General features: G+C 43.0%; 40 protein-coding genes (2 of these 40 cut by a window edge). 38 read left to right on the top strand and 2 right to left on the bottom strand.

Translation table 11 applies throughout. The annotated features are described in order from the left end of the window. The 11 genes from AC1DPK_RS02790 to AC1DPK_RS02740 form a co-directional block, all read left to right on the top strand. A protein-coding gene (locus tag AC1DPK_RS02790; protein WP_477509228.1) for a sensor histidine kinase crosses the window boundary here: on the top strand, positions 1-255 show its final stretch. 1,527 nt of this gene lie to the left of the window's left edge; only the last 255 of its 1,782 coding nucleotides appear in the window; its start codon lies off the left edge, out of view; its stop codon occupies positions 253-255. Between the two features lie 7 nt (positions 256-262). Next, a complete protein-coding gene (locus AC1DPK_RS02785; protein ID WP_477509227.1) occupies positions 263-1,789 on the top strand; it encodes a response regulator transcription factor in 1,527 nt (508 codons plus the stop codon). Between the two features lie 69 nt (positions 1,790-1,858). Further along, on the top strand, positions 1,859-4,000 hold the full coding sequence (locus AC1DPK_RS02780) for a glycoside hydrolase family 36 protein (protein ID WP_477509226.1): 2,142 nt from the start codon (positions 1,859-1,861) through the stop codon (positions 3,998-4,000). Positions 4,001-4,003: 3 nt separating this feature from the next. After that, the gene (locus tag AC1DPK_RS02775; RefSeq protein ID WP_477509225.1) at positions 4,004-6,793 is read left to right on the top strand and encodes a hypothetical protein; all 2,790 of its coding nucleotides are present in this window, start codon (positions 4,004-4,006) and stop codon (positions 6,791-6,793) included. Between the two features lie 177 nt (positions 6,794-6,970). Next, positions 6,971-8,815, top strand: coding sequence for a right-handed parallel beta-helix repeat-containing protein (locus AC1DPK_RS02770; protein WP_477509224.1), 1,845 nt, complete (start codon positions 6,971-6,973; stop codon positions 8,813-8,815). Position 8,816: 1 nt separating this feature from the next. After that, positions 8,817-9,749: an ABC transporter permease gene (locus AC1DPK_RS02765; RefSeq protein WP_477509223.1), complete on the top strand. Its 933-nt coding sequence runs from the start codon at positions 8,817-8,819 to the stop codon at positions 9,747-9,749. A 12-nt stretch (positions 9,750-9,761) separates the two neighbouring features. Further along, positions 9,762-10,640 (top strand): carbohydrate ABC transporter permease, encoded by an 879-nt coding sequence (locus AC1DPK_RS02760; protein WP_430062424.1) that lies wholly within the window; start codon positions 9,762-9,764, stop codon positions 10,638-10,640. A gap of 58 nt (positions 10,641-10,698) precedes the next feature. After that, on the top strand, positions 10,699-12,294 hold the full coding sequence (locus tag AC1DPK_RS02755; protein ID WP_477509222.1) for an extracellular solute-binding protein: 1,596 nt from the start codon (positions 10,699-10,701) through the stop codon (positions 12,292-12,294). A 120-nt stretch (positions 12,295-12,414) separates the two neighbouring features. Beyond that, positions 12,415-13,368 (top strand): glycoside hydrolase family 43 protein, encoded by a 954-nt coding sequence (locus AC1DPK_RS02750; protein WP_477509221.1) that lies wholly within the window; start codon positions 12,415-12,417, stop codon positions 13,366-13,368. A 269-nt stretch (positions 13,369-13,637) separates the two neighbouring features. Continuing rightward, positions 13,638-14,408 carry a glycoside hydrolase family 2 TIM barrel-domain containing protein gene (locus AC1DPK_RS02745; RefSeq protein WP_477509220.1) on the top strand — a complete coding sequence of 257 codons (771 nt, stop codon included), beginning with the start codon at positions 13,638-13,640 and terminating at the stop codon, positions 14,406-14,408. 7 nt (positions 14,409-14,415) lie between these two features. Continuing rightward, the gene (locus AC1DPK_RS02740; RefSeq protein WP_477509219.1) at positions 14,416-15,126 is read left to right on the top strand and encodes a glycoside hydrolase family 2 TIM barrel-domain containing protein; all 711 of its coding nucleotides are present in this window, start codon (positions 14,416-14,418) and stop codon (positions 15,124-15,126) included. Positions 15,127-15,323: 197 nt separating this feature from the next. Here AC1DPK_RS02740 and AC1DPK_RS02735 read toward each other — a convergent pair whose 3' ends face one another. Then, the gene (locus AC1DPK_RS02735; protein WP_441879651.1) at positions 15,324-15,461 is read right to left on the bottom strand and encodes a hypothetical protein; all 138 of its coding nucleotides are present in this window, start codon (positions 15,459-15,461) and stop codon (positions 15,324-15,326) included. Between the two features lie 443 nt (positions 15,462-15,904). On the opposite strand from AC1DPK_RS02735, the gene AC1DPK_RS02730 reads away from it, so the two are divergent. The 11 genes from AC1DPK_RS02730 (at position 15,905) to AC1DPK_RS02680 (ending at position 35,199) form a co-directional block, all read left to right on the top strand. Next, entirely contained in the window at positions 15,905-16,468 is a 564-nt protein-coding gene (locus tag AC1DPK_RS02730; RefSeq protein WP_477509329.1) for a site-specific integrase, read from the top strand. A gap of 198 nt (positions 16,469-16,666) precedes the next feature. Further along, the gene (locus tag AC1DPK_RS02725; RefSeq protein WP_477509218.1) at positions 16,667-19,231 is read left to right on the top strand and encodes a type I restriction-modification system subunit M; all 2,565 of its coding nucleotides are present in this window, start codon (positions 16,667-16,669) and stop codon (positions 19,229-19,231) included. Then, the gene (locus AC1DPK_RS02720) at positions 19,228-20,472 is read left to right on the top strand and encodes a restriction endonuclease subunit S (RefSeq protein WP_477509217.1); all 1,245 of its coding nucleotides are present in this window, start codon (positions 19,228-19,230) and stop codon (positions 20,470-20,472) included. Before AC1DPK_RS02725 ends, AC1DPK_RS02720 begins: the two co-directional genes overlap by 4 nt. A 17-nt stretch (positions 20,473-20,489) precedes the next feature. After that, a complete protein-coding gene (locus tag AC1DPK_RS02715; protein WP_477509216.1) occupies positions 20,490-23,573 on the top strand; it encodes a type I restriction endonuclease subunit R, EcoR124 family in 3,084 nt (1,027 codons plus the stop codon). Positions 23,574-24,453: 880 nt separating this feature from the next. Next, the gene (locus AC1DPK_RS02710) at positions 24,454-25,335 is read left to right on the top strand and encodes a glycerol kinase (protein WP_441879643.1); all 882 of its coding nucleotides are present in this window, start codon (positions 24,454-24,456) and stop codon (positions 25,333-25,335) included. Between the two features lie 60 nt (positions 25,336-25,395). Then, positions 25,396-26,379: a restriction endonuclease gene (locus tag AC1DPK_RS02705; RefSeq protein WP_441879641.1), complete on the top strand. Its 984-nt coding sequence runs from the start codon at positions 25,396-25,398 to the stop codon at positions 26,377-26,379. A gap of 116 nt (positions 26,380-26,495) precedes the next feature. After that, positions 26,496-29,258 (top strand): MrcB family domain-containing protein, encoded by a 2,763-nt coding sequence (locus tag AC1DPK_RS02700; RefSeq protein ID WP_477509215.1) that lies wholly within the window; start codon positions 26,496-26,498, stop codon positions 29,256-29,258. Then, the gene (locus tag AC1DPK_RS02695; protein WP_477509214.1) at positions 29,230-31,647 is read left to right on the top strand and encodes a DUF2357 domain-containing protein; all 2,418 of its coding nucleotides are present in this window, start codon (positions 29,230-29,232) and stop codon (positions 31,645-31,647) included. Before AC1DPK_RS02700 ends, AC1DPK_RS02695 begins: the two co-directional genes overlap by 29 nt. A gap of 661 nt (positions 31,648-32,308) precedes the next feature. Further along, positions 32,309-33,574, top strand: a complete 1,266-nt coding sequence (locus AC1DPK_RS02690; protein WP_477509213.1) for an alpha-L-fucosidase — start codon at positions 32,309-32,311, stop codon at positions 33,572-33,574. After that, the gene (locus AC1DPK_RS02685; protein ID WP_477509212.1) at positions 33,567-34,481 is read left to right on the top strand and encodes a metallophosphoesterase family protein; all 915 of its coding nucleotides are present in this window, start codon (positions 33,567-33,569) and stop codon (positions 34,479-34,481) included. The genes AC1DPK_RS02690 and AC1DPK_RS02685 overlap by 8 nt, the downstream gene beginning before the upstream one ends. A 148-nt stretch (positions 34,482-34,629) precedes the next feature. Next, complete coding sequence (locus AC1DPK_RS02680) at positions 34,630-35,199, top strand: SF0329 family protein (RefSeq protein ID WP_477509211.1); 570 nt, start codon at positions 34,630-34,632, stop codon at positions 35,197-35,199. A gap of 21 nt (positions 35,200-35,220) precedes the next feature. On the opposite strand, the gene AC1DPK_RS02675 is transcribed toward AC1DPK_RS02680, so the two are convergent. Next, entirely contained in the window at positions 35,221-35,970 is a 750-nt protein-coding gene (locus AC1DPK_RS02675; RefSeq protein ID WP_477509210.1) for a helix-turn-helix transcriptional regulator, read from the bottom strand. A gap of 141 nt (positions 35,971-36,111) precedes the next feature. Between AC1DPK_RS02675 and AC1DPK_RS02670 the strand changes: the two genes are divergently transcribed. The 16 genes from AC1DPK_RS02670 to AC1DPK_RS02595 form a co-directional block, all read left to right on the top strand. Next, on the top strand, positions 36,112-37,041 hold the full coding sequence (locus AC1DPK_RS02670) for a nucleoside hydrolase (protein ID WP_477509209.1): 930 nt from the start codon (positions 36,112-36,114) through the stop codon (positions 37,039-37,041). Between the two features lie 500 nt (positions 37,042-37,541). Next, complete coding sequence (locus AC1DPK_RS02665) at positions 37,542-38,180, top strand: glycoside hydrolase family 11 protein (protein WP_477509208.1); 639 nt, start codon at positions 37,542-37,544, stop codon at positions 38,178-38,180. Between the two features lie 296 nt (positions 38,181-38,476). Continuing rightward, the gene (locus tag AC1DPK_RS02660; protein ID WP_477509207.1) at positions 38,477-39,325 is read left to right on the top strand and encodes a formylglycine-generating enzyme family protein; all 849 of its coding nucleotides are present in this window, start codon (positions 38,477-38,479) and stop codon (positions 39,323-39,325) included. Between the two features lie 226 nt (positions 39,326-39,551). Beyond that, on the top strand, positions 39,552-40,598 hold the full coding sequence (locus AC1DPK_RS02655; protein ID WP_477509328.1) for an LLM class flavin-dependent oxidoreductase: 1,047 nt from the start codon (positions 39,552-39,554) through the stop codon (positions 40,596-40,598). A 273-nt stretch (positions 40,599-40,871) separates the two neighbouring features. After that, entirely contained in the window at positions 40,872-41,552 is a 681-nt protein-coding gene (locus tag AC1DPK_RS02650; RefSeq protein ID WP_477509206.1) for a response regulator transcription factor, read from the top strand. Then, the gene (locus tag AC1DPK_RS02645) at positions 41,549-42,940 is read left to right on the top strand and encodes a sensor histidine kinase (protein WP_477509205.1); all 1,392 of its coding nucleotides are present in this window, start codon (positions 41,549-41,551) and stop codon (positions 42,938-42,940) included. The genes AC1DPK_RS02650 and AC1DPK_RS02645 overlap by 4 nt, the downstream gene beginning before the upstream one ends. 73 nt (positions 42,941-43,013) lie before the next feature. Next, positions 43,014-44,705, top strand: a complete 1,692-nt coding sequence (locus AC1DPK_RS02640) for a S41 family peptidase (protein ID WP_477509204.1) — start codon at positions 43,014-43,016, stop codon at positions 44,703-44,705. 178 nt (positions 44,706-44,883) lie between these two features. Continuing rightward, entirely contained in the window at positions 44,884-45,507 is a 624-nt protein-coding gene (locus tag AC1DPK_RS02635) for a hypothetical protein (protein ID WP_477509203.1), read from the top strand. Between the two features lie 89 nt (positions 45,508-45,596). Beyond that, positions 45,597-46,559 (top strand): helix-turn-helix transcriptional regulator, encoded by a 963-nt coding sequence (locus tag AC1DPK_RS02630; RefSeq protein WP_477509202.1) that lies wholly within the window; start codon positions 45,597-45,599, stop codon positions 46,557-46,559. Between the two features lie 172 nt (positions 46,560-46,731). Next, positions 46,732-47,250, top strand: coding sequence for a VOC family protein (locus AC1DPK_RS02625; RefSeq protein WP_441879609.1), 519 nt, complete (start codon positions 46,732-46,734; stop codon positions 47,248-47,250). Positions 47,251-47,684: 434 nt separating this feature from the next. Then, the gene (locus AC1DPK_RS02620) at positions 47,685-48,389 is read left to right on the top strand and encodes an ABC transporter ATP-binding protein (RefSeq protein ID WP_477509201.1); all 705 of its coding nucleotides are present in this window, start codon (positions 47,685-47,687) and stop codon (positions 48,387-48,389) included. 2 nt (positions 48,390-48,391) lie between these two features. Beyond that, positions 48,392-50,716 carry an ABC transporter permease gene (locus tag AC1DPK_RS02615; RefSeq protein ID WP_477509200.1) on the top strand — a complete coding sequence of 775 codons (2,325 nt, stop codon included), beginning with the start codon at positions 48,392-48,394 and terminating at the stop codon, positions 50,714-50,716. Between the two features lie 488 nt (positions 50,717-51,204). Further along, complete coding sequence (locus tag AC1DPK_RS02610) at positions 51,205-53,541, top strand: glycosyl hydrolase family 18 protein (protein ID WP_477509199.1); 2,337 nt, start codon at positions 51,205-51,207, stop codon at positions 53,539-53,541. Between the two features lie 297 nt (positions 53,542-53,838). Next, entirely contained in the window at positions 53,839-55,662 is a 1,824-nt protein-coding gene (locus AC1DPK_RS02605; RefSeq protein ID WP_477509198.1) for a sensor histidine kinase, read from the top strand. Continuing rightward, positions 55,662-57,164, top strand: coding sequence for a response regulator transcription factor (locus tag AC1DPK_RS02600; RefSeq protein WP_477509197.1), 1,503 nt, complete (start codon positions 55,662-55,664; stop codon positions 57,162-57,164). Before AC1DPK_RS02605 ends, AC1DPK_RS02600 begins: the two co-directional genes overlap by 1 nt. Positions 57,165-57,484: 320 nt before the next feature. Further along, positions 57,485-57,671 carry the 5' end (the start) of an ABC transporter substrate-binding protein gene (locus tag AC1DPK_RS02595; protein WP_477509196.1) on the top strand. It continues 1,175 nt past the right edge of the window, so 187 of the gene's 1,362 nt are visible here — the first part of the coding sequence; its start codon is at positions 57,485-57,487; its stop codon lies off the right edge, out of view.

The following is a 57,671-nucleotide window of genomic DNA, read 5'->3' as shown; positions in this document are numbered from 1 at the left end:
AATCAATTGCTAATCAAGGTGATGGATAACGGAGTCGGAATGAGTGAGGAACGCTTGATGCACATGCGGCAAGAGTTTGAAAGCATGAATAAGAACTCATCCGAAACCGCAGGGCTGGGACAAGGAATCGGGCTCGTCAATATTCATAAAAGAATTCAAATCTATTATGGCAAGCCCTATGGACTATCCATCAAGAGTTGGAAAAATAGGGGGACGGTTGTGACGGTCAGCGTACCGCTTAAAGCGAAAGGGTGAGTAAACGATGTACAAGTTGATCCTCGTTGATGATGAGCCGTGGATATTGAAGGATATGGAACAAATTGTGGATTGGGAAGCACTCGGCTTTCAAATTGTAGCGAAATTAAACGACGTACATATGGCTGAAAGCCTATTGAAGCGGCAATCGATCGATATCGTGATCAGCGATATTCGTATGCCAGGGAAAAGTGGCTTGGATTTATTGTCTTTCGTGAACCATGTTTCTCCCCATACGCTGGTGGTGTTCATGAGCGCATACAGTGAATTCAGCTACGCGAAACAAGCGCTGGAGCTGGGCTGCTTTGCCTATCTGCTTAAACCTGTCAACGAACAGGAATTGCGGGATACGTTAAATAATTGCAGCAATCGGTTAGCTAAACGTGATCGGGATCAGCGCGTACTTCAAACCTACCACAACTCCATGCTGTTTTTGGAAATGATCGAGAAGGGATTAACCGTACAACAAGTATCCAAGTTGTTAAAAGGTTTGGGAGTTGAAATGGGAACCGGAGCAGGAGCAGGATATGCCTTTGCTATCGTTAAAAGCAAAACAGCCATATCGGAGCAATCCTTGCTGAGTTCGGATCGATTGCTGCAAGAGCATGGTGTTGCTTTATTCCGTGCCATGGCGAGTCCACTCAAATGGACGTATTTATTAAGCCGTTCTGACATGGATTCGAATACGTTTAAGTCATTATATAAACACATACTAACCATGGCCGCAGAGTTTCAATGGGATGTAGGAATAAGTCTGTCGAACGACTCCGACAGTCAAATCGCAAAATATTACAACCAAGCGAATATGATGGCTGAAACCTCGAGCTTGAACCGCAGGATAGGCGTTTACCGCTATAGGCCGAGAGTAAACGCGGCATTGCCGTCTATCATGGAGCGGATAGGCAAAGCAACAAAGCTTGAGCATCTGGAAGCGGCGTTATTCGATTTACATAGAGGAATCGCCAAAGATCAAATTCATTTAAGTGGGCTAGTTGAAATCTATAATTTTTTTGTCGTGGTGATCAAGAACTYCTCTTCGTCGACCCAATCATTTGCTGAGGACTCTATTACCGTTCAAGATCTGGTCCTCCACTATGGCAATCCCCATGATTTGCTTGTACAAATGAGAATGTTAATTGACGAGCATAAGAAGAAACCGTCGGAGTTAACAACATTTCCAATCGTTGAGGAGATTATCAAGGACATCGAACGACGATATGCGCACAAACTATCTCTCAAAGAGTTTGCCCAGCAGTACTTTATTAGCCCAAACTATTTGAGTCATCTGTTTAAACAGGAGAAGGGTCAAAGCTTTATCCATTTCCTCATTCAGAAAAGGCTTGATGCGGCTATTACGCTATTGAAAGAGGATATATCACTATATGATGTCGGAAAGTTAGTTGGATATGAAGATTATGCCCATTTCAGCAAGCTATTCAAGAAACATCTAGGTCAATCGCCGCTAGAGTACAAACAGCGCATTGACAATAAAAACATCGTCCACAAGAAACCACAACCAAATCTCTTTGATTAATACATAGAAATGCCTTCGAGCCCGTGTCACAATGAGAACCATCAATCAAGAATAGAGGGTGAATGAAAAGTGACAAGGGCCTATGGTATGGAGATGGATACGATGGAAGTGCTGAGTTGGATTAGAATTTATGAAAATGGAATTTATTTAGAGATACAGATTGCCGAATGCGGAGATGTCCGTCTGGTTCATTTGTCTCCCTTCCCAGCGAATGAAGATGTACGAGGAACAGAGGAGGTACGAGGAACGCGCCGAATCGTCGAACTGCAAGTGACGGGTGAAGATCGGAACGATCATCATGCGTCTAAATACACAGGGACAATGCCGGGAGGTAGGCTGAAGTACGATTGCCACAGAGATTTCTATAACGAAAGTGGAAGAAAACTTGAAGTGGTTATGGAAGATAGGGGTATGTGGGTGACGGTTCACTATCAATTTTATAACGATATCCCTGTCATCCGAGCTTGGACGGAGGTCGTCAATCAGAGTTTGAATTCCATTCCGATGGAATACGTCTCCTCGTTTACAGTGACAGGTATCTCGGGCGGAAGCCGCGGGTCATGGGAAACCAAAAGTCGACTTCATATTGCACATAATGCTTGGCACGGAGAGCTGCAGTGGAGAAGTTATAGGCTATCCGAGCTAGGTTTAACGAAAGTAAACGATTTTTCGATCAAAAGACTTTCGTACAACAATTCGGGAACCTGGTCTTCCGCCGATCTTCATCCGATGGGTGGATATGAAAATATTGAGGCGGGAATGGCCATGTGCTGGCAAATCGAGCATAACGGTTCTTGGCATTGGGAGATTAGCGATAAGGCGAATGATCAGCTCTATTTGCAATTAAGCGGCCCTACAGAAAATGAAAGCCATTGGTGGAAAAATGTCGCGCCAGGTGAAGCATTTATGTCCGTTCCTGCGGCAATTGCGATTGTCAAAGGAGGGTTCGAACAGGGAATTGTGGAATTGACGCGTTATCGGCGAGAAATCCGTCGTTGGAATGAAGACAATGAGCGGCTTCCCGTTATTTTCAATGATTACATGAATTGTTTATTCGCTGATCCAACGACCGAGAAGATTTTACCCTTAGTCGATGCGGCTRCTTCGGCGGGTTGCGAATATTATTGCATCGATGCTGGCTGGTATGCGGATGGCGAATGGTGGAGCGATGTAGGGCTTTGGCAACCGTCACAAAGGCGTTTCCCAGGCGGATTGCAGGAGGTGCTCGACTACATCCGAGCGAAAGGTTTAATCCCGGGACTTTGGCTGGAACTTGAAGTCATGGGCATTCATTGCCCCTTAGCGCAGCAAGTGTCGGATGAATGGTTTTTCATGCGACATGGCAAACGGGTCATTGATCACGGCAGGTATCAATTGGATTATCGACATCCCGAAGTCATTCAATATGCAGATGAAGTAATCGATCGCCTAGTGACGGAGTACAAGGTCGGTTACATCAAAATGGACTATAACATTAATGCAGGCATTGGAACTGAGGTTAACGCCGATAGCTTCGGCGATGGCTTGCTTCAGCATAATCGTGCCTACCTGCGCTGGCTTGATAGCGTATTTGCTCGTTATCCGGATTTGGTAATCGAGAATTGTGGAAGCGGCGGTTTGCGTATGGATTATGCTTTGCTCGCCAGGCACAGCGTGCAGTCCATTAGCGATCAGATGGATTACCGCAAGTTTGCGGCGATATCTGCTGCTGCTCCTACGGCGCTCACACCAGAGCAATCCGCTGCTTGGTCATATCCGCTGAAGGATGGAGATCGGGAAGAGGTCATCTTTAACATGGTGAACGGCATGTTAATGCGAGTTCATCAGAGCGGGCACTTGTCAGACATTGCATCGGATCGCTTTGAACTGATTCGCGAAGGAATTTCCTATTACAAGAGTATCCGAGCATCCATTCCGAAGGCTCTTCCATTTTGGCCGATTGGCTTGCCTAAGCATGGCGATCATTGGCTTAGCCTTGGATTAAGATGCGGTGATAAGGCTTATGTGGCTGTTTGGAGATTGGAAGGCGGAACGAAAGAGGCGAGATTTCCTATTCCGGATTGTGACGGCAAGAAAGTAACGGTTCGATGTGGGTTTCCTCAGTATGAGAACCGTAGTTGGAGCTGGAGTCAGCTTGAGAATGCGTTAGTTGTTACACTTCCAACGGAATTTACGGCACGCCTGTATGAGTTGCACATTGAGGAGGAGTAGCCAATGGCCAAAAAGTGTGTCTTTGTTGCATGGATATTCGTTATAGCAATGATTGTCTTCGTTCATAATGACAGGGCTTACGCAGCGGGTACGACCTATTATGTAAGCAGTTCGACGGGCAATGATCAAAATAACGGGACGAGCGCAGGCACTCCTTGGCAAACTTTGGCTAAAATTTCTAATCTTACGTTTAATCCTGGCGATAAACTATTATTAAAATCAGGTGACACTTGGAATGAAAGCGTTACCTTAAACGGTTCGGGAACGAGTCTGCTTCCGATCCAAATTACCGCCTATGGCAGCGGGAGCAAACCCATTATTCGATCTTCGGCCCCGGCTGTGGTGAGCATGACGAATGAGAGTGGTTGGATCATTTCGGGATTGGACATAGAGTGTACAACGACGAATGCGCTAACTAGCTCGACTACAACGAACAGAGCGATCGTTATTACTTATAATGCTGAAGGAGCCTGGTCCAATATCACGATAGATGGAAACCTTGTTCGCGGTCCTGGAATAAACAGCAATTCGGAAGGCATTCTGATTTCGGCGGTTTATCCGACAAACAAGCATAGCGAAGTCGCACGAAATATCGTTATTAGCCATAATGAAATCTATATGCTCGGTTGGAGAGCAATCGGAGTTGCCGGTTGGGATAGCACCTTATCAGATAATCATAAAAGCTCCGCGTTATTCCGCAATGTTAAGGTTCACAATAATGTGGCATCTCAGCTTGGAAACCAAGGGATCGTCATCGGGAATTCGAATCATAGCACGATAAAATGGAACCTCGTACATGATGCTGGTCAATATGCCGGAACAGGGGTCACCTGGGGACCGGGGGGAATTTGGCCAGTCGCAAGCTCATATGTTGATGTCATGTTTAACGAGGTCTACAATATGTCCGACAGCAACACGGGGCATGATGCATCCGGATTAAACATTGATTGGTCTAATGAATATATCAACGTACAATATAATTACGCTCACGATAATAAAGGCAACGGCGTAACGACGATGGCGAACATTAATTCGAGAATCACTGACAATAAAGTGAAGGGCAACCGCGGAGAAACCTCTATCGGATCGGGCCAAATCGCATTAAGCGACTTTACAGCGGATACGGGGAGATATTCAGGCTTGAAAAATCTCGTTGTCGCAAATAATTTAATCGTAGTGGATCAAGCGAATACGAGTGCGTTAAGCAGCAAAGATGCGTCACCCGGGGACCCTTGGTCGGGAGATTCGTTCCAGAATAATCGGATCATTATGGCGAACGGAACTTCGGGAACTTCAGCTTATAAAATTGGGTTAAGTGCACCGGTTGATCTTATCAATGACAATCGATTCTATCAGGTAAGCGGGACGGCATTACAAGCTGAAAGGTTTGGGGTCAGCTACAACACGATGGCGGCATGGAGAAGCGCATCCGGATTCGATCTAGGCAGTACCATCTCCGCATTGGATAGTGTGGCGCCAGGTAATCCGTCCGGGGGATTGGCAGCTTGGAATAGCGGAAGCTTAGGCATATCGTTATCTTGGACGGCAGCTTCCGATACGGGTTCAGGACTTAATCACTACAATATTTACCGTTCAACGACCCCAAACTTTACGCCTGCCTACAGTAATATGGTTGGAGAATCAACGACAGCAAACTTTACCGACCGGCAAGAGCTTCAAAGCGGCACGGCCTATTATTATTTGATTGAAGCCGAAGATAACAATGGAAATATTAGTTCAGGCACAACGTCGGCAGGCGCGACCAGCGGAACCATTCCGGCATTCACAAGAAAGTATGAAGCGATTAAGGACGTCGGGGCGATCTCGCAGGGACCGGTTTGGTACTATCACAAATGGAATGGCACGACTTATACGCCATTGGCAAATTACTACTCTCCTTGGAGAATGTGGCGGGACGGCTCAACTTTCTTAAGCGTAGGGGAAAATGTGCAATCTCCAGATGGCAGCGATTCTGTAAGAACATGGTTAGCGCCGGAGGACGGCGAAATTACGCTCTCGTCAAACGAAACCATTCACATGTTGAACACGGGGGCGGGAGCGGATGGCGTAAACGTGAAGATTTTGAAAAACAACGCGCAAATTTGGCCGGCGAGCGGCTGGCAGCAGGTCATCTACGGAACGACAGTATCGTCCCCCTCAATAACGCTCGATGTGATTAAGGGCGATGCGATACGTTTTGTTGTGAATCAGAATTCGAACAATTTTTACGATACTGTTTATTGGAATCCTATCGTAACCTATAATTCCATTTATTTATTATCCGAAAATTTCGAGAGCTCCACAGGAAGATGGACCGTGCAATCGGGCAGTTGGTCGGTCGTGACAGATAGCGCCAGTAAGAAATACAGGCAGACGGACTATTCAGGGAGCCTTGCAACGGCAGGGATCGACTCGTGGAGCAACTACACGTTAGCTAGCGATATTCAAATAAGCAATACCGCGGGAAGCGGCGGTTTCGCGAATCTGGTATTTCGTGTAACGAATGCAAACAATAAATATTTTGTCTATATCGGTAATATGCATGGGATCGCGATCAAGAAAACGATAGCGGGAACCCAGACGGAGCTGGCATCGAAAGCTTATACGATCAATGTCGGGACGACTTATCGCGTGTCAGTTGAAGTTATTGGAAATCAAATGAACTTGTATGTGGATGGCATTCTTCAACTAAGTGCAACAGATCCTGCTTTTACGTTCAGCAAGGGGAGGATTGGGTTAGAAACGTATAATGCGACTGTGCTATACGATAACGTTATACTCACTGAGCTATAGGAACGTAGGACGCCTCGATCACCGATCGGGGCATTTTTTTTGAATAAGCATCCATGCAACATCGTAACAAACTACATCCAATGTTCTATTCTCAGCACATATTAAGGGAAGGCCGTCTATGGCACAATCAATATAGCAAGAGAGTTAACAGGGTGGATAGAGAGAGGAGGCAGGTGAGTGGAGCGCGTAAAGAATGATGATACAGCCGTGAGCATGTCTGAAATCTCAATCAGTGTTCCGGAATGGAGTGAATATAAGAGAGTTAGCGTCGCTGATTTCGGTGCTAGATCCGAGGAAGGGTATTGTAACGGTAGTGCCTTTCAGAATGCCATTGATTATTGCAAACGGGAACATTCGTCCGAGCTTGTCGTCCCTTCGGGAATATATCGATTTTATAATGGCAATCATCCTATATTCGAAGGGATGCACGATTTTCAGTTCGATGGTGGCGGCTCTGAATTCATCTTTTCTACGGTGGAAGTCTTCTTTACCATAAGGAATTGCGTACGGACGATATTCAAAAATTTCACTGTCGATTGGGACTGGGAAAGCGGGCAATTGGCAAGCATCGGACTAGTAAGGGAAGTAGCCTCAGACAGCACTTATTTCGATCTTCACTTTCCGGAGTATTCGCAAGCGCCGAGCGATCTGAACATACGGACATTAAACGCGATGAACCCGCTGACGTTATCTGCAGGCTGCGAGTTAGGTCGTGAATTCCACAAAACCCATTTCCGGAATATTAGTCGCCAGGATCTCAATACGTTCCGAATTGCACTGTCCAACCCCGAAGAATTTCGCTTTCTGAATCCAGGGCAAGCTTACATCGTACGTCATTACATTTATGACGCGAACGCTTTCGAACTTAAAAGCAATCAGCATTTGCAAATCGAGCATGTAACGATCTATTCTGCGCCAGGACATGCTTTCGTGGCGTCGGGAGATCAACACCATTGGGCGCTGCGACAATGCAGAATTGTGAAACGGCCAGGAACGACGCGTTGCATTTCCGTCACGGCAGATGGCTGCCATATCAGTAATTCGCTAGGTTACTTTATGATTGAAAACTGCGATTTCAGCTACAACGGCGACGATTGCCTGAACATTCACGATAATTCAGTTCAGGGTTTTAAGCGAATCGATGATCGGACCTTACGTTTAATTCGTGTGCTAGCATGGCGTAATCCCTTTGCAGTAGGGGACGAAGTTGAGTTTCGAAATGAAGATTTGTCGCCTGCCGAGATCACGGAGCGTATCGCAGACGTGGAATGGAACAAGGAGTATAACACCTGCACGCTTACCTTTGAAAAACCGATCCCAGCCGAGGTTTCAGAACGCGCGATACTTTTTAATCGAAGATATGATTCCAGCAACTATATCGTTCGCAATAATTTCTTTCACCATAACCGCGCAAGAGGGATATTGCTACATTCCAGCAACGGCTTGGTGGAGAACAATCATTTCTTTATGAATCAAGGGTCAGCGATTCAAATTGAGTGCGGTTCCGAGTCTCGCTGGTCGGAAGGATTTGGAGTAAGCAATCTGCGTATCCGCAATAATTTGATTGACAGCTGCGATGTGAATCACTGGAACATGGCCGTTATCTACATGGGTGTATATCTTGCCATGGGTAGAACGCAATATGCGGTCTTTGACCGAGTGTGGATCGAGAATAATACAATTATCAATTGTCCGCAGCAAGCGGTTTATGCTTCATCCTGCAGAAGGGTATATATCCGCAATAATGCCATTCTAAATTCCAATGCTATGAGGCTCAAATCGCATGCCGATGGAGATGAGAATGCATTGCTCCACCCGGAATATTATCAGGGAAGTTTAATGGCAAGCCATTGTAAAGAGGTTTGGATCGAGAACAACAGAAGATTGTCCACGGTTGAAACAACAGAGGATCATATTTATATTGATGATGCGACTAGCACAAATGTGAATTTGCTTAATAACATCGGATTCAATAGAGACGACAGCCGGTTCAGGCTGCAGAAGAAGACGGGTGAGCTATAATATGGCGACAATTGGGGCGATAGCCGTAGCGGGTAAGGATGTACGCAGAAGAATAGTCAAATATAAAATGCTGTATCTCATGCTGCTTCCTGCCGTTGCGTTTTTAATTATATTTAGTTACATCCCCATGTATGGTGCATCGATCGCATTTAAAGAATTTTGGATTACGAAAGGAATTTTAGGCAGTCCATGGGTAGGATTTAAGCACTTCGAACAAATTTTCGCGACCGATAAGTTTTGGCAGGTTTTTACCAACACGATTGAAATCAATTTAATGCGTCTCCTATTTGGATTTCCTGCTCCGATTATTCTGGCTATTCTTTTAAATGAAGTAAGGCACAGAATCTTCAAGCGATCGATTCAAACGATTATTTATTTGCCCCACTTCATCTCGTGGGTAACGATCTCGGGTATATTGTTCGCACTGCTGTCTAACGAGGGTTTGGTCAATAGCATTATTGTTCTGTTCGGCGGAGATCCTGTTAATTTCTTGACAAGCAACAGCATGTTCCGGCCACTATTGGTCATTTCAGGAATTTGGAAGGAAGTCGGATGGGGAACGATTATTTTTCTGGCGGCATTGTCCGGTGTCAATCCGGATCTGTATGAGGCATCCGTGATCGATGGTGCTAACCGCTGGAAACAGATTGTTCACATTACATTGCCAAGCTTGCTGCCGATCATATCGATTTTGTTAATATTGAATTTTGGCAGCATGATGAGCGGTGGTTTCGACCAAGTGTTTAATATGTACAACCCGATGGTCTATGAAAGCGGCGATGTTATCGATACCTACGTTTACCGGATCGGGCTGACGCAAGGACAGTATAGCATGGCAACCGCAATCGGGTTATTCTTAAACGTAATCAATTTTGTTCTTCTTATCGCGGTAAACAGCGCGGCTAAAAAAATGAACGGACATGGCATTTACTGAGGTGATTGAATAATGGTGCGATCTACGAGTGTTTCTGGGAAAATATTTGACATACTGAACATCATTTTTTTAGTTTTCATGGCTTGTATTATGCTTTACCCGTTCTGGCATGTACTTGTTGGATCCGTACTGCCGTATGAAGAAGCAGTCAAAACGAGATTTAATATCATTCCGCGAAGTATTTCTTTTGAAGCCTATGAATACGTTTTCTCGAAAAATACGATTCTTATGTCGGTTGTGGTTTCCGTATTCGTTACGGTTATTGGTACGCTATACCAGCTTTTGATTACATCTATTGCGGCATATCCGTTGACGAAACAAGATCTTCCGGGTAGAACCGCTATCTTTCTCTTTATCATATTCACGATGTTTTTTGGCGGGGGGCTAATTCCTTATTACTTGCTAATCAAGAGCCTTGGGATGGTAAATAGTTTGGCCGTTATGATCATTCCGGCAGCGTTAAGCACGTATAACTTGATTGTGCTCAAAACATTTTTTCAAAATATCCCAATTGATCTGGAGGAATCAGCAAAAATCGATGGGGCTGGTTATATGAGAGTGTTCTTCCAGATCATCATCCCCTTATCGTTTCCTGCTCTGGCAACTATCGCATTATTTATCGCGGTTGGTCAATGGAACAACTGGTACGTTCCGATGTTGTTTCTTAACGATAAGGAACTATGGCCGTTAGCGATGGTGTTAAGGGATGTTCTGATTAATAACAATATGGAATTGACCCGAAGCGGCAGCTTCGTAAGCAAGGATTTCATGCTGGGTGACACCATTAAGAATGCGATTGTAATGGTTTCTGTCATTCCCATCATCATTGTATATCCTTTCATTCAGAAGCACTTTGTTAAAGGGGTGATGATTGGATCAATCAAGAGTTGAAAGTCAGTCAGATTACTAGAATGAATTAATTATTCATTAAAGGGGAGTAGTGAACAACATGTTGAATAGAAAGAAAGGTCTCATTTTATTGCTTGCAGTTGTGTTGTTATTTGTTGGGATTATTGCAGGATGTGGAAGCAATAATGAGAAAAACGAAGCGGGTGAGTCTTCTTCAACTGCAAGCCCAAGTTCTAAACCAGTCGTTGAAAATACAAAGCCTGTTGAATTATCCGTATTTAGTTGGATGTTCGAGGGAGCTGACTCGCAGGATTCTCAAATCTATAAGTACTTGCAGGAAAAGCTCAACATCCGCTTGAAGCCGATTACAGCTTCGTGGAATGACTGGGAAGAGAAGCTGAACGTGATGATTGCCTCTGGGGAGATGCCCGATGTATTTGTCTCCTACGGCGTTGACCGTCCGGTTCAATATCGTCAGTGGATTAAAGAGAGCATGCTTCTTCCGCTTTCAGATTACTCAGAGCAGTATCCGAATATTAAAGCGTCGCTGGCCAACTTTGAACATTTAGCTAAAACGACCGACAACAAACATTATGCGCTCCCTATATTCAATGAATCCGGAAGCGGCAAGATGGCGGTGAGCGGTCACAATATTCTAATTCGTAAGGATTGGCTGGATAAGCTAAATCTAGAAGTACCAAAGACGATCGATGAGTTCTATACGGTTGCTAAGGCATTTGCCGAGGGTGATCCAGACGGCAATAACAAGAAGGATACGTACGGTTATTCCTCCAGCGCTGGAGGGATTTGGTGGCAATATCCATTGTTCAACGCTTTCGACACGAGCACTGATAGGTGGGAGAAGAAAGATGGGCAATGGGCGCCGGAGGTGCTTTCCGATGAAACGAGAGACGGGCTTTCTTTTCTAAACCAGCTTTACAAGGAAAAAATTCTTGATCCTGAGTTTATGTTGAATACAGATGATCAGAAAATCGAGAAATTCATAACGGGCAAAGTCGGAATCATGATTCATAACGCAAATGCGACCTTCTATAATGATTTTTATGATAAGTTCAAGCAGGCATATCCCAATGCCGATCCGAAGTCGATTTTCACATGGGTAGGTACCTTGGTAGGGAAAACAGGCGCTCAGCGAATGGATGGCTTCAATAACTTCTGGGCGGAAACGTCTATTAATGCGAACATCTCGGATGAGAAAAAGAAAAAAGCGTTGGATTTGCTAGACTACCTACTCTCAAGTGAAGGGCAGCAGCTAATGATGAACGGTATTGAAGGGGTCCACTACAGCAAAGACGGAGATAAAATCACACCCCTCATGACGGATGAAGAAAAGGGCAAAGATAAAGCCTTTTCATTAAAAGCATTGGTTTCTTGGAATTCGGACTTCCTAGCCGACAGTACGCCTAATAAAGAGGACATTGTAGCAATGGCAAAATCGACAGGCGACTTCGCCGTTCCGAATCCGTTAGCTTATTTAAACATTAATCCAGAGGAACTCGATCCGAGTATTCCAAGCCAGCTGAATGATTTGGTAAATGAAAAATTCGTAAAAATAATTGTGGAATCCAAAGACGTTCCTGCGGATTTCGCTTCCTTCAAGGAAGAGTGGTTGTCTAAAGGCGGTACGAAAGTGATTGAAGCAACGAATAAGCAAGCGCAAGCGGAAGGTCGCTAAATCCGCGAGAAAGCTCGTTTAGTGTAGGAAGAGACCTTGCTGGAGCCGAATTTATCAGCAAGGTCTCTTTAATTGGGCGTAAATTACATATTTGCAACGCTAAGAGTGGAGGTTGTTGGAATGATAAAGTATGAGGATTTTCAGCCGGGCGAATTGTGGCTGGATACGAATGGAAAGCCTATTCAGGCACATGGCGGCAGTATATTATTCGATAACGGTAAGTATTACTGGTATGGAGAGAATAAAGACGGTCCGAACAGTTTAGGTCGGATCGGTATTCAGCGCGTAGACATCATTGGCATATCCTGCTACTCTTCAAGTGATTTATACAACTGGACATTCGAAGGCATCGTGTTGCCTGCGGTTTCCGATGATCCGAATCACGACCTTCATCCGTCTAAAGTAGCGGAACGTCCGAAGGTTCTGAAGAACGATCGGACTGGTCAATACGTCATGTGGCTTCATATTGATAGTGAGGACTATACGCTGGCTAAAACCGGCGTGGCCGTAAGTGAAAATCCAGCGGGACCATTTGAATACGTGGGAAGCAAGCGTCCTAACGACGTGGATAGCCGTGATATGACATTATTTAAAGACGACGATGGAACGGCGTATTTAATTCATTCGTCTGACTGGAACAAAACCCTGATCATTTCGAGGTTAACGGATGATTATACAGATTTGAATGGCGAGTTTACGAAAGCGTTCATCGACCAGTCCCGGGAAGCGCCGGCGGTGTTTAAACATGCGGGGAAGTATTACTTGTTATCCTCGGGTTGTACGGGGTGGTATCCCAATGCGGCTCTCGTTGCCGAGTCGGATCGAATGATGGGACGGTGGGAGCTAAGGGATAATCCGTTAAGTGGACCAAATGCCCGGAAGACGTTTTATGCGCAGAGCACGTATGTGTTTCCTGTTCAGGGATTGGAGAACAGCTTTATTTTTATGGCTGACCGATGGCGGCCGGAAGAGCTAGCGGATTCAAGATATGTATGGCTTCCTATCACTTTTATGGAAGATGGGATAGAAATCAAGTGGGCGGATCGCTGGGATTTGAATACGTTTCGAAAATAAATATATGAATGAAGGCCGTTCCTYAGGTAGGAGCGGCCTTATGTTATTGAGCTTAATTAATCGTTCACAATCTCTCCACCATTAAAGTGAATCTGCTTTTTATTCTAATGATCCATGATAAGCATACTTAAATAGGCTTTATTTAAGAGGGATGGGCCTGTCAATTTCCTGAAGGCTCTCGGAAGCATGTCGTTCCCTCGTGTTGGAATAATGAATTAGGCACTTATGAGTAGATTGGCGCGGCGTGGTACCGTACTTATTTTGATAATGTGCAAGAAACGAATATTCGTCTGGTCTTCGAAGGTATTCTTCACCATGCGGATGTGTACGTGGATGGTCAGCATATAGGGTATCATTTTGGTGGGTTTACGCAATTTGCACTACTTCTGCCCCAGCTTGCTCAAGGGAAGCATGAGCTCGTTATTCGAGTGGATAATACGGTGGACTGGCAAACGCTGCCGACATACATTGCGGACTGGCATTCTTACGGGGGGATTATCCGCTCTGTCGAGCTGCAGGAGCTGCCTGATGTGTACATAAACTCGATGAAAATTGATTATCAATTGAAGGATGACTCAGCGGATATTCAACTGCAAATTGAGCTCCATTCACTTAGCAAGGGAGATTGTCAGGTTGAAGAGAGTGCCTTCACGGAGGGGCTTTCACTTTCTGCCTCTCATGTGCAGGTTGCTGCCGGTCAGGCTGTGAGTTTGACGCTTCAGGGGAGCCTTGAGAAGATTCGTAGATGGGATGTAGGTGAGCCTGCGCTTTATACATTTACCGTTCAAGCGGGGGAAGATGATCTCATAGACCGGACAGGGTTCCGCACGGTTGAGGTGCGGGGAAGCGATATTCTGTTAAATGGCAAAAAGCTATACCTCCAAGGCGTGAACCGGCATGAGGAGCATCCCGAGTGGGGATTTGCCTTCCCGCCGAAGCTGATGCTGAAGGATCTCGATATTTTGGCCGACATTTGCTGCAATATCGTGCGCGGATTCGCATTATCCGCAGAGCCAGTTCTGGATCGATTTGCTGGATGAGCACGGGATGCTGCTCTGGAGCGAGATGCCGATGTGGGGCTGTTTTATGAGTAGAGAAACACTGGCAAGTCCTATCTTCATAGAGCGTGGCGTCAAGATGCTGGATGAAATGATCTCCCGAGATTATCATCATCCGTCCATTATTTTCTGGGGAGCCCACAACGAAGTTGATACGCGGACAGAAGAAGCGCTCGAGCTAACGAAAACTTTCGTAGGCAAAATTCGCAGTATGGATAGCAGCAGACTCGTTACCTACGCGACTATGCATCCAGAGCAGGATTTTGTGCTGTCCTATTTCGACGTTATCGGTATTAATAAATACTACGGCTGGTATGAAGGCAGGGTGGATGGATTCAGCAGCATGCTGGAGAACTACTACATTCATGCGGAGAAGCAAGGCGCAGGCGGCAAGCCTGTCATCATGAGCGAGTTCGGCGCAGCGAGTATATTCGGTGATGCGGGCTGGGAGCCGCGCTTGTTTAGCGAAGACTATCAGGCGGATGTCGTGACGCGTGCGTTGAAGATATTCCTCGACGACCCTAGCATCGCCGGTACTCTCATCTGGCACTTCGCCGACATTGGCGTCGATGTCCGAAGCAACCGGCCTTACTTCCGCGATCGCGCGCGAAGCTTTAATAACAAAGGATTGCTAAGCGAATATCGCAAGCCGAAATTGGCTTATCGCTTGGTGAAGGAGATTTATCGGTCGGAGTGGTAAGATTGAGGGAGCAATAGAGTAAAGGTGTAAGGGAGTAAAAGAGTAGGGACTCATCCTAGTGGATGGGTCTCTTTTTTTGTATTTCGTGGCTTAACTCTCCGCCTTTTGCTTGGCGCCATATGAACAGATCACGCATCTGATATATAGAAGTTTAATAGAAACAAGGTGATCGGAATTGCTGGATTAAAAGCTGCTCGTCAACCCGACTTAGTGTTGATCACTTGTGCAAGAAACCCTCTTGTTCCCGGCTCTGCACGCCGAATTGCCTCAGTCCGTGTGATCGGCAGCGCTGTGCCCTGCAAAGCTACTTTGGTACCAAATGGATTGCTTATCACAGCATTGAACTGCCTGCTAGACGAATTCAAAATCGTTTATAAGAAAAAAACATCAAATATGAGCGGGTATTTGTTGCAGCGTTTTCGGAATATTTAAGTGGGGAGGGGTGGTGGGAGTTGCTCCTTTTTTTATGACGAAGTGTATTATGAATTGCGACAGCCAGAAAACAATAGGTCCGCAAGCTTTGTTTGACAAGTTTTAAATTCCTTGTAAATGGACTTTCAGGTGAAGGATAGCTATCGCAGTTCGAAAATATCCATTAAAGAATGAACTTAACAAAATGCACAAAAGGTTAAATTCATGGAAAACGCGAAATGGTAGCTAAAAACCAGCTTCAAGAAGCGCGTTTTTTTGTTTTCGAATCCTGTATAACTTGTACTTAACATTTTGATTCTATTGTATAATTGAGATAAACATTTCGGTTGAGAGGAGGAGGGTTACCCTGAGACCATCTCAAGGTGCGAATACCGTTCAACCAATCCGTGACCTGGAGAAGATCCGTCAGATTAAAGAACTACTCAAACATAGATCTTACAGGGACTATTTTTTGTTCTTTATGGGTATTAATTCAGGCTTGAGGATTGGTGACATTCTTCCTCTACGAGTAAGCGATGTGAAGACGACCATGCATCTTAAGGTAAGAGAGAAGAAGACTGGGAACACACGTCGTATTTTAATAACGGAAACACTTAGAAACGAAATTGAAAAGTATTGCCGGTCACTGGGAGATTCTGATTATTTGTTTCCTTCACGGAATGGGGATAAGCCGATTAGTCGTGTACAAGCCTGGAACATTATTAATGCTGCTGCGCGGGATGCCGGCATTCTGGACTCCATTGGGACACATAGCATGAGAAAAACTTTCGGTTACCACTTTTATCAAAAGTACAAAGATTTGGCGCTACTACAACAAATCTTTGGACATTCGTCCCAATCGGTGACCTTACGTTACATTGGGATCACAGACGACATGATTGACCAAGCTATGAAAAACTTCTCTTTATAAAAATTTGGTAGTATTTAAAAGAATTTTAAATGAGGCCGATAAACATATGGTACATATTTATCAAAAGGTACTATACCCAAATTAACTACAGCGATTTATCCGTTTTTCACGGCTGATAAATTTGACGAAATATGCGTGATGCTTGATATAGGTGATATTACTGAGCTGAAAGAACGAAAAATTAATGGAGGTTACATAATGATTACATCAGAAGAAATTAAACGTAGATTATGGGACGGGGCAAATGAACTGCGTGGTTCAATGGATGCTAGCCGTTATAAAGATTATATGCTTGGGTTGATGTTCTACAAGTTTCTGAGTGATAAAACGTTAGAAACATTCAAAATGAGCAGTGGTTTAGGGCAAATGACTGAATCCGAAGTGGTAGAGGAATATACTAAGGCAAAAGCAGAATACGGTGTAGAACTAGATAAAATGATTCAAGTTGCACTCGGCTATTATGTTTCGCCTGAATATCTCTATCAGACGTGGTTAAAAGACATTAATTCAGGAGATTTTGAAGTTCAAAAGGTGACGGACAGCTTGAATAACTTCGAACGTACGATTGCTGTGTCGGGTGATTCGAATGACTTCAAAGGATTGTTTTCAAGTTCTACACTTGATTTAACGGATACTGCTTTAGGTAGCAATTTAAACGAACGCAGTAAAAATATTAAAGCACTGATTTTGTTGTTTGCAGACTTGAACATGGTGGCTTTGCAAAAAGGTGATGTACTGGGTGATGCGTATGAGTATCTTATCGGTCAGTTTGCAATGGAGTCGGGAAAAAAGGCAGGAGAATTCTACACGCCCCAACAAGTTAGTGAGGTCATGGCACAAATTGTAGCAAAAATGTCTAATGTTAAGACCATCTATGACCCGACTGTCGGTTCGGGTTCACTACTTTTAACCGTTAAGAAGCATTTAGATAAAGATGTTCAAAAGGATTTAAGCTATTATGGGCAAGAAAAGAATACAGCAACCTATAACTTGACTCGTATGAATCTATTACTTCATGGTGTTCGTCCAGAAAAAATGACGATTAAAAATGGTGACACGCTATCACATGACTGGCCGGAAGATCCAGAGCGTCCGAACGAGGGTGTGCAGTTTGATGCGGTAGTAATGAATCCGCCGTATTCCGTGAAAAGTTGGAACAAAGCAGGATTAAAAGTTAGTGACCCTCGCTTTGAAATTGCAGGAGCATTGCCGCCAGATTCTAAAGGGGATTTTGCCTTCCTTTTACACGGACTATTTCACTTAGGCCAGAACGGTACGATGGCGATTGTGTTGCCTCACGGTGTGTTATTCCGTGGTGGAGCTGAAGGGGAAATTCGTGAACGGTTGTTAGAGAAAAACTACATTGATAGTATTATTGGATTGCCAAGCAACTTATTTACCAATACAGGTATTCCAGTAGGTGTGATGATTTTGAAGAAGAATCGTAAAATAGATGATCCTATCTTAATTATTGATGCTTCTCACGGCTATGTTAAAGTGGGGAAACAAAATGTCCTAAAAGAAAAAGACATCGCAAAAATTGTGGACACATATGTTGAGCGTAAAGAAGAAAAGGGCTATAGCTACCTAGCGAAACGTGGAGAAATCCTTGAAAATCAATACAACATGAACATTCCTCGCTACGTCGAAGCGATTGATGAAGAAATCCCTCAAGATGTTGATGCTCACTTACTTGGCGGAATTCCCGAAAAAAACATTGAAGACTTAAAGGTTTTACAGTCTACCGTGCCAGATATTTTAGATCAATCTTTAAAGGAAATTCGTAACGGGTATGTTGAACTTTCGAAACCAGTTGAGGACATCTCTAAGGAAATATTAAGTGACTCTCGCATTGTTGAAAAATCAAAAGAAATCGAAAGCAAAGCAAAATCGTATGTTGATAAATATTGGAGCATTTTACGAATGGTAGACAATAGAAGCAATTTGACTCAGTTAATGGATGAAATGCTTGTTGAAATCAAGACGATTTTGGCGGAGTTTAATTATATTGATATTTACGATGGGTATCAGGTTGTGGCAGAGATTTGGAAGAATGCGCTGATACATGATATCGAAATCATCTCATTGAGTGATTTTTATACAGCAGGACGTACTCGTGAACCCAATATGGTAACGAAGGGAACTGGTGATAAAAAACGTGAAGAGCAAGATGGCTGGGTCGGTATTATCGTACCGAATGAGTTGATAGCAAAATATTTATACAGTGATGAGTTAGAAGAAATCGAATCAAAGAGAATGCGTATCCAAGAAATTGAAAATGAGCTTTCAGACTTGGTGGAGGCTGCTAAAGTTGAAGATAGTGATGAATCCAGTGCTCTAGGCGAGATCTTGGATGAAGCTGGTGAGAATTTCGAAAACAAATCAATCAAGGCTGAGATAAAAAAGGCAGACAAGGGAACGGTTGAATATAAACTACTGAAAAAAGTTGAGGAGTTATTTACAGAAAAATCAGCACTTAGCAAAGCAGTGAAAGCTGATGAAAAAGCGCTCAAAGAAGCTGTACAAGAGCGTATTCTAACGTTGACAAACGATGAGATCGACGATTTGATGTATAAAAAATGGTTCGGCAACACAGTGGATACTATAGTTGGTTTGGCAGAGCTACCGCTAAGAAAAGAGCTGAATACGTTACAAATGTTGCACAATCGTTATGCCGATACATTGTCAGCGATTGATGAGAAAAGTCGTGACTTGGAATCGGCGTTTGAAGCCTTGATGAGTGAATTGGTGGTGGGATCATGACGGGACAAACAAGTTTAGTACCAAAACGGCGATTTAAGGAGTTTCAAAACACTCACGATTGGGAACAGCGTAAGTTCCTTGATAACGTCAAAAATATAGTTGATTTTAGAGGAAGGACACCCAAAAAACTCGGTCTCGATTGGAGCGTAACTGGGTATTTGGCACTCTCCGCACTTAATGTCAAAGACGGCTACATTGACCCAAGCGCTGATGCTCATTATGGCAATCAGGAACTATACGACAGATGGATGACTGGGCATGAATTAAGAAAAGGCCAGGTGCTTTTCACGACAGAAGCACCGATGGGCAATGTGGCTCAAGTGCCTGATAATACGCCATATATCCTCAGTCAGCGGACGATTGCTTTTGATGTTGAGCCTGAAAAAATGATGGACGACTTCCTGTTTGTTTTGCTTCGATCGCCTAATGTTTATTCGGCTTTATCGGCTTTATCGAGTGGTGGAACAGCTAAGGGTGTTAGCCAAAAGTCAATGTCGCAATTGAGTGTTACTGTCCCCAAAAATCTTTTCGAACAAAATCAAATTGCTTCGTTTTTTAAAGGGATAAATGACCTCATCACCCTTCATCAGGGTAAGTTAGAAAAGACGAAAGCATTAAAATCTGCTTATCTTTCTGAAATGTTTCCCGCTGAAGGTGAGCGTGTGCCAAAACGGAGATTTGCAGGATTTACTGACCTTTGGGAACAGCGTAAGGTTGGAGATATCGGTACTATACAAACCTGTAAAAGAATTTTCAAGGAACAAACAAGTGAAAGTGAAGACATTCCATTTTACAAAAATGGAACACTTGGCAAGCAGGCAGATTCATATATATCAAGAGAAGTTTTCGACGAATTTAAAGAGTTATATCCGTTCCCAGAAATTGGAGATGTATTAATGTCTGTTGTTGGCAGTATCGGACGAACTGCTGAATATATGGGGGAAGATGAATATTTTCAAGATTCAAATATTGTATGGTTGAAAACTAATARGGATGAGATAAATAGAAAATTTCTTAAAATATCCTATCAAATTATTAATTGGATTATTGAGGGCTCAACAATAAAACATTTGTATAATGATAACATATTATTGAGTCAAATTTGGCTGCCGTCTATTTCCGAACAAGAGCAAATTGGTGCGTTTTTTGAAACCTTTGACAACCTCATCACCCTTCATCAGCGTAAGCTGGAAAAACTACAAAATCTAAAAAAAGCATACCTAAATGAGATGTTTGTTTAGAAAGGGGGGCGGCATTCATGAGCAATGTACCAAAAAGTGCGTCAGAGAAAACTTTTCAAGAGAACTTTATCAAAGAACTGCAAAAATATAAATGGGAAGCTCCCAACTTCCTGAATGGTAATAAGCAGAAAGTAACCGTTGCTGACCTGGTTAATCATTGGCGTAGTGAACTCAATCGTATAAATGCTGACCAGCTTGAAGGTTTAGAATTGACCGATAATGAGTTCAATCAAGTGATGGCTAAAGTTCATCAAATCAGCAACAGCTATGAAGCTGCAAAGATACTAGCCATTGAAGAATCAAAAGGCAAGATTGACGGAATTTACCGTGATGACAATCCAAAAATTAAAAGAAAACAAATCACGTTGACCATCTTCAAAAAAGCAGAAGTGCGTGGTGGGGATTCTAGTTATCGAATTGCTAGAGAAGTACAGACACCCAACAACAACCGTTATGATATTGTATTACTGATCAACGGCTTGCCTCTTATCAATATCGAGCAAAAACGTACAGATAAAACGCTGGATGAGGCATTTGGACAGTTTATGCGCTACTATCGTGACGGTGAATATAGTAATAACTTTATGGCTTTTTCGCAGATGATGGTCATTACTTCTGAAATCGCCACTCGCTATTTCGCTACACCAAAAACAATCGGAGACTTTAACCCTAGTTTCGTCTTCCATTGGGCAGATAAAGAAAATACTGTGGTAAACCCTTGGGAAAAAGTGATTGGACAATTTTTGATGATTCCAATGGCACATCAGATAGTAGGAGATTATTTAGTTATTGATGAAGCACGTGAGGAAGAAAACAGACGGCATATGCTCATGCGTCCCTATCAAGTACACGCCCTACAAGCCGTTGAAGGTGCGGCATTCGGCTGGGACAATGATAAAAAAATACCACATGGCGGTTTTGTTTGGCACACAACAGGCTCAGGAAAAACGATTACTAGTTTCAAAACAGCATTGTTTTTATCGACTAGAGCAGGATTTGATAAAGTCGTCTTTCTTGTTGATCGACGTGAGCTAGACAATCGGACCAGTGAAAACTTCAAAGCATACGCTGCTTATGAGTCGGTTTCCGTTGATGATACGCAACACACCTACCAGTTAAAAAAGATACTGAAGTCAGCTAAAAACGGCATTGTGGTTACAACGACATTTAAACTAAATTTTTTAGTGAAGGAACTAGAGGAAGCTCACGATGCTAGTTTAACAGATAAGAAAATAGTTTTTATTATTGATGAGGCACACCGTACGACAATGGGACAGATGATGGGAAACATTAAGCAATACTTCAAGAAAAATGGACTATTCTACGGCTTTACGGGCACACCTTTATTTGATGAAAATAAGATCAAAGGAAAGGTCGATGAAAAAAGCGAAGTCATCAATACTACGGAGAAGCTATTTGGACCTAATTTACATCAGTATACGATAGATGAAGCGATTGCAGATAAGAACGTACTAGGTTTTCATGTTGACTATATCAATACTGGAGAATTCAAGAGTTACGATGATTTAAGAGAGCAACTAGCTGAGAAAATGAAAGAAGAACAGCCAGATATACCAGAAAGAGAAATTGAACGTCAAGCTCAAGCATTGTCAGAATCTGACGTTGAAAGGCAAGCGAAGAAAAATAAATTACTTGTGTATCAAGATGAAACACATATCCCGCGTGTAGTTGAAGAAATTCTAAATAACTGGGAATCACAATCACAAGGCAGGGAATTTAATGCGATTTTGACAGTTGCCTATAAAAATCGAGTGATGGCTTATTACGAGGAATTTAAGAAGCAACTAACTGAGCGTGGAGAAATACTAAATGTCGCTATGACCTTTAGTTTTGGTAATGAAAATGATCCTACGCCACTAGATCCCCAAATTGTCAAAGCTATGTTTAAGGACTACGCTGTATTTACTGGCATTACTTTTGTGGCTGGTGATAAAAAACATGGTGAGGATGCTTACTTTGAAGATGTCGTGGAACGTGCCACACGGGGCGGTAGCGGACGAAATTCTAAGAACATAGACCTCGTGATTGTTGCAGACCAGCTACTGACAGGTTATGACTCTAAGCGGCTTAATACGCTTTATGTTGACCGTTCACTTGAACTTCAAGGTTTGATTCAAGCCTATTCACGAACAAATCGTATATTCGGCTCTACTAAAGAGTTCGGAACGATTATTAACTTCCAATATCCACGAATTACCGAAGAAATCGTCAATGAGGCTTTGAGGCTATACGGTAGTGGTGGAAAGAGTAGTAAGGCAATTGTTGATACTTATGCAACTGCGGTACAAAAGCTAGAGATAAAAGTTGCTGAAATGATTCCGACTTTACCTGACCCTAAAGACTGGCAGACAATTGGAAATGATAAAGAGAAAAAAGAAGCATTTATACTTGCTTTTAAGGATACTGCCGAGCAGTTAAATTTGGTCGAACAATATTATGAATTTAAGTGGGATGATAGTACTTTTGGGATTGATGAGCATACTTGGCTGCAATATGTCGGTGCTTATAAAAACTTAACTTGGCAGCCAGGAACTCCATCTCCGCCTACACCAGTTAATACGCTTGTTGGAAAAACAAAGCTAGCGGGGACACAAGTAATTGATGCAAACCATATTCTTAGTTTAATCGGTTCAAAAGTCACTTCACCAAATGGTGTGCAAACCGTGGACAAAGAAACACTACGTATTATTTATGAACAAATTCAAGAGTTAAGTAATATGGGGGAGCATGAGCAAGCACAGTTATTGAAGGAATTTGTGGATAATGAGCTTGTGCCTGGTAACTTATCGAGTGGTTTGAATTTTGATGAAGCATTTGAACTTTGGAAAGCAAGTAAGCTACAGAATGCGGTGAATGATTTCTCTTTGGGGTGGGGGTTGGATAGTAAGCTACTTGAAAAGTCGGTGAATGCTTACTCTACATCACAGCCTAATGTTGTTCCCTATATTCATGATCTCATTAGTAGTGTAGATTACAGTAAGGCAACTAATAAATTGGCTGGAAATATGTTGAAACATAATATGATATTAACTACCAAACTTCCAGAGTGGATTGCTGAAACCAAGCAAAAATATAACTAACTTGATGGTAGTTTTGAAGTGACGATGAAAAGAAAGAATAACAGGTAAAAATAGAATATGTTTGATTATTAGGGTCGAGGAGATACATTCCTTGGCTTTTTTTGCTTTCGCTCGGGAACAGCATAAACTTGAGGACGTTGTTTCTTAGTTCAAGGAAGGGCTGATATGAAGATCGACTTGTGGTACCGCATGTTTGGACTACTCAAGGAACTAAACAATTAAGTGTTCGAGTACGCCCTTTACTCTACCCTAACGGCGGGGTGCATTCGACACTCACCCTGTGGCATTCTTCTGTCTAATAAACGATCGTTTTTTAGACTTTATGAAAATCAGCATAAAACACCAAAAATAGATCATTGTTACAGTCTATTTACTCGTCTAAAATTCAAAGTATATTAATTAAAGCGATCGATGGTTAAATAGACAATAGGAGAGTAATAAAACAACTAAAATTGGGAATGCGCGTGTTTCGACTTTCGATCAATCCAAGGATTCACAAATCGATTCTTTGAATGCATCTGATGCACGCTCAGTCTTTATATCGTGTGCAAAGTAATGACAAAGGACATTAAGAGGGCTAAATGGAGAATAAGGTTAAGACGTATGCTAGATTACAGCATTGTCTTTTTTTTCAAGCTTTACTATTGAGTATTGAGATTCAAGAGTCCACAAAGAAGGACTATTGTACTATTTTGTCGAAATCTACCAAAGGTAATGATTTCCGATTAGTGGTAACACATGACACTTAAGAAATTTCAACAATTTACTCTAGTTAGTTATAAGGAGTCCTAACAGAAAGTAATGAAATTAGACTATAAGCAGTAAACATAACCACAACATATAATTTGATTTGGAAGAGTCAATCAACTAGGAGGATCAGATGAGCGAGAAACAAATATCAACGACAGCATTAGCAAAAGAATTGGGGTTACAAGCAAAGCATCTGTTTCAATCTTTAACGGATGCAGGATGCATTCTAAGAGAAAATGACGCTTGGGTATTAACCAATAAAGGTGTCGAGATGGGGGGAACAATGAAGAGCCATCCACAGCATGGTACCTATATAGCGTGGGATGGAAGGATAAAAGAATATCTTTCAGAAATTGGTGGCTCTGATAAATTATTGAGCGCAATTACACTGAGTAAGCATTTTAATATATCAAAATTTAGAATTAACCCAATTTTATCAGAGCTTGGAATGCTTCAAAAAAATGTAAAGGGTTGGACCGTAACAAAGCTTGGAGAAAGCTTAGGTGGAAAACAATTTGAATATGAGCAAACGGGAGTCCCTTATGTTTGTTGGGATTCAAGTATACTGACAAACAAAAGGCTTATCGAAACCTTCCAGTCCGTTCAAGGAACACCGGCGGAAGATATTAAAGAAGATAAGCTACCTTCTAGTTCTAATTTTCGTGATAAGTTTGAGGCAAAGCATCGTGCAGCCGATGGACACTATGTTCGTTCTAGAGCAGAAATGTTAATTGATAATTGGCTGTATATGTCGGAAATCGTCCATGCCTATGAACGGAGATTACCAGTGGAAGAAGAGGTTTATTGTGATTTCTATCTTCCTGTTGGAAAAGTATATATTGAGTTTTGGGGTCTAGAAAACGATGAAAGATATGTAGAACGAAAAAAAGAAAAGATAAAGATCTATTCAAAATATGGATTTAATTTAATAGAACTTGTTGATAGCGATATCCAAAACCTTGATGATCTATTACCTAAGAAGCTTTTGAAGTTTGGGATTCAAGCGTACTAAGAATAAAATATTGAATGTTTATTGATCTTATATAACTTTACTTAAGAAGGGGTATTCTGGTTGAATAATGAACTCGCTCAATTAATGAATCAAAGTTTATTAGCTCCATTAATCTTTATATTCATGTGCATCCTCTTCTTCTTATTTTTAGGGGCAGTGTTGTATTACCGATTTCTCAGCCCTTGGATACCAGAAAAGCTTGCGAGCTTAGTTGGGTTTGCTGGATCTGCTTATATTTTAATGACCTGTGTAAATCAATATGAAAAAGTAAAAAGCTTAGTTGCTTCTTGGAATGTGACAGCTATGATTATAGTCATGTTTTTCTTGATAGTCACAATTGGCGTTGTTATACGTCTAATTCCAAGTAAAAAGAAAAAGAGAGATAGGAAAACAAATCGGAAATCAAATAATAGCAATAAATCTCAAAGACTGCATTCAAAGCAAAGTAGACCGGACCAAGAGATTTTAAGCAGTTCATTAGAAAGTATGTCTGGTGCTGAATTTGAACGATTACTTGCCCTTTATTTCAGCGATCAAGGATTTACGGTTCGTGAAGTCGGTATCGGAGGGAAGGACGGTGGTGTAGATCTAGTCATCATCGATCAGAGAGGTGAGAAAACAGCTGTACAGGCAAAATGTTATGCAAGTCACAATCTAATTGGCGTACAGGTTGTTCGTGAATTGGTCGGAGCTAAGCGAAATCATGATTGTATTCTTAGCCTTCTTATCACAACATCAGATCTAACAGGCCCAGCTAGAACAGAGGCGGAGAAGTTTAAAGTTGATTATTGGCACGGAGGAATAATTGAACAAAAATTAAAAACATGGGGCAAATGGAAACCGGGGAATAAGGAGTCTAAGAAAATACCTAAAACCTTGAAATCCACAATTTCTGAATTACAGACAACTCAAAACCAACTAACTGTGTCATCAGAATCTAACTGCACGTGTGGAGCTCCAATGATAAAAAGAAAGAGCAGAGAAGGTAGGGAATTCTGGGGTTGTACTTCATTTCCTAAATGTAGGCATACAAGATCAATATAGATTGATTCTATTTTTTACCGGAGATACACTTAAAGTCAGGAAAAGACGCCATATCTTGATTAAAGCCCAACACAAAAAAACCAAAAAGTCTAACTGATAGTTTGGAGCGAAATCATATGACATTGCCACAAGAGCTTGCTTCGATATTTCGGAGCCGACAAAAATCTTACAAAATGGTCTTAATTCTATCTATTCTTGATGAATATAAACAGTCTTTCAATCGAAGGGTACCGCTCAACCAAGTGGCTGAGCGGTTTTTATCGTATTACAGGGATCGCAGTATGAATGGAGCACAAGTAGATTATCCGCCTCAGGGATCAGCGTTTAAATGGAGTGACTTTACACTGGGCCAAACCAAGTCGTTACTTAAAACACCTATTGATGCTTTATCCTCCATTCTGGAAGCAACATCCGAGACCATTACCTTCAAACCGGATATATGGGATAAATTGAATGACGATGTTTTAGCCGAATTAAGAGATTATGCTCGCATTGAATTGTCGAACTACAACAACCAATTGAGCTCGGCTCCGACAATATCATTACAGGAGTCTCTTTCGCAGATTTTAAATACATACATTGAAGCTAAAACTCAACAGTTTGCTAATCATCAGCTAGGCAAGCTCTTTAGGCAATCGTTACCTGAGTATCTGAGAGCATTACCTTTTATGAATGGAGACTATAAGGTACAAGGCTCGATAGGCCAAGGCAATTGGGCCAACATCCCTTGGCTGGCTATTCTTGATAAGCGTCTAACGACAACTACTCAGCAAGGGGAGTATGTCGTTTATTTGTTCGCAGAGGATATGAGTGCTGTCTATTTGACCCTTGCTCAAGGAGTAACAGTACCTCTAAAAGAACATGGAAAAAGAGATGGCTATCAATATTTAGAGCAAAAGGTGCAGGAAATGAGAGAGCTCTTGCCGCTTCAAAACTTACACAAGGACGCTGATATTCATCTAACTGCTAGTGGATTGGGAAGAGATTATCAAGTATCGACCGTTGCATATGCTCGCTATGATCGAGATAACATCCCCGAAGATGACATTCTTATTGCTGATCTAGAAAACGTGATGAATAATTATAAGCTTTACGCTGATCAAGTAACCGAACAACAACAACCAGCAGCTCCTCCAACTTTTAAATACACAATGGCACATCTCTATTTGGGTCAAGGAATTATCTCTTACTTAGGTAACAACAATTATACTCCTATAAACATCGATGAACTGGTTTCCAATCAAGCAACCGTTCTTATTTCAGGGGACGATGTTAAGAACCCCAAAGAACGGATTCAACATGTGGGGAGAGCCTTACAGGAGCTTGGTCAAATTTCAGTAGAAAATGGGTACTATTCTTTAACTCCTCAAGGGACAAAGTATTATTTGGTTTTTGATGAAAATAAATGGAGATTGAGCCCAGAGCAGGTTCAAATAATAAGACGCTATCTGGGAGAATCAAATGGAGAACATGCTACTAATCTCGCAAAAGTAATGAATCTAGCTATTTCATTAGTGGAGGAGCTTGGTAGATTTTCGCTGGACGAATTCAATACCGCTTTTATTTCGGCAATGGGGCTTGAAGAAGAATGGGGAACGGTTACGCAAGAGAACAGGTCTCGCTTTATGTTGAATTGGCTAGAGGAGCTTCAATTTGTAAAGAAAACAGGAGACCAATATATGTTCCGAGTAGATGAGGAGGTCGAGCCTTTGGATACAATGACGGTTTCGGAACGGCTTAGTTACATCAAATCCTTCATCCGTAACAAAGGCTTTCAGTTTCCGAATGAATTAATAGAGAATCTATACCTCTCTCTCAAAACAAAACCATTTGTCATTCTAGCGGGCGTATCCGGAACGGGAAAGACAAAACTAGTGAAATTATTCGCAGAAGCGCTTGGCGCGCTTAGCCATAACCAGCAATTTACTCTTATTCCTGTGCGTCCAGACTGGAGTGATCCGTCGGACCTAATAGGATATATGGATTTATCGGGTGCGTTTCGTCCGGGACGGTTGGCGGAGGTACTTGTGGAGGCTTCGAAACCAAGCAATCGACACAAGCCGTATTTCATTTGTTTAGATGAGATGAACCTAGCTAGAGTAGAGCACTATTTTAGCGATCTACTTAGTATTATTGAAACGCAGGAGTGGCAGGGTGATGGTATTGTGACAATGCCACTTATTAATAAGGACACTCTTACAACAGTAGATCAACCGATTTATGGAAACCTATCGCTCCCGGATAATGTTTATTTAATCGGGACTGTCAATATGGATGAGACGACGCATCCTTTTAGCAAAAAGGTACTGGACCGCGCCAACACGATTGAATTTAACTATATTAATCTTGAGCAATTTCCAGATCAAGCTGTTCAATCGAATGAGGCAACAACTGTTAAGGCCTCGAATGCTTTTCTACGTAGTGAGTATTTACAGCTCATTGATGCTTATGGGGATTATCAAGAGCAGGTTAAGCAAGTCACAGCGAAGCTGGTCAAAGTGAATAACATATTGGAGCAAGTCCATTCGCATGTTGGATTCCGTATACGAGATGCTGTTTGCTTCTATATGATCTATAACGACCGGTTCAGTCTTATGAGTGAGGATGAAGCGTTCGATTTACAGTTATTGCAGAAAATATTGCCACGCGTTCAAGGCAGTAGCTCATCGGTCAAGCGCGTACTTCTTCTACTAATGCAGGAAGCACTAGGCAAAGCGTTGCCTGTGAATAGCTTGATGGATGACGCCTCCGATCTTTATGAGAAGTGGAGTGCGCATGAACCGGAAGAGAGAGCTAAATACCCGATGAGTACTCGGAAAATAGCCTTTATGTTGCGGAGGTTAGAGGAAGATGGATTCACCTCCTATTGGCTCTCTTAATCAGAGTGTTGAGCTGCTCCGGATTGAAACGAGCCTGTTTAATTTGTACATACAGGGTAAGCCGTTCCATCCAACGGTAGATACGCTGCAATTGCATAGAAATGATGATAATCAGCTCATTGAAGCACAACTGCAAATTTCTGCGCCCTCGACTGCACTTTTAATAGAAAAAGTTTCAATGTTTCATCCTGAGACAAAGGAACTATCGGATTGGAAGACGGGCATACCGAGCTATCCGCTCTTTTATGAAACGCAGGCTTACGAGATCGTCATCGAAAAAAAGCAAGACATTCCGCTTACCTTTTTCCATGAAAATGTTTATTTGAGGCAAGTGGTTAAGCCGCTGGGCAATATGATCTTATCTGGCGTTTTAAACTTTCAGAATGAGGTTGGTCTGACTGATCTGGAGCTGCGTTTGAATGGACAGGCTATTTTAAAGGTTCAGCTTGAAGTTTTTCCAGTCAAAATGGATTATAAAAATGATTATCAAATGATTTTAAATGACGTCAATCAACAGATCTATAACTTATCATTTGATTTTTTGCGTAAAACGTATAATCTAACGGGTCTCAAGGAAACACGTCATCAAAGCTTAACCGAGTTCTTCACGATCCTTCAGCATGTATTCGCTCAGCTTGTGCAGGCGGTGGAACGGATTAATAGCTCGCCTCACTCCAAGCATCAAGTGGAGAACCGAGTAGTAGAAGCAGGACGTTTGAAGAAGACGGGGAAGGAAAGCATTTCCTATCTGACCAGGCGTCCGCAGCTACTCGTACAGGACGATAAGCTTGGTTTTATTCCAATGAATGGACAACGCTATTACCCAAGCCATGCGATTGAGACGAAGCGGCATGTGGATTATGATACAAACGAGAATCGTTTTATTCGTTGGGTTCTGCTCCGTATTGCGAGTAAGCTTAAAGATCTGAAGACTCGCCTAACTGAGAAGGGACGCCTTAAGGATCCGATGTTGTCGCGGAAGCTGAAAGATATGCAATCGCAGCTACAAAGGCTGCTCAAGCTAGACTTTTTGAACGTTAAGGAGATGAGGCAGCTCTCCGTATCGCTTGTGCTTCAGATGGCGCCGGGATACCGCGAGGTGTATCGTAACTATTTGATGTTGATGAAGGGACTCTCTATCCAGAGTGATCTGTTCCGATTATCGATGAAGGATCTGGCGCAGCTATATGAATACTGGTGTTTTCTCAAGATTCATGACTTGCTGAGTCGTAAGTATGAGCTGTTGAAGCAAGATATTATTAAGGTGAACCGGACAGGCGTGTTTGTTACTCTAGACAAATCGCAAAAGGCAAAGATGGTTTACCGTAATCCGAAGAATAGCGAGATTTTTACGCTGTACTACAACACTTTGCCGAGTGGTGAGCAAACGCCGACGATTTCTCAAAGGCCCGACAATGTGTTGACATTGAAGAAGAACGATTCCGATGCGGTATATAAGTATATTTTTGATGCGAAGTATCGGCTCAATCCAGCGTATGAGGGGACTCCCTACCGAAGGGATTACAAGCTTCCGGGACCGGAGGAGTCCGATATTAATACGATGCATCGATACCGTGACGCTATTGTGTACGCAGAGGGAGGCGGGAAAGAATTGGAACGCAGCATGTTCGGGGCTTATGTACTATTTCCCTATCACAATGAGGAGCAGTATGAAGAGCATAAATTTTATAAAAGCATTGAGCTGATCAATGTTGGAGCTCTACCGTTCTTGCCGGGATCCACCAAGCTGATGGAAGCCTTCCTGGATGAAATCATTATGGATAGTCCAGAGAAGGCATACGAACGCTCCGCAAGGCCGCGTGGAACGAAAAATTATTACGAGAACAAGCTTATCGGCAAAAATGTACTGGTAGGATCACTCCGGGAGGTACAGCAGCTCGATGATGCGTTACAACTTAAGTTTTATCATGTACCGCTTGAGAATATCTCCGATCACAAGCTGCTTACTCAGCTAGAATACGTGGCACTCTATCAGTCGATAAAGAAGTTTGAGCCACGCGGGGAAACGGGTATTCACTGGTACGGTAAAATCTCGGACTGGAAGGTCGTGCGGCGCAAGGAGATTACCGAGCGACCAGCAAGATCGGGCACGGAAGAAAAACTGTATGTGAAGTTTACGGTAGGAGAGTGGGTAAAGCGGGATAAGCCGATCATTCCGGGGGGACGAGGGATCTATACGCTCTTGTACACTTCAAAGTATGTGTTCGACCGAGCTTTAGAGATTGCAGAGCTGAAGCTGGAAACGGAAGAGGATCTACGAGAGTGGCGTGAGCAACGGCGAATAGGACCTGTCACAGTCGAGTTGGATCACGAGCTAGTGGATTTGGCTAGTAGGGTGCTAGGGGTTGGACGGTTATCTTTAACGTAAGATATGAATGAAGCACCCTCTTGGAAGAAAAAAACCTCCGTAAAAGCACATGGGCTAAACGAAACGAGCTTGATAAGAGAAAGAGCGTCAAGGATGCAATCTATTCACGATAATCGGTTTTTTATCATTTATGACATGTGACGTTATGTGGAAATTATGTCATCACAGTCAACTTCTGCAGAAGGTATCGAAATAAGGAGTGTTTGCCCAGGACCCAACGGAAGTTCGGGGATGCCAATATACATGATTCCGATTCGCAATCTTTTCTTTTCCGCTCCAAGCATGGGGGGGGGCGCGACTTTATAAAGCTGCATTCGGAGTGGATAGGGGGAAAACGGGTGTCTTCATCAACAAGGGGAAAATTACGCTTGTAAAATTCATGCAGGAAAGTCGAAATGTACTGGAAAAAGTAGATTCAATATACAAGCTGGAGTTTTTCAAAAAATTATGAAACTCCCAACAATCTGCGCCCAAAACAATTTGAGTTCCAGTGGTCTTTATTTCTAGAGGCAGGGTATCGGAATTTGGTTTAGTTTTTTAATAATTCAAGGAATATACTCGTGTTAGCTCGAATGAATATCACAATAAAGTGAAATTGTGTTAGTAGCTTATTTCCTAGTGTGAATAAAAATACTCCATCAATGAAGAAGAGGTGCTTAAAATGACAGTTAATTCTAATATTAAGCCAAGCCCGAAACAACTCGAGTACCAATCCTGGGAGTTCGGATTATTTGTGCATTTTGGTCTCAGAACGTTTTATGAAGGGTACGTAGATTTTGATCCAAGAGGCATGTCCCCCGAGTTGTTTAACCCGGAGCAATTGGATTGTGAGCAATGGATCCGTACGGCAAAGGAAGCCGGAATGAATTATGCTGTACTTACGGCTAAGCATCATGATGGGTTTTCTAATTGGCCGTCGAAGTATAGCTCGTTCTCTACGAAACAATCGCCATGGAAGGATGGTCAGGGTGATGTTGTTCGGGAGTTTATAGAGGCTTGTCGCAAATATGATGTAAAGCCTGGTTTATATTATTCTCCTTTTGACGGATCTGCAGATTTCTACAACCAGGATGCAAGCGCTTACGATGATTATTTTGTAAATCAAATTACTGAGCTGCTAGGTCAATATGGAGAGATTGATATTTTGTGGTTTGACGGTTGTGGCTCGGAGGATCATGAATATGATTGGAAACRAATCATCGGAGAAATTCGCCGCCTTCAACCGAATATTTTAATTTTTAATATGGGAGATCCTGATTTCCGGTGGGTCGGGAACGAGGATGGCATTGCGCCGATTCCATGCTGGAATGTCGTGGATTCGCTTGAGTTTTCGATCATGACCGAGGAAAAGGAAGCTTTGACGGATAAGCTATGGCTGCCTGCGGAATGTGATGTGCAGATGAGAGCGAATTGGTTTTATAGCGATAGCGACGAGCATACGATCAAATGTCTGGATCAGCTCATGGGCTTATACTATTATTCGGTAGGGCGCGGTGCGAATCTGCTGCTGAATATCGGCCCGGATAGACAAGGCTTGCTGCCTTCGAAAGACGTATGCCGACTGACTGCAATGGGTGCAGAAATACGAAGAAGATTTGACAGCCCCATCGCGACCTTGGAGCAATGTAATCACAACCAGAATGAATGGATTTATGAGCCTGCTCATCCACATCTGATTGATCATATTGTTATTCAAGAGGATTTATCTTCTGGGGAGCATATTCTCAATTTTCAAATCAATATTATGACAGAAAAATCGCATCGAACCATAACGGTATATGAGGGACAAAACATTGGTCATAAGGCGATTGTACGAATTCCGCCTGTTAAAGTTCGAGGCGTCTCTCTAACCGTGACAAAGTCGCAAGGCGAGCCTACTATTAAGGAGCTATCATTTTATTATGTTGGGGAGATTAGGAATGGATAAAGCATTAAAGTTTCGTACAGACGGTACATTCAAAATAGTCCAGTTTTCTGATACCGAGTATATGGATGATGCCGCTGACCTAAATGAGCGAACCGCTGACATGATGCGAACCGTCATGGAGACGGAGCAGCCTGATCTTGTTGTATTTGCAGGTGATGTCATCGGCAGTTTGCGCTGCAGCAATCCAGAGCAGTCATTCCGAGATGTAGTATCCACTATAGAAGCGATGAAAGTCCCATGGGTTGCTATTTTCGGCAATCACGACTCGGAAGCGGGAATTACAAGGGAACAGCTTATGGATATTCAACTGAGCCATAGCTATTGCGCCGCTGAACAGACGGCTGAGCATGTCAGCGGTGTAGGCAATTATGTGTTGAGAATACAGGGTAGTGATGAACGTTTCGCGGCAGCTTTATATTTTTTGGATAGCGGCAGTTACTCTGCCCTTCCTCACGTTCATGGATACGATTGGATTCGCAGAGATCAAATTGACTGGTATGCGGCACAATCGCAGGCATTCACGGATCAAAATGGAGGACAACCTATACCTTCACTAGCTTTTTTCCATATTCCGCTGCCGGAGTATCAAGAGGTATGGGATAAGTCCGAGTGCCATGGCGAAAAGAGAGAAGAGGTTTCTTGCCCTCGTATCAACAGCGGTTTATTTTCCGCAATGGTAGAGATGGGCGATGTTATGGGAACCTTTGCAGGGCATGATCACGGAAATGATTATTCGGGCGAGCATCATGGCATTCGCCTTTGTTATGGACGCTCTTCAAGCTATATTATATGGGATACGGATATTCCAATTGGTGCAAGAGTGATTGAATTGCAACAGGGATCCAGAACGTTTGATACTTGGCTGAGATTAAGTGATGGATCGGCTCAGCAGCGCTCGATAGGGTAATATTTAGAAACCGTCAATAAACGTTAGAATTTGTTATAATGGATAGCAAGCGTTATGTTGGCCTCCACTCACAGCGGTGGAGGTTTTTTCATGCAACGAATCCCTCAATAGGTATCTATAATATAGAACATAAAAATTAGGAGGAAATATGTCCTGGAGCAAATTGAAGCAACAGCTTGAGAGTTTTCTATCTCCTGCTTTACATGGCAGGTTCGAATATCGTGCAACCAGCTATCGTTATTTACCTGACAAAGCAGGTCAATGTTATATTGCGGTAGATAAAAAGAACGTACTCAGTATGAGTGATAGCACTACTTTAATTAGATGGTATCAGACGGAGCTGGAAATTAAGAATGATTCAGCTATCGAAATTCCTATCAACCATGAAGAAATTGAAACGGTGAGAAAAGATACCAATGGGAAAGTTCCAGAGGATCGTCTAAAAGTAATGGCAAGTAGCAGAAAACTATCCGAATATGCTAAGGAAATTTTTTCAGCACAATCATCATTAAGTAAATCAAATTTTGTCGTTGTCGCTAATAAGTTTTTATCCACTTCTATAGAGGAAAGCCTAGAGAGCAATGATATTTTATTGAATATTTTAGCTTTGGTGGACAGACGAGTTGGCAAAAAGCGGCTTTTAAACATGGCCGAGAAGATGAAGCTAAAGCATCCCATTGTGCAGTATTTTTATGAATTACGGCTTAATACGTTATGAGAATAAGTAACTCATTCACCTCTAATCACCGGCGAGCTCTCTATACTGCTTCGGGGTTATCTCCGTTTCCCGCTTAAACAGGCTGCAAAACTGCGCATCTGTCGAGAAGCCGCATTCCATCGCGATAACCGATATTTGCAAGGGGGTATGCCTAAGCATTGCTTTGGCATGCTCGATCCTACGCTGCAAAATATATTGGCTGGGAGATAACTTGATCTTCTCTTTGAATAAATGACGAAACCGATCATAGCTATAACCAGATTGGTCGGCAAGAGCTTGGAAGTCAATTTTCTGCGTATAGTACTCATCGATGAAAGCCTGGGCGAATCGGATAATGTCATGGCGGCTATCTGGTTCTTGGGCAGGATGAGCCCGCAGTACCTCCAAATATAGGCGCGAAATCAAATTATCGAGCAATTGCTTATAGAAAGGAGGCTTATCACGAAGCTCTTTTGCCATCATCTGCATGAGGCCAAGAATAGGCCTTGACGGGGAATCTTGGTAGATTCCTTCTTTCAAGGGAGGATAGACGGTGCTGGTGAATCCCGTAAACATAACCTTCGATTGTTTGCCATGCCGTTCATCGTGAGGCGTGCAGGGTGCTATTATCGCATAATCACCTGCCTTGAAAAAATGTTCGGCATCCCCGATTCGAGTTGTCCCCTGACCGCAGTCGTAATAAACCAGCTCATAACACTGATGGTGATGCATTGCAATATGCTCATGCTTCGCTCTCGTTTCTTGATAAAAGAAGTCCAATGAGGCTGCCATCCATAGCTCTCCTGTCATCGTAGCCAATTCGTGATATAGAACGACCGTATGATGCTACTACATTATTTAAATTATTTATAAAATGAATTCATTATAGCATGGCTAAAAAGCCAATTCATTATATAAATGGAGGTAGATGATATGGGTCTAGATTTCGAGGCATTGCCCGTAGATGAGTTGGTTCGCAAGTTGGAGGCTCCGGGTAGTAGAGTTAAAATGGTGCTCGATACGGATACCTTTAACGAGATCGACGACCAATTTGCGGTTATTTATGCGCTATTGTCACCAGAAAAAATAGAGCTTCAGGCTCTATATGCAGCACCGTTTCATAATGAGCTCTCTACGGGGCCTGATGACGGGATGGAAAAAAGCTATAAGGAAATCATTCGCATTCTTAAGCTAATGAATCGAGAGGATGTCCCCGTCTATCGCGGCTCCGAAGCTTATTTACCAACTGATAGCTCACCGATTCGCAGCGAGGCAGCGCTGAATTTGGTAGAACGTGCAATGGCAAGCGATAAGAATGATCCATTATATGTAGTCGGTATCGGTGCCATTACGAATATTGCGAGTGCCATTCTAATAGAGCCGCGAATCATTGAGCGCATCGTTGTAGTCTGGCTGGGAGGCCATGCACTGGATTGGCCTGACACTCGTGAGTTTAATCTCGAACAGGATATTCATGCATCGAGAACCGTAATGAACTGCGGAGTGCCTTTGGTCCTTATCCCATGCATGGGAGTCGCTTCAAACCTTCGTACGACACTGTCGGAGGTTAGAGATTATGTGAAGCCTTCCGGCGTTATTGGAGAGTACCTCTATGAGACGTACAAAAACTGCAAGGATGATCATTTCGCCTATTCCAGAGTGATATGGGATATCTCGGTTATTGCATGGCTGATTCAGCCCAAGTGGGTTCCTTCGCGGCTTATTCCAAGCCCAATCATTTCGGATGACTTCCGTTGGAGCACGGACAGCACAAGACATTTGATACGCTGTGCAAGCTATATTGACCGTGACGCGGTATTTCAAGATCTGTTTTCCAAGCTTGCTCTAAGCAAAATGGAGTAACAAGATGACCAAGCCGAGAATAATCGTCGAAGGCTAGCTCAATATGGGTCTTGTAGTGTCCGTATCTCACATTTGCTTACTAGGTTATAGAGAAGGGCCCCTGTTATTCCGAGCGGAATGATAGGGGCTCTTTTGATAGATCTTACTTTAAAAAGGGAATGTTGACGATATTTGAGGGTCGGGTGCAGACCTTGGTTCCTTGAGCGTTTCGAAATATTAGTTAATATGTGGGGGCAAATCTATAATTTGTTAAGTTGTAATGTATGCGCTTACTTTCTATAATTTAGTTATTCAAGACATGAATTGTCTTGTATTGAAAGAAAAATTCCTTTAGATAGGAGGGACAGATTTCACGTTATTTGAAACAGGACAAGTTTCGCACTGTACTGCAAGGAAAAACAACCGACAAACAATGAAAGGAGAGAGATTTATAAAAGGTAATATTCAAGTAGTGTGTAGGCAAGCAGTAACAAACACTAAATTTTAGGAGGTAATAATATATGTTTAAGTTTAAAAAGAAAGTGTTTACGCTAGTTATTGCAGCTTCAATGAGTATTTCCAGCTTATTTGCAGTATCCGCAAGTGCAGCGACAGACTACTGGCAAAATTGGACCGATGGTGGCGGAACAGTAAATGCTACTAATGGATCTGGTGGGAATTACAGTGTCAGCTGGGCAAACACCGGAAATTTTGTGGTTGGTAAAGGCTGGAATACTGGATCGCCATCTAGAACAATAAACTATAATGCCGGCGTCTGGGCGCCGTCCGGCAACGGGTATTTGACTCTTTATGGATGGACAAGAAACTCACTCATTGAATATTACGTCGTTGATAGCTGGGGCACTTATAGACCTACAGGAACATTTAAAGGCACAGTGTCCAGTGATGGAGGAACATACGATATTTATACGACGCAACGAGTCAATGCACCTTCCATCGACGGCACAAAAACGTTCACCCAGTTCTGGAGTGTCCGCCAGTCTAAGAGAGCGACAGGCAGCAATGTCGCTATCACTTTTGGCAACCACGTAAGTGCATGGCAGAGTAAAGGAATGAACCTGGGAAGCAGCTGGTCCTACCAGGTGTTAGCGACAGAAGGATATCAAAGCAGTGGCAGCTCCAACGTAACCGTTTGGTAACAGTTCATCTTCAATTAGGGCGATGAATTGGCGCACGATGAATCTAGTGTGTTGAGAATGTGTGTAATCTTTTGATAATGTTAAGGTCGCTCGGTCTCACAGCCTGCGGCCCTATCTATTTCAAAAAATGATAGAACCTACATGCTACTTGACTATTATCTTTTAGAATCCATCCAGTTGGATCCTTCAGTATGGACGCATTGAGGGCCGTTTTTAACGGTCCTCGGTGCTGCCAGAGGAGAATTGTAGGCTGTCACGGACTATAATTTTCCTAAACGTTTAAAGGAGATATAACAATGAGAAAACTAATCGTTTTTCTTATCATAGCAATAATGGTTGTTGTCAGCGCTTGTTCGCAAGAAAAGCCTGATAAAACTTCGAATAAAATACCTGATGACTTTGTCTTAGTCAAGGGCGGACCGTTTATGAACAAGAAGTCCAACTACTATGGTGAAAAAGTAGCATTATCGAATTTTTATATAGGCAAATATGAGGTAACTCAAAAAGAGTGGATTGAGATTATGGGGAGCAATCCCTCAGAATTTAAAGGCGATAATTTGCCGGTAGAAATGGTGAGTTGGTATGACGTTGTGGAGTATTGTAATAAAAGGAGTATCAAAGAGGGATTAACAACGTATTACTCAATAGACAAGAATAATAAAGATCCGAAAAATACAAGTGAAAACGATAATCTAAAATGGACAGTAACGATCAATGCTGGAGCGAATGGTTACCGATTGCCGACAGAAGCAGAGTGGCAATATGCTGCAGGTGGTGGTCAGAAGAGCAAAAGTTACACCTACAGCGGAAGCAATAATGCAGATGATGTAGCATGGTATTGGAAAAACGCTGGAGATAAAATTTTATCAGGAGAATGGAACTGGCCTATAGTAGAGAGCAACCATAACAAAACAAAATCCATCGGTGTCAAGAAACCCAACGAGTTAGGGCTTTACGACATGTCAGGTAATGTAAGGGAATGGTGCTGGAACGGGTTTGGAGACTCGGAAAGTAATAGTAACTCTACCCGAGTTGTGAAGGGCGGGGGCTGGCTTGGTGATGTTGGCGAGTTATCTTATCTGAGCAATTTTGAGGCAAATGGCATGGGTCCCGATCAAGGTTTTCGTGTGAGCCGTGACGAATAAAGGATAAAACCCCAAGAAGAAGGGTCAAAAAGCGTTAATTGACAATGTTGCGTAACGATGATAACTTAAAAAATATAAAACATATTAAACTCATCGGAATTACAAGCTGGCTGGACAACCGGAAGCATGGATTATTAAATCCATGCTTTTTTTTATGTTCACAAAGGGTAGGTTTGAAATGAACGTATTAGCGATTGAGTCTGGCTTAGAGAGGAGAGTGCAAATCTTGAAATTTGCTTTGTTTAGCCTAATGATGAACATACCGAATGCTGTAAGCGGGGAAACATTGACCACCCACCAGAAATTTGAGAACGTACTTAAACAGGCTGTCCTTGCTGAAGAACTTGGCTTTGATGCTTATGGAATTGGAGAGCGGCATGGAGCACCATTTATCTCATCTTCGCCACCAGTAGTCCTGACCGCAATTGCTGCCAGAACCGTAAAGATTCGTTTGCTAACAACGGTCACCGTTTTAAGCATTCTCGACCCAGTGCGTGTTGCAGAGGACTATGCCACACTGGATCATCTCTCGGGAGGTCGACTCGAGATGATTATTGGCAAAGGAAACGACCCGCGCCACTATCCGCTTTTTGGAATTACCGAAGACGAACAATGGGAATCCCTTGCAGAGCGGTATGCACTCCTGAAGCGCTTGTGGCATGAAGAGAACGTAACCTGGCAGGGGCGCTACCGTTCACCGCTTGATAATGTGACTACACAACCAAGACCCTTTCAACATTCAATTCCGGTCTGGCATGGAAGCGCATCTAGTACGCTGTCGACCGAATTGGCTGCGAAATATGGTGAACCGATTTTTTCCTCCAATACGTTTCACCCACAGGCTAAATATAAAGCATTAATCGATCATTATCGCGAGAGATTGGCCCATTACGGCCATGATCCTCAAAAAGCAATGGTTGGCTCGGGATTTGGAAGCTTATATCTGGCGAACACCACAGAGGAAGCAGTAAAACGATATAGGCCCTATTACGATGCTTTCCATGCAACGGCTGCATCGCAGCACAACAACTCGCCTTTCAAAGACCTCGAGGACAATGTACAAAATGGGCCTGCCTTGATCGGCAGCGCTGATAAAGTGATCGAGAAGATTTTAAACTATCATGAAGCTTACGGGCACCAAGTGGTCAGCATCAGTGTAGATGGCTTGTCAGAAATGGAGCAACGTGAGCAAATTGAACGATTTGCTACCGAGGTTGTACCTGTGCTGCGTCGAGAGGTACCTAGTACAGTATGGAATAGTCCGCAATCATAGAAATCGTGTTTGATGGTGATGAACCAATCGTTGTGATGTCACAATGCTTGGTTCATTTTTTTACCGGAAAATTGAGTTTTAAAGCTCCAGACAATCAGAAGATGTTATACTTTTAAAGCAGCCGTATTGTATTCGTTTTGGCTGCTTTTTATATTGTGCTTCTGATTGTGTACGAAAGCTACCGCGTGGTCCGTCCAGTAAATATAAGTTGGGGATTGCAGCGTTCAACATTCAAACGTAAGGCTATTGTTTTCCAAGTGGAGGATTGTTTATATGGTCAATATTCTTATCGTGGACGATGATCCTAACATTCGCGCCTTGATGCGCCTTTATTTGAAGAATGAAGGATTCAATCTGACCGAGGCGGACAACGGCATCGATGCGCATGCTATCGTCAAAGGTTCGAGAATCGATCTGGTCATCCTCGACATTATGATGCCGCATATGGACGGATGGGATTTGTGCAGAGAAATTCGGAAAAGCGATCCCGACATTCCGCTTCTAATGGTAACGGCCAAGGGCGAATCGGGTCAAAAGATAAAAGGATTCCAGCTCGGGACCGACGATTATATGACGAAGCCGTTTGATCCGGTTGAGCTTGTGATGCGGGTTAAAGCGTTACTGAAGCGATCCCGTATTGCCTCGTCCCAGGTCATACCGTTGGGCGAAATCGTGCTGAATCGGAAAACGTATAAGGTCATGCGGGGAGAAGAGGAATTAGCATTGCCGCTAAAAGAATTCGAGCTGCTGTTCATGCTTGCCGGCCACCCGGGCCAGATTTTTACAAGAGAGCAGCTGATCACTCAGATTTGGGGCATGGATTACGAAGGCGACGACCGAACCGTCGATGTACATATCAAGCGGCTTCGGGAACGCTTTGCCGGGGACGTCCGCCATTTTCGCATTGAAACGGCACGCAGCGTTGGCTATCGTCTGGCGGTGAATCCGGGATGAAATCGTTATACGTTCGCGTCGTGCTGACTTTTCTGGCCGCCATCGTCATCAGCTTGGTCTCATCCCTTCTTCTCGCCCTTGCTCTATTCCAGAATGATCTGAACGCTACGGGTAAAAACGATATGATCGCGGCCGGCGATCGTATAATACGCGTGTACGAGCAAACGAATCCTCCGGATTTGGATGAGTTCATGAATGATATGGCTGAATTGGTTTCCTATACGTTGCAGCTTTACGACGGCAATGGCGGGATGAATTCCTATGTGCCGACCAAGGGCAAGAAGGTCGAAGCGATTAATTCTGAATCGGTTCGCATGGTACTGCGCGGAGAACCGTACCGTTCGCATGGAAAAGATAACGGTACGTTCGTCGGCCTTCCGTTTTCTTCCGATGGAAAACATTATGCTTTAATTTTGCAGAGCTCTTCCAAGAACGAAATTACGATCTTCCGATTATTATTCACTATTCTGTTCCTCATGCTTGCGATCGGAAGCTTGTGCATTCTCATTGCCGGCAGATACCTGGTGAAGCCTCTTCAAGCGATGACGGATGCGACTAAGCGGTTGGCGAAAGGGGACTTTGAGGTTGAGTTGAAAATCAATCGCGGAGACGAGCTTGGAACTCTCTCGCGGAGCATTAACGACATGGCTCGGGAAATCAAGCAATTGGAGCGGATGCGACAGGATTTCGTATCAAACGTGTCCCATGAAATCCAATCTCCGTTAACTTCCATCTCCGGATTCGCGAAGGCGCTGAAAGATGGCAATCTGGTTATTGCGGAGGACGATCGCGTCCAATACTTGGATATAATCGTTACCGAGAGCGACAGATTATCCAGACTCAGCGATAATCTGCTGAAGCTCGCTTCCCTCGAATCGGATCATCATCCGTTCGAGATGGAATCGTATAAACTAGATGAGCAAATTCGACGAGTAATCGTCGCGTGCGAGCCCCAGTGGTCGGCCAAAAGCATTCGTGTCGACATAGAGTCCCCTTCGGGAGCCGGCACCGAAATAACGGCCGACCGGGATCAACTCAATCAAGTTTGGTTGAATTTGCTCGGGAATGCCATCAAGTTCACGCCCCGCGCCGGTCAAGTTCTCATCGCGATCAGCCGGCCTCATCCTCATGAGATTGCCGTTGCGATAAGCGATTCCGGGATCGGCATTGCGCCGGACGATTTAAGCTCTATTTTCGAGCGCTTCTACAAAGCGGACAAGTCGCGGGCCCAAGACAGAAGCGGCAATGGTCTCGGTCTTGCCATCTCCCACAAAATCGTTGCTCTCCATCGCGGAAGCATAGAGGTGAAGAGCACCGTCGGACTGGGCACGACGTTTACCGTGACGCTTCCCGCTGCCTTGCATAACGATTCCGCCATTTGCAAATAAGTTCACGCTCCGTTCATATTTCTCCAATACACTCAGTTCGATTCACATATAACTGATCGGAGGAATTGAAACGATGAGCTTTATTCAAGATGTTATCGATTCATTAAAATGGTTGACTGTCTGGGAAATGATTTTATGTGCGCTAAACTTGTTCGTCTTGCTGAGGTATGCTTGGCCCATTCTCAAAAATAACCGCTGGTTGGATTTTATACCGAGCGCAGGTGTAATCATTGCGGTTATTAGCCTTATGAATGGCGATACCTCTATACTGGCTCTGCTGATTTACTCCTCTACGGCCATCCTATTCTTAAGTACTGCGAGAAGAGTCTTTAAACCGGCCATTAAGCCGATGTCTTCGAAATTTCGCTTTGTCATGGTTATCGTTTGCGTCCTTGGTACCCTTCCTACGCTATTGGCATTAACCGTTGCGGGAGAAGTTCGTTACAATCCGGTGAGCGATTTAAGCCATAAGAGCTATTCCAAAGCTTTTATCTCGATGAACGAAAGGTTGTCCGCCGAATACCCTTTCGGAGACTGGAAAAAAATCGATTGGGAGGCAAAGAAAAAGAAATAYGAGCCTCTATTCCTCCAAGCGGAAATCAACCATGATCCGAATCTCTACTATAAAACTTTAAGGGATTACCTCTTTTCTTTCCGCGACGGCCATATTGAAATCGTGAATGAACATCTGTACGACGATAATAACACGTTTGAAAATGAAGTCGGCGGCGGAGTTGGAATTAGCGCGGTTCAATTGGATAACGGCAAAGTATTGGTTAGCTTACTGTTAGCTGACAGCCCGGCTGACAAAAGCGGAATCAAGCTCGGAGCCGAAATCATTTCGTGGGACGGGAAAAACGTTCGGGAAGCATTGGACCAAACGTCCTGGAGCGAGAACCCGTCGGCAACCGAAGGCGATCGGATTCAAAATCAAGGGCGTTACTTGGCAAGAGCTCCAATCGGCAAAGAAATTCAAGTCGAATTTCGGAATCGGGATGATGAAGCGAGCAAGACTGCGACGCTTACAGCCTACGACGATCAATACGAGACCTTGAAGAAAACGAAAATTAAGCTAAAAAAAGAAGATCCTCCCGTAGAAGGCGAGATCCTTCGGGAGGAATACGGGTACGTGAAGATCAGATATTTTCTTCCCGGAACGACACAATCCGATCCCGCGCAAGCGCTGGAAGACCAATTAAAAGAGTTTCAAGAGAAACGCGTAAAGGGAATCATCATCGATTTGCGGGATAATCCGGGCGGAGACGACGATCTTGTTGCCCAAATGGCAGGACATTTTGTGAACGAGAAGAAGATCTATGAATACGTCAGTTACTATAATCCAAATACGGGACGTTTTGAAATCAACCGCGCTGAAACCAGAACCATTCGTCCTTCGCGGATTTACTTTCCAGGGAAAATCGCCGTCCTCATTAATTCGAACACCGCGAGCTCAGGGGAAGGATTGCCTTTGTTCTTAAAAGGAATGCAAAATGTCAAGATTATCGGCTTTGCGTCCACGAACGGTTCGTTCGGAGTCGTGTCCGCTCCTATAGAAATGAAAATGCCGGGAGGATATATCATGCGGTTCCCGGATGGCCGATCTCTTAATCAAGACAAAACGATTCAAGGCGATAGCGATGAACGCGGATTTGGCGGAGCGACTCCCGATTTCACGGTTCCGATGAACGAACAAACGTTTAAGATGAAATATATCGATGGGCAGGACGTGGAATTAAATTATGCATTAGCTTCTTTCAATGGCTAGTCGGCTACCTGAGAGCGAGTTCATCAACGACACATGTGGAGAGCCGTATCTCACTCATAAGGAAGTAGTATTTCAGAGCAGCAAAGTGAGATAATGATAAGATACAAGTTCAATAGAGAGTCAAGTGATTCTACCAATAATAAAAATGAGATGCCAGAATTGTGAAGGAGAAAAACAGATGACCATAATCGACAAATTAGCATCGTCACTTAACCGCAAAGACGAAGGTCCTAACCAGGAGCTGGCGAAATATATTGCCGATCGAGATGATAAAGGAGCTGTAATAGAACTTGTTGATAACTTGCATAACAATGACAAGAACATCCAAAGCGATTGCATTAAAGTTCTATATGAAATTGGAGATCTCAAGCCGTCTTTAATTGCTGAATACAGTAAAGAGTTCGTAACATTACTTGATCATGGAAACAATCGACTTGTTTGGGGGGCTATGACAGCACTAAATGCGATAACTCTTGAAAATCCGGAAGTCATTTATTTATCCCTTGAAAAAATTGTTGATATTACCTACAAAGGTTCGGTAATCACCAAAGATCATGGGGTAAATATTCTAATTAAACTTTGTTCGATCAAACCATATGCGGATCATGCATTCACATTACTCATCGAACAGCTTAAGAAATGTCCGACCAATCAGCTTCCAATGTATGCGGAGAATGCAATATCCATCGTTAACGATAAAAACAAAAGCCTTTTCATAAAGACGCTTTCCTCACGACTGGGTGATATTGAAAAGGACACAAAACGAAAGCGAGTGGAGAAACTGATTAAGAAATTGAGTTGATTCTACCCTTTATGTAAGATGTGACAGTTGATAGAGTTCCGATATATTTATAAAATAATGAGGTTTAATAAAAGGCGAGGATACAAGTTATGCCAAAAAACGATAATATGCTGGCCATTCTATGGATGCTGAATTCTGGCGTGAAAATGACTGCAAAACAAATATCAGAAAAGCTAGAAATAAATATACGAACAGTTTATCGGTATATTGATGCACTATGTGCCAGTGGAGTGCCTATAATATCCGACACAGGTCATAATGGCGGGTATAGCTTGCTGAATAATTTTATCAGAGCACCTCTGCTATTTGATATTGAAGAAAAAAAGGCACTACTTCAAGCTGCTGTTTTTGCAAAAGAAGCCGGATACCCTTTGAGTGAGGCATTAAGCAATGCGACTTCAAAATTGAAAATGTATTCGAATCAGGAGCAGGAAAGAATACTTAGCCGTCATTTAGCCGGATTTGAAGTTATTAACCGCATGGGAGATCCTTCTATTCAGCCGGTATTGGCGGAATTGGAGCAGGCTGTAGCAAACGAATTCTCTGTAGAAATTGATTATCTCACAAGCCATGAAGAACAACCCAAGAATAGGGTGATAGATCCCTATGGAATGGTTTACTGGAACAATAAATGGTATACTGTTGCATTTTGCCACTTAAGGAATGAGATCCGCAGCTTTCGGGCAGATCGGATTCTACAAATCAAGCGTACTCAAATCCTATTTAAGCGTTCCGAAGCTTTTTCGGCTCGAGAATTTTTTATGCAAAATCTGTTACCTGATTTAGTGGGCAAGGACGGATTAATTTCTTTAATTATCCGAGGCAGGTCAGAGGCATTGGATGACTTATGCTTGCATTGGTTTTTGGGGCACCATCTGAAAGAGCGGTCATCAAATCAAGCAATCTTTTTACTTGAGGAAAAATCAATTCATCTATATGTCCCTTATTTTCTCCTATCCTACGGGAAATCCATTCAAGTAATCGAACCACAGAGTTTGAAGGAAAAACTTGTTGCTGTTACGTCGGAATTAATGGAATATTATCAACTTTAATAGCTTCACTGACAGCAGATGTCAGTGAAGCTATTTTATAATGATGATAATCATTAATTACCGATGGAGTGTTGGTATTACTTGATGAATTGTTAAATAAGGAGAACTTGCAAATGAATAATACGGAATATATAAAATTGATCGATTATGATCATTTAAAGGAGGAGTAAAAATGACTGAAAGCAGAGAGTATAGGGGAGTGTCAGGTAAATATACAAAGAATGGAACACCCAACGGCTGCACATCGATTACCCCATTTATAACAGTGAAGAATCCTTCTGAAGCAATAGAGTTTTATAAAACTGTTTTCAATGCAAGAGTTAAGGATATTACTGAATATCCTGATGGAAATGGCAATAAAATAATTGCTCATGCGGAATTAGATTTTGGAAATGGTTTTTTGCAGCTGGGAGCAGCGAATCCGGCGTATAAATTGGTCTTGCCGCCAGATGAAGACAATGCGTGTTATTCTTTAGGAATTTACGTAATTAATGTTGATCAGGCAATTGAAAATGCGGTAGCAAGAGGAGCAAAAATAAGGGAACCGGTTATAAACTTTGTTTCAGGTGATCGATTCGGAAGTATATTGGATCCTTTTGGAGTAAGATGGTCTATTATGACTAGGATTGAGGATTTGTCAGAAGAAGAAAGTAGTCGGAGGGTTGCTGAATGGGCCCAAAGCTTTAAGTAGAAGTTTACACGCTGCAACTAAATAAAGTACAAGAACTCATTTTGAATGTAAATAAAATGAGTTCTTGTACTTTATTTTTTTAAGATTGACTCTTGCTCAGAACGTATTCAACTAAACTTTCATCGCTCAGGTTCAAACATATTGAATATCTTCAGGATTTAATCGGTGGATTTATTATTTTTCGTTTTGATACCAGACATACATGAGGTCAGGATTCAAATGTTATGCTTTCAAACAGAGCAACAGAATTAGCAGCTAAATTCGAGGCTTTCCTTCTAGAGACCGAGCGCAAAATACATCGAACGAGGGAAGGTCATTTCTTTTGGATGGTATATGATGGAAAAATAGTGTAGCAATGGGGCGTTGCCTCCATAAGTTAACCGGTGAAACAACAAACCATGTTCTAAAAAATAGGATACAAGGAGATGAAGGTAGTGAAAAAGTTAATCGATTTCAAAAATGTAACCAAAGAATACAACATAGGTGAAGTAACGATTAAGGCGCTAGCGGGTGTTGATTTTTCCATATCAGAAGGGGAATTCGTTGTCATTTTAGGTGCAAGTGGTGCCGGCAAAAGTACGATCTTGAATATACTTGGCGGTATGGATACAGCAACTTCAGGTCAAGTGTTTGTTGGTGACCATGAAATCACAAGATTAGGCGAAAAAAAATTAACAGAATATCGTGGTGAGAAGATAGGTTTTGTATTTCAATTTTATAATTTGATTCCGAATTTAAACACGCTGGAGAATGTTGAATTTGCGACGGAAGTATGTAAAAACCATTTGGACGCTAAAGATATTTTACATAAAGTCGGATTAAAAGACCGAATCAAAAACTTCCCTTCCCAGTTGTCTGGAGGGGAACAGCAAAGAGTTGCTATCGCGAGAGCGGTTGCCAAAAATCCTTTACTGCTGCTTTGTGATGAGCCCACCGGAGCTTTGGATTATGTAACGGGCAAGTCTGTGTTGAAGCTTCTTCAAGATTTGAACAAAGATACGAAAAAATGCGTTGTTGTGGTCACACATAACTCTGCAATTGCTCCTATGGCTGATAAAGTCATAAAGGTTAAAAGCGGAAGGATAGAGAGCATCACTATAAATGAGGAAAAACAAAGTGTTGAAGGGATTGAGTGGTAATTATGAAATTATTACTGAAGTCATTAAGGGATATCAAACAATCGATAGGACAATTTATAGCTTTTGTTTTGGTTATCGCAGTAGGAGCTTTCTTCTATACGGGTCTTGTAACTTTGAGCGACAATCTTGGCGCGTATACGAAGGTTTATTTTCAAGAACATCATTTAAGCGATTTAAATGTATACTACAGCCAAATTTCAAGCGATGATGTGGCTCGTCTAAGCGAGATTGCAGGTATTCATAAAATAGAAGGACGGTATAGTTTTGATGCCACGCAAGCTTTTGAAGATTATAAAGCTACATTAAAAATCCATTCGATTCCTGAAAAAAATGAAATAAATACGCCTACGATCATTACGGGCAATATCCCGTCAAAACAGGATGAAATCGTATTAGATTCCGCTTATGCCAAAGAACATCATTTTCAACTAGGTGACACAATCAGTATTAGCAGCAATGGCAGAAGCTTTAATTTTACAATTAGCGGCTTGATTGAGAATGTTGAACATACTAAAAAGAACGAAACGCAGGACCATAAAACCAGCGGAATCGCTTATATTGGCGAAGAGACAATTCCTGCAATCGCAGACGGCTTTTACTATAATGAAGTCATGATTGAGGCGCAAGAGGGTTACGATATGGATAAAATAGGTCAAACCATTGAGGAACAATCCAAACAACTCCCTTATTTAACCCAAGAAAGTAAAGAACGTTCTTTCAATTACTCTCAATTAAACCAAACGATACATAATAATAAATTGATGAGTAAGGTTATACCTCTTGTTCTCTTTTTGATTGAAGCAATTATTCTGTTCCTTACGATGTCGAGAATTATAGATTCACAAAGAAACCAAGTAGGCATTATGAAAGCATTAGGTGTAAAAAACAGAAATATTATGCTTCATTATATGGGGTATCCTGTGCTGGCAAGCATCATAGGTTCTATTCTTGGTTATGTCATATCCGCTATTGTATTTATTCCATTAATTACGGCGTCGAATGCAAGAGCTTACTCTATGCCTGACATTTCATTTACACTTTCATTATTTTCTATTATTCCTCCTATTATTTTCTCCAGCGCTTTTGGAATCCTGTCATGTTACTTTAGTGGCAGAACGATATTAAATGAACGTGCAGCCCAGGCGATGCGTCCTAAACCGCCAAAGAAGATGAAGAAGCTGCTCATTGAAAAAATTCCGGGTATTTGGAGCCGAATTTCCTACAGCCATAAGCTCATTTTGAGAAATATATTTTTAAATAAACAAAAAGCTTTAGCGAGCTCCGTTGGTGTGGTTGTAAGCACTGTTTTATTGATCACTGCATTTGGCACACAAATGTCTTTGGTGAAAGTGGCTGATCAAGTTGAAGAGGTGTATACCTATGATTTGAGAGTCGATTATGCGATAGGAACATCTTCTGATTCGATTAATCTCCCTTCCAATATTGCAAAAAGCCATGGATTATCCACCTTCCCTGTTGCCTTTATAAAAGAGGATGTCAAAGAAAACGCCACATTAGTGGTTACGGAAAAAGAGAACGACCTTGTTCATTTCTTTGATGAAAATGATAAAAGAATTCGTTTAGAAAACGATGGTGTACTAATACCCAAATCTTACGCTGACAAGTATCAAATTGCAGAAGGCGATACGATCCAAATGGAATTTACAGCACCAGAGCTTAACCAAAAATCGGTAAACATGAAGGTTTTAAAAATATCTAACCAATATTCGAATCCTTCGTTTTATAGCACGCCAGATTATATGAATAGTTTAGGTATAGACTATCGCCCAACCTCGGTTTTAGTTAAAGCGAACAGCTCGGCGGATCTGACAAGCATTCGTAATTTCTTTGAGCAGGATCAACGTGTAGACACCATTGCAGATAAGAATGATCTAAAGAAATCCGCGCAATATATTTTGAGGCAAAATAGTTTTGTATTCATTATGTTTATCATTTGTGCGGTCATACTCTCCTTTGGGGCTATTTATACGATATCTTCCATTAACATTTATGAAAGGATTCGTGAGCTTGCAACACTGAAGGTATTAGGCTATCAAAAAAATAAAATAAACCGGCTTATCTTCTCTGAAAATATCATTTTAACCGCCTTTGCGGTCATTGTAGCGTTACCGATCAGCGGTTATATCTACACCATTATTGTTCAGGCATTGTCGAGTCCCCATCAGCAAATCCCAGATAAATTAAACATAACGATCTTGTTAGTTTCTATTCTGCTTGCGTTCTTACTTACTACGCTTTCTAATTTACTGCTTCGGCGAAAAGTTTCTCAAATTAATATGATTGAATCATTGAAAAGTATTGAATAGAACGTATTAAGCGTTTCACTAGGTAAGGTTTTCGAAAGCCTCACAGGGCATTTATGTTAAACACGCTATAGTTTAGCGTGTTTTTTTGTGCTGTGATACCTTTTGCTAATAACGAACTCAGAGGGGACAAATGGCTATAGAAGGATAATATTAAACGATTCCGTTTTCTATGAAGTTGAAATTAAAACCCATTTTCAAAGAATAAGAGATATTTATCCCTTAATAACATAATCAACCTTCTTTTTGGTTATGGAGACACCTCGTACAATAAAGGGAGAAACATATCAGATACTCGCTTTACACCGCAATTTCCCCCCGATTTTCTTTGTGCAATCTTCTTTTCTCTTGTTCAAACGACTTAGCAGAACTATGATGTGACGGTTTTCCTTTGTTTTTATCCTTACTTTAGGAGGTGACTGGGCGGAGTCTATTTGATATTCACTTATTGAAAGCGATTTCAAAATTGAAGGAAGAGGTGTATTTAAGAAATGGTACTAGGCGGAGCATCGGTACGAAAAAGTAGTGTTATCCTGTTGGTTGCGTTTCTCATCCTCTCATTGTTTTACTCCCTAGCATTTGGTGGACAGAAGGTAGAAGCAGCTTCAAATTCAAAGATAATCGGGTATTATCCCTCTTGGGGTGCCTATGGCAGAAATTACAATGTCATGGATATGGATGTTAGCAAGGTGACTCATATTAACTATGCGTTTGCAGATATTTGTTGGAATGGCATTCACGGAAATTCAGATCCGACAGGGCCTAATCCCGTGACATGGGCTTGTCAGGACGAAGTTGGTACGATTAATGTGCCAAATGGGACAATCGTATTAGGCGATCCTTGGATCGACACAGGAAAAGCGTTCCCTGGGGATACGTGGGATAAGCCGATAAAGGGAAATATTGGGCAGCTTATTAAGCAGAAGCAAGCTAATCCTCATTTAAAAACAATTATTTCCGTCGGCGGATGGAGTTGGTCGAACCGATTCTCTGATGTTGCGGCCAGTATGGCCACAAGGGAGACATTCGCTAATTCAGCAGTAGACTTCCTGCGAAAATATCAATTCGATGGCGTTGATCTCGACTGGGAATATCCGGTGAGCGGAGGGTTAGCTGGCAATAGCGTGAGGGCTGCTGATAAGCAAAACTATACGCTGCTGCTTCAGAAGATTCGCGAGAAGCTTAATGCTGCGGGTGCGGCGGATGGTAAAACCTATTTGCTGACGATAGCATCAGGTGCAAGTCCGACGTATGCACAAAATACCGAGCTAGGTAATATTGCTGCGATTGTCGATTGGATCAACATTATGACATATGATTTCAACGGTGGCTGGCAAACCGTAAGCGCCCACAATGCTCCGCTGAATTATGATCCTGCAGCAGCAGCGGCGGGTGTTCCAAACGCAGCGACATATAACAGTGCGTCTGGCGTGCAAGGGCACTTGGATGCCGGTGTTCCAGCAAGTAAAATTGTATTGGGAGTACCTTTCTATGGTCGGGGCTGGGCCAATTGCGCAGCGACCGGTAATGGGCAGTATCAAAGCTGCTCTGGCGTGCCTGCGGGTACATGGGAAGCGGGGTTATTTGATTATACAGATCTCGAAAACAACTACATTAATAAAAACGGCTACACACGGTATTGGAATGATACAGCGAAGGTACCTTACTTATACAACGCTGCAAAACGTACTTTTATCTCCTACGATGATACAGAATCACTCGGGCACAAGACAGCCTTCATTCAAAGCAAAGGGCTTGGCGGTGCCATGTTCTGGGAGTTTAGCGGTGACCGAAACAAAGTTCTATTAAACAAGCTGGCGAGCGATTTGGCAGGATCCGGTAGTGCAGATATCATTGCGCCATCGGTACCGGGCAACCTTCAATCCACTGCAAAAACATCAAATAGTGTAACATTGGCTTGGGGTGCGTCCACTGACAACGTTGGCGTGACGGGTTATACCGTGACTTATGGTTCTACAAGCGTAAACGTCACAGGAACGAGCACGACAATTAGTGGGCTTACTGCTAATACAGCCTATACGTTTACTGTGAAAGCGAAGGATGCGGCTGGAAATATTTCGGGAGCGAGCAATGCGCTTTCGGTAACGACGAATCCACTTGCGGGAGACACAACCCCGCCAACAGCGCCAACGAATCTTCAAGTCACAGGCAAAACTTCATCCAGCGTAAGTCTTTCATGGAACGCATCCACTGACAACGTTGGCGTGACGGGCTATACCGTAACTTATGGTTCTACAAGCGTAAACGTCACGGGAACAAGCACGACAATTAGCGGTCTTGCTGCTAATACAGCCTATACGTTTACTGTAACAGCGAAGGATGCAGCTGGGAATATATCGGGAGCGAGCAATGCACTTCCAGTAACGACGAATCCAGCTGCGGGTGATAYAACCTCGCCAACAGCGCCAACGAATCTTCAAGTCACAGGCAAAACATCCTCCAGCGTCAGTCTTTCATGGACAGCATCTACTGACAACGTTGGCGTAACCGGTTATACCGTGACTTATGGTTCTACCAACGTGAACGTCACGGGAACGAGCACGACAATTAGCGGTCTTGCTGCAAGTACGGCTTATACATTTACTCTAGTAGCGAAAGATGCCGCGGGCAATGTTTCGAGCGGCACATCAGTTGCCGCTACGACTGATGCAAACGGTGGAACGGTAAGTGCTTGGGCACCTAATGTAAGCTACAAAGCAAACGACCTCGTTACTTACGGAGGCAATACCTATTATTGTATTCAGCCTCATACGTCATTAGCTGGCTGGGAACCATCGAATGTGCCAGCATTATGGGGTTTGAAATAAGCAAGAGCAGCCGCCCTGCCTAAGGGCGGCTTTTTTTATTTTTTAAAGGCTAAATAAAAGGAATAATAAGTTGATTATTTATTCATCTCAAATAGAATCATTGAAGGTAAACTAGCATGCGTGTCGAAAATAGAAGTTCACACTCCCCATCCTCATTTCCTCCTTATTATTTGCAGTCTCGCATTTGCAATACTATACATTAAACAAATTAAGTGTAAGGTTTATGTTCTTTGCTTTCATAGGTGGGATCATCCTCATGCAAAAATAAGAGGAAACATCTTTATATAAGGAGAAGCCATGATGAAAAATTGGAACGACTACTTGCTGAAGAGTAAAATGTTCATCGTCTTCTCCGCGGTATCGCTGTTCATCGTCATGCTGACCTGTATTATTTTCTACTATAAAAATGTAAACGATATTAAAAATCAAACGTTATCGCTTTCCGACACGATTTCTCGGCAGTTCAGCCGAACCTTTGAGCTTTATATACAGGATATGGAGAAACTCTCTGTGTCCATTATTGGCGATCCAATTATTCAAGAAAGTTTAATTGATCATTACGGAATCCCGGAAGCCGTCACGCAGAACCAAATTGAACTGACGATTAACAAAAGGTTGTTCACTCATCTTCAGCCACGCCCTCAGCTCCAGAGCATTTATATTTTCACCACGGACGACATCGCATATTTTGTATCGAAGGCGGGGGGACCTAAGATAAGCTTCGATCTTCAAAGCGAGAGCTGGTATCAGAATCGGCTGGATATGCCCGGAGTCAAATTTCTGCTTCTTCCTGTCACAATAGAGAATACGGGCGGTGATCGTGAAGCTCAGGTGATATCCTTCGTACGGAACATCAGCCGCATACCCTACCTTGATGTTTTGGGCTATATGAAAATTAATATTAACGTTAATGTCATCAAGGACATGCTCGTCAATTCCGACAGCAACGACGTTGAACGGAATATGAGAGCGTTCATCATTACCGATGAAGGCAGCGTCGTCTATGACGACAGGAATGAGCTGACGGGCACCAATGACACTGGAATTGATCTATCCATCTTCCAAAGCAATCATGAATCGAATGAGGTGGTGTGGAACGGCGTGAGCTATATCTATACAACGTCGAAATCCTCCTATACAAAATGGAATACATTGATTCTAATTCCGAACGAATTCCTGCTGTCCAAGCAGAAACATTCTACTTATATTCTTTTTCTCGTTGGCCTGCTCGCGATGGGTCTAATTGCCTTTGTGTCCTATGTGCTGTCTTATCAGATGACGCTTCCGCTCCGTAATTTGATGAAAAAGATGGCACGTGTCGAGCAGGGGGATTTAAGCCAGAGAATGGAGGTGACTGGCAACAATGAGATCGGCCGTCTGAGCCGTATCTACAACAACATGCTCGATAGTATTACACGCTTAATTAGCGAAGTGTACACATCCAAATTGGCGGAGAAGAATGCGCAGCTATCGGCACTGCAGGCGCAGATCAACCCTCATTTTTTGTATAACACGCTTAACATTATGAAGTCTATCAGCAGGGTTCGAGGCATCGAAGAGGTTGCAGAAATGGCAGAATCGCTGGCTGAGCTGTTCAAATACAGTATGACAAATCTTCATCATCCTATCCCGCTGCATGACGAGATGGAGCATATAAGCAATTACATGAATATTCAGCAGCATCGATTCGGCAATCGATTTGAGTTCAATATGGAAGTGCCGGAAGCGCTGCTGCAAGCATCGGTGCTGAAGCTTACCGTTCAGCCGCTAATTGAGAACGCAATCGTTCACGGACTGAGCAAGGTCAAGTCAGGCGGTCGAATCGACATCGCTGTTAAGAGGCTTGGCAGTGAACTGATTATCGAAGTGTCCGACAACGGCTGTGGTATTGAAGAGGAACGCATCCACATGCTGCGCCGAAGGTTGGAGAGAGTACAGGCGGTGGACGCTTACGACGAGGAGGGGCAGGGGATAGGCCTGTCCAATATCGCACAGCGAATCAAGCTGTTCCACGGTAACAAATATGGCGTTGAGCTGATAAGTTCCCCTGACCGCGGAACGACGGTTAGGTTGACGTTCCCGTATGAACAATTCGTCAAGGTGAAGGGAGAGGCCGACTGATGAATATATTTTTGGTAGAAGACGAGCGGTGGGCGCTTGCGGAGCTCGAGGCCCTCTTTAAGCGATACGAGTCGCAGCATCGTGTGCTTGCGTTCGAGAACGGGGAAGATGCGCTGGAAGCAGCGAAATCCGTAGTCCCGCATCTCGTGTTGACCGACATTACAATGCCGGGCATTGACGGTGTGGAGCTGCTGGCTGAGCTTGGCCGCAGCCATCCGGACGTCAAAGGTATTATTCTCAGTGTCCATGACGATTTTGCTTATGCACAGCGAGGAATGCAAACTGGCGTGACGGACTACTTGCTGAAGCCTGTTAAGAAAGAGACCCTTTACAAGGCGGTAGACCGCTTGCTTGCGCGCATTGAAGACGAGTCACGCAGCCGGAGCGACCGTGTTGCGTGGTCACTTCTGCAGCGGCTGCTGGCGGCGGATGCGATGGAGCATGTTAAGCCCGCCGATGCTGAGCAGCAGCGTATGTTCATGGTGCTGCTGCTTCTGGAGAACTGGGCATCGCCGCTTACTTGGAAGGATGCTGGGCTTGAGGCATCGGATATTCTCTCGCATTTCGGGAGCGTCTTGAACAAGGAGCGGGATAGTCATTGCATTACGATTGACGGCCGCCGCAGAGTTCTGCTGCTGCCCGCTGGGAATGAAGCATTTACGCAGTCGCTAAAGACAAAGCTTCAATCGCTCTTCCAATATGTGAACACCCATGGCATTCTTCTCCATGTGAGCTTCACATTAAAGAAAGAGAACGAGAGTCTGAATCGCAGCTTCATCCGCCTTGGAAAGCAGCTTGAAGAGCATTTGCGAATCGGCGAGCCGACCTTGGCATCACCGGATATGAAGCTGGCTGCGCCTGATATTTCTGAAATATGGGTAAAGGCGCGTGCACTGCAAGCACAGGTTAAAGCGGGCGATATGGCAAGAGGACGAGATACGATATCGCGTATCGTCAAGGGACTGCAGTACAAAGAGGTCACCCAAAAGCAGCTGGTGCAGTTTGCTAGCGATCTGTTTTATTCGTTGAAGTTCAATTTGCAAGCAGAATCATCGATTTTACTGCAGGAGGATATGAGCCTGCTGCACGAAGTGACCGACTATGAGCCAATCAAGGAATGGCTTACGGCAGCAGTATTCGGGATTGCAGGGAAACACACATCAAAGGAACAGAAGCCAAAAGGGCTCATTCCGGTGTTGATGAACTGGATTCATGCCAACTATCAAGGCGACCTTTCCCTTCAGCAGTTTGCTTCTGATCATCATGTCAGTCTTGGACATTTATCCAGATTGTTCAAAAGCCAAACTGGCTACACCTTCTCTGATTATGTGAGCGGCTACCGGATTAGCAAAGCAAAGGAGCTGCTAGCCGACGGCACGTCGCGTCCGTCTGAAGTCGGCGAGCTGGTAGGTTACGACGATGCCAAACATTTCTCTCATTTGTTTAAGAGAATAACAGGCGAAACACCGACCGCCTTCGCAAAACGCAAAATGAGCGAATGATCCAAGTGCAAGCAAGCAGTTAGATGATATGCGGGCGATGCACTCTCGCAAGCTGGATGTCTCCTAGCCCGTACCACTTCCTGTTGTTAAAAGGAAAAATTCCCCCCTTAAAATAGCAAATGAGCAGGTATTCATCAAAAACATAAACCCTTAGACTGAAAATACGAGGGAACCCGGGCCCTTGGAACGGAAGCTCGCTCTTTATGGAAGCGTATTCATCACATTGTAACTTACAGCATCAGTGATGCAAAAAAGAGGCAACGATGGACGGCTGCCGAAAGGAGCAAGGGTCCATGCCTACAAAGGGAGGCTGCAGAACGATGAAACGAACGACTAGCCAAACACTCGCATTTATGACAAGCGTGATGATGATCTTGTTGCTGCTCGCTGGATGCGGCAGCAGCAACAACACCCCCTCTGCGACGAAGAACAACACCGGCGCTACGAACGGGAAAACGGACACGACAAGCGAACCTGCAGCGAAAACGACCTTAACGCTGATGGTAG

It is taken from the genome of Paenibacillus sp. 01T424 (genome assembly GCF_056398745.1).
This window is presented reverse-complemented; position numbering and strand designations above follow the sequence as displayed.

What these genes read in the sequence shown, in the direction of transcription:
- AC1DPK_RS02775 (WP_477509225.1), top strand. Translation starts at nt 4,004, where the DNA reads ATGGCCAAAAAGTGTGTCTTTGTTGCATGGATATTCGTTATAGCAATG.
- AC1DPK_RS02765 (WP_477509223.1), top strand. Translation starts at nt 8,817, where the DNA reads ATGGCGACAATTGGGGCGATAGCCGTAGCGGGTAAGGATGTACGCAGA.
- AC1DPK_RS02760 (WP_430062424.1), top strand. Translation starts at nt 9,762, where the DNA reads ATGGTGCGATCTACGAGTGTTTCTGGGAAAATATTTGACATACTGAAC.
- AC1DPK_RS02755 (WP_477509222.1), top strand. Translation starts at nt 10,699, where the DNA reads ATGTTGAATAGAAAGAAAGGTCTCATTTTATTGCTTGCAGTTGTGTTG.
- AC1DPK_RS02750 (WP_477509221.1), top strand. Translation starts at nt 12,415, where the DNA reads ATGATAAAGTATGAGGATTTTCAGCCGGGCGAATTGTGGCTGGATACG.
- AC1DPK_RS02740 (WP_477509219.1), top strand. Translation starts at nt 14,416, where the DNA reads ATGCTGCTCTGGAGCGAGATGCCGATGTGGGGCTGTTTTATGAGTAGA.
- AC1DPK_RS02725 (WP_477509218.1), top strand. Translation starts at nt 16,667, where the DNA reads ATGATTACATCAGAAGAAATTAAACGTAGATTATGGGACGGGGCAAAT.
- AC1DPK_RS02715 (WP_477509216.1), top strand. Translation starts at nt 20,490, where the DNA reads ATGAGCAATGTACCAAAAAGTGCGTCAGAGAAAACTTTTCAAGAGAAC.
- AC1DPK_RS02710 (WP_441879643.1), top strand. Translation starts at nt 24,454, where the DNA reads ATGAGCGAGAAACAAATATCAACGACAGCATTAGCAAAAGAATTGGGG.
- AC1DPK_RS02700 (WP_477509215.1), top strand. Translation starts at nt 26,496, where the DNA reads ATGACATTGCCACAAGAGCTTGCTTCGATATTTCGGAGCCGACAAAAA.
- AC1DPK_RS02695 (WP_477509214.1), top strand. Translation starts at nt 29,230, where the DNA reads ATGGATTCACCTCCTATTGGCTCTCTTAATCAGAGTGTTGAGCTGCTC.
- AC1DPK_RS02685 (WP_477509212.1), top strand. Translation starts at nt 33,567, where the DNA reads ATGGATAAAGCATTAAAGTTTCGTACAGACGGTACATTCAAAATAGTC.
- AC1DPK_RS02680 (WP_477509211.1), top strand. Translation starts at nt 34,630, where the DNA reads ATGTCCTGGAGCAAATTGAAGCAACAGCTTGAGAGTTTTCTATCTCCT.
- AC1DPK_RS02675 (WP_477509210.1), bottom strand. Translation starts at nt 35,970, where the DNA reads ATGGCAGCCTCATTGGACTTCTTTTATCAAGAAACGAGAGCGAAGCAT.
- AC1DPK_RS02670 (WP_477509209.1), top strand. Translation starts at nt 36,112, where the DNA reads ATGGGTCTAGATTTCGAGGCATTGCCCGTAGATGAGTTGGTTCGCAAG.
- AC1DPK_RS02665 (WP_477509208.1), top strand. Translation starts at nt 37,542, where the DNA reads ATGTTTAAGTTTAAAAAGAAAGTGTTTACGCTAGTTATTGCAGCTTCA.
- AC1DPK_RS02660 (WP_477509207.1), top strand. Translation starts at nt 38,477, where the DNA reads ATGAGAAAACTAATCGTTTTTCTTATCATAGCAATAATGGTTGTTGTC.
- AC1DPK_RS02650 (WP_477509206.1), top strand. Translation starts at nt 40,872, where the DNA reads ATGGTCAATATTCTTATCGTGGACGATGATCCTAACATTCGCGCCTTG.
- AC1DPK_RS02645 (WP_477509205.1), top strand. Translation starts at nt 41,549, where the DNA reads ATGAAATCGTTATACGTTCGCGTCGTGCTGACTTTTCTGGCCGCCATC.
- AC1DPK_RS02635 (WP_477509203.1), top strand. Translation starts at nt 44,884, where the DNA reads ATGACCATAATCGACAAATTAGCATCGTCACTTAACCGCAAAGACGAA.
- AC1DPK_RS02630 (WP_477509202.1), top strand. Translation starts at nt 45,597, where the DNA reads ATGCCAAAAAACGATAATATGCTGGCCATTCTATGGATGCTGAATTCT.
- AC1DPK_RS02625 (WP_441879609.1), top strand. Translation starts at nt 46,732, where the DNA reads ATGACTGAAAGCAGAGAGTATAGGGGAGTGTCAGGTAAATATACAAAG.
- AC1DPK_RS02615 (WP_477509200.1), top strand. Translation starts at nt 48,392, where the DNA reads ATGAAATTATTACTGAAGTCATTAAGGGATATCAAACAATCGATAGGA.
- AC1DPK_RS02605 (WP_477509198.1), top strand. Translation starts at nt 53,839, where the DNA reads ATGATGAAAAATTGGAACGACTACTTGCTGAAGAGTAAAATGTTCATC.
- AC1DPK_RS02600 (WP_477509197.1), top strand. Translation starts at nt 55,662, where the DNA reads ATGAATATATTTTTGGTAGAAGACGAGCGGTGGGCGCTTGCGGAGCTC.